The organism is Mycobacterium angelicum (genome assembly GCF_002086155.1).
GTDB lineage: Bacteria > Actinomycetota > Actinomycetes > Mycobacteriales > Mycobacteriaceae > Mycobacterium > Mycobacterium angelicum.
This window is the reverse complement of record NZ_MVHE01000049.1, coordinates 1-41,397: the sequence shown is the minus strand read 5'-3', so window position 1 is coordinate 41,397 and position 41,397 is coordinate 1. Positions and strand designations below refer to the sequence as shown.

General features: G+C 66.1%; 40 protein-coding genes and 4 pseudogenes. 12 read left to right on the top strand and 32 right to left on the bottom strand.

What is annotated here, in order from left to right; all coding sequences use genetic code 11:
• Both BST12_RS32165 and BST12_RS21760 read left to right on the top strand, forming a co-directional pair.
• A partial coding sequence (locus BST12_RS32165) for a hypothetical protein (protein ID WP_211281326.1) occupies window positions 1-1,018 on the top strand: 1,018 nt, incomplete at its 5' end.
• An 11-nt stretch (window positions 1,019-1,029) separates the two neighbouring features.
• Window positions 1,030-2,046 carry an NAD(P)H-dependent flavin oxidoreductase gene (locus BST12_RS21760; RefSeq protein WP_083115301.1) on the top strand — a complete coding sequence of 339 codons (1,017 nt, stop codon included), beginning with the start codon at window positions 1,030-1,032 and terminating at the stop codon, window positions 2,044-2,046.
• Here BST12_RS21760 and BST12_RS21755 read toward each other — a convergent pair.
• Window positions 2,006-2,710 (bottom strand): O-methyltransferase, encoded by a 705-nt coding sequence (locus BST12_RS21755; protein ID WP_083115300.1) that lies wholly within the window; start codon window positions 2,708-2,710, stop codon window positions 2,006-2,008. The two genes, BST12_RS21760 and BST12_RS21755, sit on opposite strands and share 41 nt — an antisense overlap.
• A gap of 127 nt (window positions 2,711-2,837) precedes the next feature.
• Between BST12_RS21755 and mymT the strand changes: the two genes are divergently transcribed.
• Complete coding sequence (gene mymT / locus BST12_RS21750) at window positions 2,838-2,984, top strand: copper-binding metallothionein MymT (protein WP_083115308.1); 147 nt, start codon at window positions 2,838-2,840, stop codon at window positions 2,982-2,984.
• 22 nt (window positions 2,985-3,006) lie between these two features.
• Here the strand turns inward: mymT and BST12_RS21745 are convergent, their stop codons facing one another.
• From BST12_RS21745 to BST12_RS21730, 4 genes are all read right to left on the bottom strand, one after another.
• On the bottom strand, window positions 3,007-5,139 hold the full coding sequence (locus BST12_RS21745) for a glycoside hydrolase family 3 protein (protein ID WP_211281327.1): 2,133 nt from the start codon (window positions 5,137-5,139) through the stop codon (window positions 3,007-3,009).
• Between the two features lie 77 nt (window positions 5,140-5,216).
• Window positions 5,217-5,735, bottom strand: coding sequence for a TIGR04338 family metallohydrolase (locus tag BST12_RS21740; protein ID WP_083115298.1), 519 nt, complete (start codon window positions 5,733-5,735; stop codon window positions 5,217-5,219).
• Window positions 5,732-6,481 carry a DUF2786 domain-containing protein gene (locus tag BST12_RS21735; protein WP_083115297.1) on the bottom strand — a complete coding sequence of 250 codons (750 nt, stop codon included), beginning with the start codon at window positions 6,479-6,481 and terminating at the stop codon, window positions 5,732-5,734. Before BST12_RS21735 ends, BST12_RS21740 begins: the two co-directional genes overlap by 4 nt.
• Before the next feature lie 35 nt (window positions 6,482-6,516).
• Window positions 6,517-7,356: an alpha/beta hydrolase gene (locus tag BST12_RS21730; RefSeq protein ID WP_083115295.1), complete on the bottom strand. Its 840-nt coding sequence runs from the start codon at window positions 7,354-7,356 to the stop codon at window positions 6,517-6,519.
• Here BST12_RS21730 and BST12_RS21725 point away from each other — a divergent pair.
• Together BST12_RS21725 and BST12_RS21720 are read left to right on the top strand one after the other, a co-directional pair.
• Window positions 7,304-8,404, top strand: a complete 1,101-nt coding sequence (locus tag BST12_RS21725) for a sigma-70 family RNA polymerase sigma factor (protein ID WP_083115293.1) — start codon at window positions 7,304-7,306, stop codon at window positions 8,402-8,404. The genes BST12_RS21730 and BST12_RS21725 overlap by 53 nt on opposite strands.
• Window positions 8,401-9,747: an alpha/beta hydrolase domain-containing protein gene (locus BST12_RS21720; RefSeq protein ID WP_083115291.1), complete on the top strand. Its 1,347-nt coding sequence runs from the start codon at window positions 8,401-8,403 to the stop codon at window positions 9,745-9,747. The genes BST12_RS21725 and BST12_RS21720 overlap by 4 nt, the downstream gene beginning before the upstream one ends.
• Window positions 9,748-9,753: 6 nt before the next feature.
• Here the strand turns inward: BST12_RS21720 and BST12_RS21715 are convergent, their stop codons facing one another.
• The 3 genes from BST12_RS21715 to BST12_RS21705 all read right to left on the bottom strand — a co-directional run bounded on the left by BST12_RS21715 (window position 9,754) and on the right by BST12_RS21705 (window position 11,799).
• Entirely contained in the window at window positions 9,754-10,230 is a 477-nt protein-coding gene (locus BST12_RS21715) for a hypothetical protein (RefSeq protein WP_083115290.1), read from the bottom strand.
• Window positions 10,231-10,295: 65 nt separating this feature from the next.
• The gene (locus BST12_RS21710) at window positions 10,296-10,595 is read right to left on the bottom strand and encodes an ESX-1 secretion-associated protein (protein ID WP_245847518.1); all 300 of its coding nucleotides are present in this window, start codon (window positions 10,593-10,595) and stop codon (window positions 10,296-10,298) included.
• 55 nt (window positions 10,596-10,650) lie between these two features.
• Window positions 10,651-11,799 (bottom strand): EspA/EspE family type VII secretion system effector, encoded by a 1,149-nt coding sequence (locus BST12_RS21705; RefSeq protein ID WP_083115286.1) that lies wholly within the window; start codon window positions 11,797-11,799, stop codon window positions 10,651-10,653.
• 461 nt (window positions 11,800-12,260) lie between these two features.
• On the opposite strand from BST12_RS21705, the gene BST12_RS21700 reads away from it, so the two are divergent.
• The 3 genes from BST12_RS21700 to BST12_RS21690 all read left to right on the top strand — a co-directional run bounded on the left by BST12_RS21700 (window position 12,261) and on the right by BST12_RS21690 (window position 15,690).
• Complete coding sequence (locus BST12_RS21700; RefSeq protein WP_083115285.1) at window positions 12,261-12,995, top strand: pirin family protein; 735 nt, start codon at window positions 12,261-12,263, stop codon at window positions 12,993-12,995.
• Window positions 12,996-13,022: 27 nt separating this feature from the next.
• Window positions 13,023-14,489 (top strand): YhgE/Pip domain-containing protein, encoded by a 1,467-nt coding sequence (locus tag BST12_RS21695; protein ID WP_083115283.1) that lies wholly within the window; start codon window positions 13,023-13,025, stop codon window positions 14,487-14,489.
• A gap of 103 nt (window positions 14,490-14,592) precedes the next feature.
• Window positions 14,593-15,690, top strand: coding sequence for a phosphodiester glycosidase family protein (locus BST12_RS21690; RefSeq protein ID WP_139801824.1), 1,098 nt, complete (start codon window positions 14,593-14,595; stop codon window positions 15,688-15,690).
• A gap of 1 nt (window position 15,691) precedes the next feature.
• Here the strand turns inward: BST12_RS21690 and BST12_RS21685 are convergent, their stop codons facing one another.
• From BST12_RS21685 to fadD5, 14 genes are all read right to left on the bottom strand, one after another.
• Window positions 15,692-16,390 (bottom strand): YoaK family protein, encoded by a 699-nt coding sequence (locus BST12_RS21685; protein ID WP_083115280.1) that lies wholly within the window; start codon window positions 16,388-16,390, stop codon window positions 15,692-15,694.
• 13 nt (window positions 16,391-16,403) lie between these two features.
• Window positions 16,404-17,150, bottom strand: a complete 747-nt coding sequence (locus BST12_RS21680; protein ID WP_083115278.1) for a mammalian cell entry protein — start codon at window positions 17,148-17,150, stop codon at window positions 16,404-16,406.
• Window positions 17,117-17,668, bottom strand: a complete 552-nt coding sequence (locus tag BST12_RS21675) for a mammalian cell entry protein (protein WP_083115305.1) — start codon at window positions 17,666-17,668, stop codon at window positions 17,117-17,119. Before BST12_RS21675 ends, BST12_RS21680 begins: the two co-directional genes overlap by 34 nt.
• Window positions 17,665-18,657 carry an RDD family protein gene (locus BST12_RS21670; protein WP_083115276.1) on the bottom strand — a complete coding sequence of 331 codons (993 nt, stop codon included), beginning with the start codon at window positions 18,655-18,657 and terminating at the stop codon, window positions 17,665-17,667. Before BST12_RS21670 ends, BST12_RS21675 begins: the two co-directional genes overlap by 4 nt.
• Window positions 18,654-19,451 carry an Mce protein gene (locus tag BST12_RS21665; RefSeq protein ID WP_083115275.1) on the bottom strand — a complete coding sequence of 266 codons (798 nt, stop codon included), beginning with the start codon at window positions 19,449-19,451 and terminating at the stop codon, window positions 18,654-18,656. The genes BST12_RS21670 and BST12_RS21665 overlap by 4 nt, the downstream gene beginning before the upstream one ends.
• Window positions 19,421-20,998 carry a virulence factor Mce family protein gene (locus BST12_RS21660; RefSeq protein WP_083115273.1) on the bottom strand — a complete coding sequence of 526 codons (1,578 nt, stop codon included), beginning with the start codon at window positions 20,996-20,998 and terminating at the stop codon, window positions 19,421-19,423. Before BST12_RS21660 ends, BST12_RS21665 begins: the two co-directional genes overlap by 31 nt.
• Window positions 20,992-22,155 carry a virulence factor Mce family protein gene (locus tag BST12_RS21655; RefSeq protein WP_083115272.1) on the bottom strand — a complete coding sequence of 388 codons (1,164 nt, stop codon included), beginning with the start codon at window positions 22,153-22,155 and terminating at the stop codon, window positions 20,992-20,994. Before BST12_RS21655 ends, BST12_RS21660 begins: the two co-directional genes overlap by 7 nt.
• Entirely contained in the window at window positions 22,155-23,762 is a 1,608-nt protein-coding gene (locus tag BST12_RS21650; protein ID WP_083115270.1) for a virulence factor Mce family protein, read from the bottom strand. Before BST12_RS21650 ends, BST12_RS21655 begins: the two co-directional genes overlap by 1 nt.
• Window positions 23,759-25,321, bottom strand: coding sequence for a virulence factor Mce family protein (locus BST12_RS21645; protein WP_083115268.1), 1,563 nt, complete (start codon window positions 25,319-25,321; stop codon window positions 23,759-23,761). The genes BST12_RS21650 and BST12_RS21645 overlap by 4 nt, the downstream gene beginning before the upstream one ends.
• Window positions 25,318-26,358 carry a virulence factor Mce family protein gene (locus BST12_RS21640; RefSeq protein WP_083115267.1) on the bottom strand — a complete coding sequence of 347 codons (1,041 nt, stop codon included), beginning with the start codon at window positions 26,356-26,358 and terminating at the stop codon, window positions 25,318-25,320. Before BST12_RS21640 ends, BST12_RS21645 begins: the two co-directional genes overlap by 4 nt.
• A complete protein-coding gene (locus BST12_RS21635) occupies window positions 26,355-27,671 on the bottom strand; it encodes an MCE family protein (protein ID WP_083115265.1) in 1,317 nt (438 codons plus the stop codon). The genes BST12_RS21640 and BST12_RS21635 overlap by 4 nt, the downstream gene beginning before the upstream one ends.
• A 4-nt stretch (window positions 27,672-27,675) precedes the next feature.
• On the bottom strand, window positions 27,676-28,545 hold the full coding sequence (locus BST12_RS21630; protein ID WP_083115264.1) for an MlaE family ABC transporter permease: 870 nt from the start codon (window positions 28,543-28,545) through the stop codon (window positions 27,676-27,678).
• A gap of 1 nt (window position 28,546) precedes the next feature.
• Window positions 28,547-29,350, bottom strand: a complete 804-nt coding sequence (locus BST12_RS21625) for an MlaE family ABC transporter permease (protein WP_083115262.1) — start codon at window positions 29,348-29,350, stop codon at window positions 28,547-28,549.
• A gap of 257 nt (window positions 29,351-29,607) precedes the next feature.
• Window positions 29,608-31,257, bottom strand: a complete 1,650-nt coding sequence (gene fadD5 / locus BST12_RS21620) for a fatty-acid--CoA ligase FadD5 (RefSeq protein ID WP_083115260.1) — start codon at window positions 31,255-31,257, stop codon at window positions 29,608-29,610.
• 159 nt (window positions 31,258-31,416) lie between these two features.
• Here fadD5 and BST12_RS21615 point away from each other — a divergent pair, with 159 nt between their 5' ends.
• Complete coding sequence (locus BST12_RS21615; protein ID WP_083115259.1) at window positions 31,417-32,109, top strand: GntR family transcriptional regulator; 693 nt, start codon at window positions 31,417-31,419, stop codon at window positions 32,107-32,109.
• On the opposite strand, the gene BST12_RS21610 is transcribed toward BST12_RS21615, so the two are convergent.
• On the bottom strand, window positions 32,102-32,539 hold the full coding sequence (locus tag BST12_RS21610) for an SRPBCC family protein (RefSeq protein WP_083115257.1): 438 nt from the start codon (window positions 32,537-32,539) through the stop codon (window positions 32,102-32,104). The genes BST12_RS21615 and BST12_RS21610 overlap by 8 nt on opposite strands.
• Before the next feature lie 23 nt (window positions 32,540-32,562).
• On the bottom strand, window positions 32,563-33,027 hold the full coding sequence (locus BST12_RS21605) for an acyl-CoA thioesterase (protein ID WP_083115256.1): 465 nt from the start codon (window positions 33,025-33,027) through the stop codon (window positions 32,563-32,565).
• Window positions 33,028-33,041: 14 nt separating this feature from the next.
• Between BST12_RS21605 and BST12_RS21600 the strand changes: the two genes are divergently transcribed.
• The 3 genes and pseudogenes from BST12_RS21600 to BST12_RS34655 form a co-directional block, all read left to right on the top strand.
• Window positions 33,042-34,148, top strand: coding sequence for an alcohol dehydrogenase catalytic domain-containing protein (locus BST12_RS21600; protein WP_083115254.1), 1,107 nt, complete (start codon window positions 33,042-33,044; stop codon window positions 34,146-34,148).
• A 295-nt stretch (window positions 34,149-34,443) separates the two neighbouring features.
• A complete protein-coding gene (locus BST12_RS21595) occupies window positions 34,444-35,688 on the top strand; it encodes a YcaO-like family protein (RefSeq protein WP_083115253.1) in 1,245 nt (414 codons plus the stop codon).
• Window positions 35,685-37,127: pseudogene (locus BST12_RS34655) on the top strand (TfuA-like protein); the annotation flags it as partial. The gene BST12_RS21595 and the pseudogene BST12_RS34655, both read left to right, overlap by 4 nt.
• Here BST12_RS34655 and BST12_RS21585 read toward each other — a convergent pair.
• From BST12_RS21585 to BST12_RS21560, 8 genes and pseudogenes are all read right to left on the bottom strand, one after another.
• Complete coding sequence (locus BST12_RS21585; protein ID WP_083115251.1) at window positions 37,119-38,042, bottom strand: alpha/beta hydrolase; 924 nt, start codon at window positions 38,040-38,042, stop codon at window positions 37,119-37,121. The pseudogene BST12_RS34655 and the gene BST12_RS21585 overlap by 9 nt on opposite strands.
• Window positions 38,039-38,116 (bottom strand): annotated as a pseudogene (locus BST12_RS31080) (oxidoreductase); the annotation flags it as partial. The gene BST12_RS21585 and the pseudogene BST12_RS31080, both read right to left, overlap by 4 nt.
• A gap of 23 nt (window positions 38,117-38,139) precedes the next feature.
• Entirely contained in the window at window positions 38,140-38,526 is a 387-nt protein-coding gene (locus tag BST12_RS21580) for a nuclear transport factor 2 family protein (RefSeq protein ID WP_083115303.1), read from the bottom strand.
• Window positions 38,523-38,692 (bottom strand): annotated as a pseudogene (locus BST12_RS34650) (HpcH/HpaI aldolase family protein); the annotation flags it as partial. The pseudogene BST12_RS34650 and the gene BST12_RS21580, both read right to left, overlap by 4 nt.
• A gap of 4 nt (window positions 38,693-38,696) precedes the next feature.
• Window positions 38,697-38,822: pseudogene (locus BST12_RS31075) on the bottom strand (cytochrome P450); the annotation flags it as partial.
• A gap of 47 nt (window positions 38,823-38,869) precedes the next feature.
• Window positions 38,870-39,550 carry an NIPSNAP family protein gene (locus BST12_RS21570; protein ID WP_083115249.1) on the bottom strand — a complete coding sequence of 227 codons (681 nt, stop codon included), beginning with the start codon at window positions 39,548-39,550 and terminating at the stop codon, window positions 38,870-38,872.
• 19 nt (window positions 39,551-39,569) lie between these two features.
• Window positions 39,570-40,085, bottom strand: a complete 516-nt coding sequence (locus tag BST12_RS21565; RefSeq protein ID WP_083115247.1) for a hypothetical protein — start codon at window positions 40,083-40,085, stop codon at window positions 39,570-39,572.
• A 48-nt stretch (window positions 40,086-40,133) separates the two neighbouring features.
• Window positions 40,134-41,303: a CaiB/BaiF CoA transferase family protein gene (locus BST12_RS21560; RefSeq protein ID WP_083115245.1), complete on the bottom strand. Its 1,170-nt coding sequence runs from the start codon at window positions 41,301-41,303 to the stop codon at window positions 40,134-40,136.
• Window positions 41,304-41,397 lie beyond the last annotated feature (94 nt).

The window sequence follows — 41,397 nt, the reverse complement described above, 5'->3', positions numbered from 1 at the left end:
CGGCGTGAACGGCGACGGCGGGGCCGGCGGCGTCGGCGGCAACGGCGGCACCGGCGGTTACGGCGGTCCCGGCGGCTACGGCGACGACGGCAACAACTCGGCCGGCTACGCGGGCGGCATGGGCGGCGCCGGCGGTACCGGCGGTACCGCCGCACCGGGCGGCATCGGCGGCAACGGCGGCGGTGGCGGCTTCGGCGGCACCGGCGGCGTCGGCGACGACGGCAACAACTCTGTCGGCTACGCCGGCGGAGCCGGCGGCGTGGGTGGTACCGGCGGCGTAGCCGGCCCCGGCGGCGCTGCCGCCGGTAACGGCGGCCCCGGCGGTCTCGGCGGCAACGGCGGCTACGGCTACACCGGTGGCACCGACCAAACCGGCTACCAGGGCGGCACCGGCGGCGCGGGTGGCGGCGGCGGCGCCGGTGGCGCGGCGGGTGCCGGTGCGGCCAACGGCAGTGGTGGCACCGGCGGCCAAGGCGGCGTGGGCGGCGGCGGCGGTGAAGGCGGAATCAACGGCACCACCTACGACGGCCTGACCGGCGGCCAAGGCGGCACCGGCGGCGCCGGCGGCGCCGCCGGACAAGCCGGCTCCGGTGCGGGCACCGCGGGAGCCGTCGGCGCCGGCGGCATCGGCGGCATGGGCGGCACCGGCGGTGTCGGCGGCACCGGCGACGATTCCGGCAACGGCGGCACCGGCGGCCAGGGCGGCACCGGCGGCGCCGGCGGCAACGGCGGCACCGGCGTCATCACCGGCCAGGCCGGCGGTGCCGGCGGGAAGGCCGGCAACGGCGGCACCGGCGGCAACGGCGGCAGCGCGTCGGGCTCCGGCAACGGCGGCAACGGCGGCACCGGTGGCGACGGCGGCGCCGGCGGCATCGGCGGCAATGGCGCCGGCGCGCCCGGCGGCCAGGGCGGCACCGGCGGCCAGCCAGGCGGCGGCGGCCAGGGCACCGCACCCGGCGGCGTCGGCGGCGGCCCCGGAAACCTCGGCGCCGACGGCCTGGACGGACATACCGTCTAGCCTCGATAGCGATGGACCTTCTCGACCGGCTGCGGCTCGACGTTCCGGTCGGCCAAGCAGGTATGGGCGGCGGCCTGGCCGGTGCACCGCTGGCGGCCGCCGTCGCCAACGCCGGCGGCCTGGGCACGCTCGGACTGGTCACGCCACGCCAACTGCGCGCCGCGATCGACCAAATGCGCGCCGATGCGCCCGGGCGCGCGGTGGCGGTGAACCTGCTGCTGCCCTTCACCACTCGCCGGCATGTCGCGGTCTGCGTGCAGGCCCGCGTCGACGTCGTCGTGCTGGCTTTCGGCGAGCCGCGCGGACTGGCCGAACAGCTGCGCGAGGCCGGGGCATTCGTCTTCGTGATGGTCGGGACCGTAGAGCAGGCGCGCGGTGCCATCGCCGCCGGCGCCGACGGTTTGATCGCCCAGGGCCGGGAGGCGGGTGGGCATCTCGTCGGAACCGCGGCGGCCCCGGACTTTCTGCCCCGGGCCCTGGCCGTCGCGGGCGACCGGCCGGTGTTGCTCGCCGGTGGCATCGCCACCGCCGCCGATACCGAGGCCGCCCTGGCCGCCGGGGCCAGCGGTGTCATCGCCGGAACCCGTTTCCTGCTCACCCACGAGGCCAACGCCAACCGTGCCTACCAGCAACGAGTTGCGCAGGCGGACAAGACGATCGAGACCAATCTGTTCGGCGTCAGCTGGCCGCTTAGACATCGGGTGCTGCCCAACGATGCCACCCGCCGGTGGTGCCGCGACGACGGCTGGGCCAAGGCCTTGCCGGCCGCGGTGAATGTGGCCAGCGGGCCGCTGTCGGCGCTCGGCTACCTGGATCCCGGCAAGCTGGTGGGGCTGCAGTCCCCGCGGCTGCCGGTCTTCACCCCGGCGGCGCTGCTTGCGACCATGCCCGATTCCTGGGTGGAGCGCGCCGCGCTGTATGCCGGTGAAAGCGCGCTGCGCCTGCACGAGATCACGTCGGCCGCCCAGGCCGTCGCAGACCTGAGCCCTACTTCACCGTCGCGATCGCGAACCCGTCCCAGCCCTTGACTCCAACCGTCTGAATCGCCGCGGTGTCCAGGCGGGAATGCGAACCCATCACCTGCAGCGTCTGCCGCGTCGCGGCCACCTTGGCTCGGTCGGTCGCCAGGTCGGTCGCTAGGCCGGTCTCTAGGTCGGTCTCGAGTAGCACCCGGCCGTTGCGAATGACGTTGTCCACCACGATCACCCCGCCGGGACGAGCCAACCGGACCGCCCACTCCAGGTAGGCGAGGTTGTTCTCCTTGTCGGCGTCGATGAATATCAGGTCGAACGGGTCACCGGTCACCGTCGGCAAGGTGTCCAGCGCCGCGCCGACCACCACCTGCACCCGATCGGCCACCCCGGCGCGCTGCAGGTTCACCCGCGCGACCTCGGCGTGCTTGGGCTCGTATTCCAGCGTCACCACCCGGCCCTGCGGGCCCGCGCCGCGGGCCAGCCAGATGGTGGAAAAACCGCCCAGCGTGCCGATCTCGAGGATGCGCCGCGCCTGCATCGCCCCGGCCAGCAGGCTCAGGAACTTGCCTTGCTGCGCCGATACGGCGATGCGCGGCAAGCCGGCTTCGTCGCTGGACTGCAGCGCCGCGGACAACGCCGGGTCCTCGCCCAGCAGTGTGGCGTCGAGAAACTCATCGACATCCTTCGGAGAAGGTACGGAAGCTGATTCGCCGGACATGCCCGAAACGCTACGCCGCGGGCATATCCGACCCACCCCCCTTTTACCAGATACCCGTATGGGGTATAGTCGGAAGTGGAATTGCCAACCGGGACTTGCGTCCCACGCAGAGATGAAGGTGACAAACATGACGAACTATGAAGCCGGAACCCTGCTGACCTGCGGCCACGAAGGCTGCGGCTGTCGCGTTCGCATCGAGCACGAATGCCACTGCCCCTCAGAAGGACAGACCTACCAGTGCGCCTGCGGCGAGGAACTGGTCCCGGTCGAGTGAGCCCGACGGCCGGTCGTGCGTGTCACCGCCCGAACGCGCGACCGGCCAACTCGGCCTCGGCCACCAGTGCAAAATCGGCCGCCGATGCGCCCACCGCAACCCGATAAGTCCCCGGCTCGATCCGCCAGCTTCCGTCGTAGTAGCGGGCAAGCAGTCGCGGATCGGCCTCGATCGCCACGCGACGGGTCTCGCCGGGATCCAGCTCGACCCGCTCGAATCCCAGCAGGCGCGACCGGGGTTCGGTCAGATGCAGCTGCGGGACATCGGCGCCGGCCCGATCGCCGGTGTTGACCACGGTAAAGCTCGCGCTGACGGTGTCGCCGCCAGTGACCGTCAGGTCGTGGTACTCGAAGCTGGTGTAGGACATGCCGTGACCGAACGCGAACATCGGGTCCTGGCCCGTTCGCGCGAACCAGCGGTAGCCGACTTCCGCGCCTTCGGAGTATTCGATGCTGGTTGCGGTGCCCCACTGGGCACCGAGATCGGGCAGCACCGGCCGCGGCGTCTGAGCTAGATCCACCGGGAAGGTGATCGGTAGCCGACCGGACGGATTGACTTGTCCGACAAGGATTTCCGCGATCGCCCGACCTCCGGACTGGCCCGGATACCACGCCTGCACGATCGCGTTCACCATGTCCCGCCAGGGCATGTCGACCGGGTTGCCGGTCTCGAGCACCACAACGGTATTCGGATTGGCCGCGGCCACGGCGGCGATCATCGCATCCTGGCCCCACGGCAGCGACAGATCGGGGATGTCGGCGCCCTCGGCTTCCACGCGTACCGCGAAGACGATCACCAGCTCCGCCCGTCGCGCCGCCAGCACCGCCTCGCCCGGACTGATCCCGGGGTCGAACTCGATCTGACTGTGTGGCAACAGCTTTCGCAGCTCATCCAGCGGGCTCGACGGCAGCAGGTAAAGGTTGCGCAGTCCGCCCGCCAGCCCGGGCCCGCCGATGGGAATCACCTCCGCATAGCCGCCGGGCGGCACGACGGCGCTGGAACCACAGCCGGTCGGCACCCCGCGCTGCGCGTAGCCGCCGATGACCGCGATCCGCGCGGACGGCGCGATGGGCAGCGCGCCGCGATTCTGCAGCAGCACGATTCCCTGCCGCGCGATCTGTAGCGCAATGTCGTTATGCGCAGCCATATCCGGTGCCGGGGCGGCATCCCAGCGGTCGATTCCGATCGCGAACACCGACCGCAGAATTCGACGGACCATATCGGACAGGCGCTCTTTGGATAGCCCGCCGTCGCGGTAGGCGTCGCGCAACGCCTCGCCGAATGCCTCCGACTGCCATAACAGGGCGTCGATCTGCGCGCCGCATTCCTGGTCCAGGCCGGCGACCGCACACTCCCAGCCTGGCGTCCCACCCCAATCGGACATGGTCCAGCCGCGGTATCCCCAGGCGCCTTTCAGTACGCCACCGATCAGCCCGGCGTTCGCGGCGGCATATTCGCCGTTGATCTTGTTGTATGCCGTCATCACCGCGCCCGGTTGCGCGCGCTCGATGGCGATCTCGAAGGCCAGCAGGTCGGATTCGCGGTGCGCATCGGGATCGATGATCGCGTTTAGCCAGTGCCGGTTGGTCTCGTTACAGTTCAGCGAATAGTGCTTGGCGGTCGAGATGACACCTTCCTGCTGTATGCCGTTGATCGATTCGGCGGCCATGACCGCGCTCAAAAGCGGGTCCTCGGAAAGGTATTCGAAGTTGCGGCCATTGCGCGGATCGCGGGCCAGATTGATGCCGCCGGCCAGCAGCACGTTGAATCCGCGGCTGCGCGCCTCCCGGCCGATCGCCCGGCCCGAGGCGCGCGCCAGCGCGGGGTTGAAGCTGGCGGCCAGCGCCAGGCTGGCCGGCAGGGCGGTGGCCGTGTCGCCCGGCCGGAAACCGGGGTTGGTGACACCGAGGCTGGCGTCGCTCATCAACAGTGCCGGCACACCGAGCCGGGGCACCCCGGGCACGTATCCGGCGCTCATCGGGGTGCCCTGCGGAATGCGCTCGTCGTGCAGCGGCCACAGTTCGCCCATCCCCATCACGCCGAGCAGCAGTGTGAACCGCTCGTCGTCGGTCATTCGGGCCTCGACTTCGCGGGCCCGGGCGTCAGCATCGTCGGCGGGCGTGCTCGATTGGCCGCCTTCTCCTCGGGCCGCCATGCGGCCCGCATCGTCGGCGTCGGTGCTCGATTGGCCGCCTTCTCCTCGGGCCGCCGTGCGGCCCGCATCGTCGGCGTCTAGGTCGCCCACCGCACACCCTCTTTCGCATATACGACGCGCAACACGTGGCCCAGCTCGGGTCCCATCACCAACTCCGTCAACGTACAGATCGTCGCCACGAACTGCGGCCCGTGCGGTGGCGGGACCTGGCACAGATGATGCGCCACTTCGTGCAGTACCACCAGCTCTCGCATCGCCCAATCGGCGGTGCTCCGGTCGGGGACCGCGATTATGCCGGTGCCATCACGGTTTTCGTAGTGTGCGGCGGTGGCGGCCCGGCGCGCACGCACCCGCAGCGGAGCCACCTGCGGCCATTCCTCCCGCACGGCCGGCAGCGCGAGCACGTCGTCGACATAGCGCTGCACGGAGTCCACCGACGCGAACCGCCCCTCCGGTGGCAGCGTCAACTGGGTGCCGAAGAACTCCACCGCCGGTGAGCCGTGTTCGGCGGCGCGATCGAATAAGGTGCGCACGAATTCCTCGGCCGCATACACCTTGGCGCGCTGGGCATCCCGAGGCGTCTCGGCCTGCGTCACCGGCCCAGCGCGGCCCGCGCCCCGGGCAGCGCGGCACTGTTACCGAGCCGCGCCTGCTTGCCGGCCCGGTCGCCCGCGCGCCGCGCCGCCGACGAATACCCCGCGGTGGCCCGGTTGGCTTGCCAGGTACCGCGTGCCTTCGATGCGCTGCGATAGTGGTCGCGCAGCTCGACCTCTTTGTCCCGCAACGCAATAGCGGTGCCCGGCGCGCGGCCCCGGTCCTTGGTGACCTCGCGCCGCGTCTGCTCGCGGGCCTCGGCCAGCCGCTGCCCCACCCGAACCCCGAACGCCAGCTGGAAATTGAGCCGGGCGGTGATGGTCGGTGTCGGCCGGTGCGCACCCGAGGCCAGGTAGGCGTCCGAGGCCCGCACCATCTGCACCACCAGGCTGGCGTACAGCGCGTGGCTGGCGTCGATGTCCTCGCTGAACCCGTAGGCATAGACGAACGTCGAGTTCGAGGCCACGTCGCAGCGCACATCGTTGGCCGATGCGATGAGCACGAAAAGCTGTACGTAGGTCCGCAACCCGCGGGTGCCCGCCGCGCCGATGGTGATGGTGCGCTGCGTTGGGGCTTGGGCCGCTGAGCGTTGGGCGGAGTGGGAGCGGGCCACGGCCAGATCTATGGACGCCGCCGTGGCCAACCGTTGCGCCGCGCTCAGGAACGCATCGGACTCGTGCTGGTTGTCGGTGCCTTCGGCCTGACGCAGCAGCGCGGCAATGCGGGACAGCATCTTGTCGTCGGTCATGGCGCCAAAGTACCCAAGGGATACGACATCGGAAGTTACAGCCGCTTGCCGATCCACCCCACCACGTCGTCGAGCACCAGGTCGCGCTCCGGCTCGTTGAAGACCTCGTGGTACAGCTCGGGATATTCCTTCAGCGTGACGTCGGTGGATCCCACGCACTCGACCAGCTTGCGGCTGCCACCGATCGGGATCAGCCGGTCGGCGGTACCGTGCACCACCAGCAGCGGCGCCGTCAGGGCCGGTGCGCGTCGCGGCATGGTCTCGCCGACCTGCAGCAGCGCGCGACCCAGTCCGGCCGGCACGCGGCCGTGGTAGACCAGCGGGTCGTTGTTGTAGGCCTCCACCACCTCGGGGTCACGCGATATGGCGGTCAATTCGAGTTCCTGCACCGGTAAGCCAGGCACGACGACGCCCAGAACCTTGGCGGCCAGCGCCACCACCGGATTCACCAGGTCCTGTGCGGCCACCGCCGGCGCCGACAGCACCATCAGGTCATAGTTGTCCGGGCGCTCCACGCCGTAGGCGAAGACGATGCCGCCACCCATGCTGTGCCCGAGCACGATGCGCTTCAGACCGGGGTGGGCGCGCGAGGCGATCCCGACCAGGGTGTCGAAGTCGCCGGTGAACTCGGTGATGTCGCGCACCACCACTCGTTTACCGCCGGACCGGCCGTGGCCGCGGTGGTCGAGTGCGTAGGTCACCAGCCCGGCCTCGGCCAACCGTGCAACGACGTGGTCGTAGCGGCGCGCGTGCTCGCCCAGACCGTGTGCCAGCACGACTACCGCCTTCGGCGGCGTATCGGGTGTCCAGACGTCGTAGACGATGTCCACCCCGCCGACACCGTCGAACGTTCCTTCCGTGCGGGTGGTACTCATTACCGGCAGCGTAATGGCTCCTGCGCGGGGAATGTCAGAGACTCTGCGTAGGCTCGCTTGGGTGAGTGTGCTCGCACAAGATTCCCAAGATGAGCTGGGCGGCGACTTCTCCGCCCACGCCGAGCCCTACCGGCGTGAACTGCTCGCACACTGCTACCGGATGACCGGGTCCCTGCACGACGCCGAGGACCTGGTGCAGGAAACACTGCTGCGCGCATGGAAGGCCTACGACCGCTTCGAGGGCAAGTCGTCGGTACGGACCTGGCTGCACCGCATCGCCACCAACACCTGCCTGACCGCGCTGGAAGGCCGGCAGCGCCGGCCGTTGCCGACGGGGCTGGGGGCGCCCAGTTCCGACCCGACGGGCGAGCTGGTAGAGCGCGCCGAAGTGCCCTGGCTGGAGCCGCTACCGGACGTCTCGGGCGATCCCGCTGATCCCTCTGTGATCGTCGGGTCGCGGGAATCGGTGCGGCTGGCGTTCGTGGCCGCGCTGCAGCACCTCTCACCACGGCAGCGCGCAGTGCTGATACTGCGCGACGTGCTGCAGTGGAAGGCCGCCGAGGTGGCCGAGGCGATCGGCACCACCACGGTCGCCGTCAACAGCCTGCTGCAGCGGGCCCGGTCCCAGCTGGAGTCCGTCGGCCCCAGCAGCGAGGATCGGCTGGCCGCCCCGGAGTCACCCGAAGCCCAAGACCTGCTGGCCCGCTACATCGCGGCCTTCGAGAGCTACGACATCGACCGGCTGGTGGAGCTGTTCACCGCCGAGGCCATCTGGGAGATGCCACCCTTCACCGGCTGGTACGAAGGGGCGCACAACATCATCACCCTCATTCACCAGCAGTGCCCCGCCGAAACTGCCGGCGATATGCGGATGCTCCCGTTGATCGCCAACGGCCAGCCCGCAGCCGCCATGTACATGCGCCAGGGCGACCGGCATGTGCCCTTCCAGTTGCACGTGCTGGATATGTGCAACGGCCGGGTCTCGCATGTGGTCGCATTCCTCGACGGCGCACTGTTCGCTAAGTTCGGGCTGCCCGAGTCACTGTGACCCACGTCAGTCGCCCCGGCAAACCGCTTTTGTTGTTGGGCGCGTTCGACATTGACGACGTCGGTTACGTCGCCGAGGAGTTCTTCGTCTCGGGAACCGCCTCCTCCTTCGGCTCGGTCCCCGGCACCGCTGACTACACCACCCGGATGGTGGTGCTGACGCCGTCCGACCCGGCGCGGTTCAACGGCACGGTACTCGTCGAATGGCTCAATGTCAGTGGCGGTATCGACGCTCCGGCCGTGTGGATGATGGCTCACCGCGAGATCATTCGCGCCGGGTACGCCTACGTCGCGGTCTCGGCGCAAAAGGTTGGCGTGGACGGCGGCGTCAACCTGCTCGGCATGGACATGTCGCTCAAGAGTCAGGATCCGGCCCGCTACGAGTCGCTCAGCCACCCGGGCGACGCGTTTTCCTACGACATCTTTACGCAGATCGGCGAACTTGTCCGAACCGGCCTGGACGGCCTGAGCCCGCACCGGGTGATCGCGCTGGGCGAGTCCCAATCAGCGATGTTTCTGACCACCTACGTCAACGACGTGGACCCGCACGCACAAAGCTACGACGGTTTCCTGGTGCACTCGCGATTCGCCGGCGCCGCGCCGCTGGACGGCGATTCGATTTTCTCCGACTCGCAGTCACCGGAGGCGGTGACTTATCGGCACGATCTGCGCGTCCCGGTGCTCACGCTGATCACCGAAACCGACCTGCTGGGCGGGGTGCGGCATGGTTATTACTTCGCCAGGCAGCCCGATAGCGAGCGGCTGCGAGTGTGGGAGATTCCCGGCACCGCCCATGCCGACAACTACACGATCCAAGTCGCGCCAATAGATTCCGGACTCGCCCCGCTAGAGGCCATCGTCGCGGCCTACGCGCCGACCAACACCCTGATGGGTCAGCAGCTCGGGCACTACATCAATTTCGCGCCACAACACCATTACGTGGTGCAGGCGGCCATCTCCGCACTCAACAACTGGGTCACCAGCGGCGAGCCGGCGCCGTCGGCCACACCCATCAAAGTCGGCGACCCTGACCATTCACAGCTCCCGCCCGAGCCAATTCTCGACAGGAACGGAATCGCCCAAGCGGGGGTTCGGACTCCGTGGGTGGACGTCCCGGTGGCCCGAACGTCCGGCATCGGCGCGCACGACAGCGTGATGACCATGATCTTCGGCTCCGGCGAACCCTTCGACGCCGCCACCGTGGCCCGGCTCTACCCCGGCGGAGTCGCGGAATATCTCGACAGCTTCACCGCCGCGCTCGACAGCGCGATCGGGTCGGGGTTCATCCTGGCGGCCGACCGTGGGGAGATCCTTGAGCTCGCCGCCGCGACGTACCCCAATTAGGACTTGTCACCCTGCTGGGCACCCGTCGTCACGGCTGTATCGGGACCTGTAGTCAACGCCGTAGCGGGTGGTGAACACTTCTTCCCGGGTAGCGGCCGCCTCTTGGGGCGACGGCAACCGGAACGCCGTGCTCATGAACTCACGCAGCATGGCACTGCCTTTCGCGTCCGCGCCCGCCATTTTCTCCGCAATGAAGTTGTACTGGGCCGACTGTGCCTTTTGACGGGCAAGATCGGCGATCACTCGTATTTCTTCGGCAAGCCCCGCTTCACTCATGCTGCAGGCGCTATCGCGAAGCTGGACGTGATACACGCTGCCGTCCAGCATCGTTGACACCGACACCGAACCAGGCGGGTTGGTCACCACAAAAATCTCCACCTCGGCTTCTTCGTGCTGGTCGATTTCAGCGCCCTGAGATGTGGCGCCGATGATGCCCAGTGCCGCGAAATCGTCTCGGTCGTAATCATATTGGCGCGAATCCACGCGAGGGCCCCCTTTCGGGCACACTGGGATCTAGTCGCGGGCTGCAGCGAATGGGGCCGGCCAGATCAGGGCATCGTCTGGCCTACCGTGCCGGCCCATTGTTGGTCGGTGTCGAGATACAAACTGGCGGCGCTACGGAGATTTTCGGCGATTTGCGTAGCCAGCCCTTGCAGCGAGGCACCCGCGTTACTGCGGGTCGACTCAAACATTTGCAGGGCGCTGTTGAATTTCGAGCAATACGAACCGTGGGTGATCGAAACCGACTCACTCGTGCCGGCGGCCGCCTGAGTTGCGGTTTCCACATTCGTCGCGGCGTTGTCGTACCGCGTCGCCAGCGTATTGAGATATTCCGGCTGGACCTTCAAGCAGCCTGTCATGGATTGCTCCTTTCCTCGCTTGCCGCGTTATTGCGTTGACCGACTAGAGCTTTGGCTCACGTACGACTGCAACGGGCGCGCTCCGCATGGACCTTGGGCTCTCTGCACCAACACCGACGGGCGCTCGCTCGAGATCGTCACCTCCCGCGGCCGCGCCGTCGTCGTACTTTTTCGTCGTCCCTTTTCCGCCCGTCGACGACGGTTGCATGCCATTCATGCCCGGGGCCTGCGGCGCGCCCGGCTGCGGCGATCCGCCCAGCGGACCCGGACTACCGGCACCACCGACTTCCGGTGACACCGGACTCAGCCGGCCCAGAGCCGAACTCAGCTGCCCCAGACTCGGAATGCCAACCGCACCAGACCCGCGGCCGAATTCGTCCAACCCCGTCATTTGTGCCAACCGGCTCAAGTCCGGCGAACCAGGCGCGCCCGACGAGCCCGGCGAGTCCTCTGAGCCGGAGGGCCCGCCCGATTTGGCCATGCTGCCCAATTGCGACAACCCGCCCATGCCGAGCATTCCAGCCATGCCGGACAGGCCGCCCGCGCCGAACATGCTGCCGAATAAAGACTCCAGCTCCGCCAACCAGGCAGACAATTCGTTCCACAGATTGGAGATGACGTCCCAAATTACGTCGACGATGTCCGATATGACGTCTGAGACGATGGATGCCAGCAATTCGGCTAGCTGCGCAAGCAATTCGAGCAGCCGAATCGTGTCTTCCACCGTCTTCACTGTCAGGTACAGGAGCGCACCTCCGACGACCGCCATCGCGACTGCGCATGTTGCCGCCTGGAAATTTATCGACATGATCCAGCCGACGACCGGGACGTAGCTCATGTCGATGGCGATCTTCCGGGCGACTTTGAGCCCGGACAAAACGTCCGACAAGACGTCGCGCGTTCTGCTGACGGCTTCAGCCTGCGCCGCGATGAGCGACTCAATCTCGCTGTCCAGCTTGGCTAATTCGCCCAAGAAACTCTGTTGACGCTGGTTCTGGCCGGCGTAGCTGTCCGCGGCGGAACCTTGCCAATGGTTTCCGGGGCCGGCTGAGTTCAACTCGTTAGCTGTTTGACTGAAAAGGGAGGACGTGAAACTGAATACGCTTCCCCCGTCGGGGATGCCACTACCGAGCAATAATTCGAGGCTCTCGATGGTCCCGATCGCCGAATCGATGATGAGCGTTATACCCATGCGATGCATCCCTACGGTCGCCGTTTCCGTGTACCGGGAGCCTGCCGCTTTGGTCGTTACGCGGTAGGACTTTACCGTTGTAATACGCTAGGTCAACAATGTCAACAAGCAACAGTTGTCAAGATCACCAGAAGCAAAGCCCTTGTCGCACAACACCTCTGTGCGCTAGCGTATTGCCCCTTCCGCGTCCGCCCCATAGCTTGACGAAAGGGGTTGCCGCTCGGCGGATCTTCGGATTCGGCACGAACGGCTGGGTCCGCGCGGCTTACCATCTCCCCACAATGCCGGCTGAATCGATCACGTTGGTACCGAACAGAATTGGCCAGGTAATTTACAAATGCCCGGGATTTGTCGGCACAATACGAAATCGCTTCGCCCGTCGCTATGCAGGCGTAGTTTGAAGGGCTCGCCACGAGAGCGCCGGCGCTCACGCCGCCAAATGCCGCGTTACCCTGAAATCCATGCCGGCCCACGTAGATATCAGGCGAGCCGACGAGCGTTCTGTCACCATCACGTCCTGGCTGAAGTCCAGACACTCGTTCTCGTTCGGCGACCACTACGATCCCGACAACACCCACCACGGTTTACTGCTGGTCAATAACGACGACATCGTCGCGCCGGGGGCGGGGTTCGATACTCACCCGCACCGGGACATGGAGATCGTGACCTGGGTGCTGGATGGCGTGTTGATGCACCAGGACTCGGCGGGCAATCACGGAGTGATCTACCCCGGACTGGCGCAACGCATGTCGGCCGGCAGCGGAATTCTGCACTCCGAGAAGAACGACTCCGCGACGGAGCCGGTGCATTTCGTGCAGATGTGGGTGATCCCCGACCAGACCGCCATCGCGCCCAGCTACCACCAACACGAGATCGATGACGAGCTGTTGAGCGGCGGCCTGGTGACCGTCGCGTCGGGCCTGCCCGGGCAGGATGCGGCCATCACCCTGCACAACCGCGGCGCAGCCCTGTACGCCGCACGGCTGCGCCCCGGCGACACGACAACCCTGCCGGCGGCGCCCTATCTGCACCTATTCGTCCCACGCGGGCGGGTCACGCTGGAAGATGCGGGCGAACTCGGCGAAGGAGACGCGGTCCGGTTCACCGAGACCGATGCCCTGCGGCTGACCGCCCTCGACGCGTCGGAAGTCCTCGTCTGGGAGATGCACAGCAAGCTTGGAGGCGCCGCAACATAGAGTGGCCACGACAAGACAGGAGCCGGCATGTCTCAATCGCGGCCGCGCCACGCGGCACCCAACCCCAAGCGGAACATAAGGGCGGTTCGCACCGTGCGGTTCTGGGCGGCGCCCATCGTCATCACGCTGGCCCTGATGTCAGCGCTGGCTGCGCTGTACCTGGGCGGGATCTTGAACCCCACCACGAACCTGCGGCACTTCCCCATCGCCATCGTCAACCAGGACGCGGGGCCCGCGGGTAAGCAGATTGTCGACGGCCTGGTCGCCGGACTGGACAACAACAAGTACGACGTGCGGGTGGTGTCCAGGGACGAGGCGAAGAAGCTGCTTGACCGGGCCCAGGTGTATGGCCAAGCCGTAATTCCCCCGGGCTTCTCGTCGAGCCTGCGAGAGTTCGGGGCCAGCGCGGTGACGGCCAATCGGGTGGACCGCCCCGCCATCACCATCTCGACCAATCCGCGGGCGGGAACCCTAGGCTCCAGCATCGCCGGCCAGACCCTCACCCAAGCCTTGGCCGTGGTGAATACCAAAGTGGGCGAACGGCTTTCGGCGGAGGTAGCGGCGCAGACGGGTGGCGCACCGCTGGCCGGTGCGTCGGCGCTCGGGCTGGCCAGCCCTATCGACGTCAAGTCGACCATCTACAACCCATTACCCAACGGCACCGGTAACGGCCTGTCGGCGTTCTACTACGCGCTGCTGTTGCTATTGGCCGGCTTCACCGGCAGCATCGTGGTCAGCACGCTCGTCGACTCGATGCTCGGTTATGTACCAGCCGAATTCGGCCCCGTCTATCGCTTCGCCGAACAGGTCAACATTTCGCGGTTCCGCACCCTGTTGGTCAAGTGGGGCGTGATGGTGATACTGGCGTTGCTCACCTCGGGTGTCTACATGGCGATCGCGCACGGACTCGGCATGCCCATCCAGCTCGGCTGGCAACTGTGGGGTTACGGGGTGTTCGCGATCAGCGCGGTGGGCATCACGTCGAGTTCCCTCATTGCGGTGCTGGGGTCGATGGGATTGCTGTTCAGCATGCTGGTTTTCGTGATCCTCGGGTTGCCGTCGGCGGGTGCCACGGTGCCACTGGAGGCCGTGCCACCGTTCTTCCGGTGGCTGGCCGAGTTCGAGCCGATGCACCAGGTGTTCCTCGGAGTGCGGTCGCTGCTTTATCTCAACGGCCATGGCGACGCCGGCCTGTCCCAGGCGTTGCTGATGACTGCCATCGGTCTGGTGATCGGGGTGTTGGTGGGCGGCATCATCACACATCTGTACGACCGCAAGGGATTTCACCGAATCCCGGGCGCGGTCGAGATGGCGATCGCCATGGAGCACCAAGCCCAGCACCAGGCGCGCGAGAAGGCCCGCGAAACGGCCCCGGAATCGGCAGCCGAGTCGGCCCCGGAATCGGCGACCGAGTCGGTGCCCGCGTCGACCCCGGAAGCCGCCGCGGAGCCCTACCCTGAGTCGGAGCCCGAAACTCCAAGCGAGAAAACGTAATTCCGGCGCGGCCTAACTGTCACGAGGCTGTTACTCAAATTGACAGTGTTATTGGTGTGGCTAATGTTGTGATAGTTGCACCGGGAGTCAGGCCGAAAGGGCTATCGTGCTGTCACCATCTGCCAGCCTCACCAAATTGGCGGGTCGGCTGACGGCTGGCTGCACGACGCTAGCCGCCTGCGCCACGCTCGCCTTCACGACGGGAGAGCCGGTGGCTCGCGCCGCCGATGCACGCGAGATGCTCGAGCAGGCCATCGCCACCACCAAGGGCTCTTACCTGGTTTACAACTTCGGCGGCGGCCATGCCATGCCGCTGCTCAACGGCGCCGGCAGCTGGTACGAGATGAACAACGGCGGCCATCTGATGGTCATCAAGAACGCCTCGCAACGGCTGCAACCACACCTACTGGTCGATAGCCACCAAGGAGATCAGGCACGCTGCGAGAACAACCCGGGCGCCCGTACCGGTGAAGGACTGTGGCAGGCATCGGAGATCTATCCGCCGCTGCAGGCCTGGCAACGGATGGGGCAACCGACCATCGCGATCAACGCCAACTTCTTCGACGTACGCCCACAGAAGGGCGGCAGTTGGCGAACGACCGGCTGTAGCTCACCGCTGGGCGCCTTCGTGGATAACACTCACGGCCAGGGGCGGGCCAACCAGGCGGTCACGGGGACCGTCGCCTATCCGGGCAAGCAGGGCCTGTCCGGCGGGGGTGAAAGCTGGAGCTCGCTGACCACCATGATAATTCCCGTCGGCGCAGCCCCATATGTGTTGCGGCCCAACGGCAGAGAGGATTACGACCAAGCCACCCCGGTAATCCAGGACCTGCTGAACAAGAACGCGAAGTTCGTCGCCGTGGCCGGGATCGGATTGTTGTCGCCCGGCAAGACCGGCCAGCTGCATGACGGCGGCCCCAGCGCGGCACGCACGGCGCTGGCCTACGTGAAGCAGCGCGACGAGATGTACATCTTCGAGGGTGGCAACTACACGCCGGACAACATGCAAGACCTGTTCCGGGGGCTGGGTAGCGATACGGCGGTCCTGCTCGACGGCGGTGGCTCGTCGGCGATCGTGCTGCGCCGCGACACCGGGGGCATGTGGGCCGGCGCGGGATCCCCGAAGGGATCGTGTGACACCCGCGAGGTGTTGTGCGATTCGCATGAGCGGGCGCTGCCCAGCTGGCTGGCCTTCAACTAGCTCAACTGGTCAGGGCCTCAGGCGTTTTGCGATCGGCCGGTCCGAACCGGAAGATCAGCAGACTGATCGCGATGACGGCGGCGGCCAGCGCCAGCACCGGGGCCACGATCACCTTGGACAGCGTCGCCCCGAGTATGGCGCCGCCACACATCGAAAGAATCACGCTGTACCGCAGGCCTTCTCGGTGACCGGAGCCGCCGGCAAGCCGGCTGTCGGCACCTATGGCAACGATGGTCGAGGTCAGGACCGTGGTGCTCAGTTCCTGAATGCCGAATTCGCGTGCCGAGGCGTTCTGCATGCCGAAGGTCACCGCAAGTCCGCCCAGCAGAAAGAGTTTGGTGTTGTCGTTGTAGTGCAGGATGCCGGCACCGGCCAGGCTGGACAGCACCACCAGGTTGATGACTTCGATGCCCAGCACCGTAGTGATCCAGCGCCGCGGCCGATGGCCGAGCGTGCGCAACAGCCGGCCGCCGATCACCGCGCCGGTGAGAAAGCCGGAGAAGGCCACCAGGCCGGCCGTCAGGTCGATATTCGACTTCACGAACCAGAAGCCGAGGAAGACCACGTTGCCCGTCATGTTGGCGACGAAGACGTGTCCCAGCACCAGCACACTGATCGCATCGGCCAATCCTGTTGCGAAGGTCAGCAGCAGGAGCGCGACGATCGTCAGGCGGTGGAATACCGGCGAACTGACTGCCATGGGACCCGGGTCGCTACAGGTGCGGCGTCACATCCAGCGAGGTTATGGTCGTCATCCTGGTCACCAACCAGCGACCGTTGTCGCGCTTCATGATCAGCCGGTAGGACAGGTACTTCATCGCCGGGATGTTCTTGGTCAGCGGGCTGGTGGTGGTGGTGTTCGTGTACACAATTGCAACGGCATTGGGACCCTCGAGCGATTCGACTGCGACGCCGGTGACCTCGGTGGTGTTGGTCACCTTGGCCTGTTTGTTGGGCGCCACGATGGCGTCGACGAACTTGCGGTACTGGGCACCGAAGTCTCCGCTGAGGTAGGCCGCCGCACGATCGGCAAGGCTGTCCATGTTCTCGGGCGTGTAGGTCCACAACGTCGTGATCGCGTTTGCCGCCGTCCGGGCCACCTTCAGTTTGACCGCTACGGTGGCGCGATCGGCCAGATAGGGCTGCACGGCCGCGCCCGCGAAGGCCGCCGAACCGATGAACAACGCGGCAATTAGCGCGGCCACTACCGGTACCAGCAGACGCCTCGACTTCTTCTTGGGCGCAGCTGTCTTGTCCTCGGCGGCTTCGGTGGCTTCGGTCTCGTCGGAGTCAGCGGCCCCGGTCTCTTCAGCGGCGTCGGTCTCCTCAGCGGCGTCGGTCTCCTCAGCGGCGTCAGTCTCCTCAGCGGCCTCGGTCTCCTCAGCGGCGTCAGTCTCCTCAGCGGCCGCTGTTTCCTCTTCCGCGGTCAGATCACCTGCATCAGGTTGCTGATCTTCCACTGATTCCCTTCCTGCTTGACCGTCGCCGTCCAGCGATTCGTGCTTTCAAACACCTGCTTCTCATCCGCGGACTTGGAGGTGACTTCGGTAGCCACCAGCACACTGGCGGTGCCGTCGTCGTTCCACCGTTCCACGCCGGCGTCAATGACGGTCCCGGTGGCCGGTTCCGCCCTGGCGACCTGGAGCAGGATCTCGTTCGCCCTATCGTGGTACTGCTTGGCGAAATCGCCTGTCGCCTGCGCCAATACCCGTTCTACATACGCGTTGGCGTGATACGGGTCCAGGGTGGTGAAGCCGGTCATGAACCATTTGACGTAGTTGACCACCTCGTGGTCGCGGCTGGCCGCACGTTCCCGAGATTCGTGGCCGATCAGCGACAGCGTGCACACCGTGAGCGCCGCCGCGATGACGGCGACGGTGACCGCCACCGCCAGTGCCAGCCCTGACGACCTCGGCGGAATCGCCTGTGCGACAAACAGTTGCCCCTCTCCGGGCCGAAACTTGCGGCGCGGACTCATTTTCCATTCCCAGGTGCTTTGGGCTTGGTCAGTACAGTGAGATCGTCAACGCGCCAGTGCTTGTCGCGGCCTTTCGCGAAGGTCACCCGAACGGTGGCGCTGATGTAGCGCTGCTCTGGCGGTACACCGCGCCGGCCCTGCATGAACAACAGCATGGTGGCGCGATCCGGCGACGCCGACTGGATCGAGCTGCCCGTCACCCAATACTCGTTGATGACCGGGTGGCCCTTCTCCACCGCCTCCTGCTGAGCCGCCAGCTGACCGCGATACCTGTCCGTGGTCAGCGACTGGGCACGGGCGAAGTCCTGCCGCAATGTCTGCGGGTCGTACGTCAGCATGTCAGCCGCGATTTTCGGCCCCTGTATCGCGATCTCGGCACGGGTCTGATCGGTGGCGCGATCGGGCGCGTACACCAAGGCGTAGCTCACGCCGGCACCGTCTAGACACAGCAGCGCCGCGAACAACAAGGCCGCCGCGGTCCACTGCCGTACCTTGACCGGCCGCGCGTGCGGTTCGACACGCCGTACTTCGGTGCGCAGCAGCAGATCGGCAAAAGTCCGGTGGCGAGAATCCCACAGCGGCCACAGCCAGCCCAGCAACACCGGCAACGTGTCGAGCAGGTGGGCCAGATCGCGCAGCAGTAGACCCCAGGTTCCGATCGCTTCGCCGTCGCGCCGCGTCACCGCGATGCCGTACAGCGCGCGTCCCAACGTCCAGCCGGTGATGGCCGGAAGCAGCAAGCGGTTGACCAGCACCAGCAGCACCGCGACCCCAAGCACGGACAGCGACACCCACCACCACGCGCTGCCCGACCTGACCGATAACGAGACCAACGCCATCGTCGCGATTACGGACATCCCGGGCAGGACGTCGATGGCGAATGCGCCGGCGCGGAAATGCCATGGCGCCAAGTCGTTTTCGGGTGAGACCCGGGTGGCCGCCGGGATGGTTCGGGTCTCTTCGACAGTCGGCTGGACCGCCACCGTCACTTCGTCACCTGGTCGAGCTTGGAAATCTTGTACTGGCCATCGGTCAGCACCATCCGCACGCGCAGACGGTAGCCGGTTTCCTGGCCCTGTACCTGATCGCTGTTGACCTTGACGCGCATCGCCACCAGGATGTCGACCGAACCGTCGGGGTTGTTGCGTTCGACGGCTGCCCGCATATCGGACACCTGAACGTGCACATTCGAGGCCTGGTAGGCCTGCACCAGCATGCTGCTGTAGAGCAGGGCCTGGGTACGGTAGGCATCGGTGCCGCACTCGATGATCTTCTGCTCGCTGGCCTGCATGGAGTTGGTGTCGGGCGCCTGCGTCGCGGCCACGCAATCCTTTGCCGCCTGTAACGCCTTTTCGTTGTACCGCGCGATTTCCTGCCGATCCTGATGCGCCTTCAATGCGAAGTAACCGCCGGCGCCGATACCACCGGCAAGCAGAAGCAACACGACACTGATGCCGGCCAGCCAGCCCCGGCCCATTCGTGACGGCCGCCGCTCAACGCCGGGCTCCGCCGCCTCGTCGACCGCAGCCTCGTCGACCGCAGCCTCGGACTCGGTCGAATCGTCCGGAGCAGTCTCGTCGACAGCAGCCTCGTCAGGGCCAGTCTGGTCGGCTCCGGTCTCGGATTCTTCCGAATCCTCGACCGTCACCTCCGGAGTCACCTCGGTGCCAGTCTGGTCGGTTCCGTCCTCGGATTCTTGCGAATCCTCGGCCGTCACCTCCGGGCTCAGCGAATCATCCGCGTCGATGGGGTTCAGCCGGCTGGCGCCAGCATCTCCTTCCATCCGTCGTCTCCTGTTTTGGTCGAGTTTTCGACGGAATATTTGACCCCGTCGGGCCCTACCAGTTCACCGCTCTGGGGACTGTACACCGCAGTGGGAGGCCCGTTGGGAGTGTAAACGCAGGGGTTGGGCTGTTGTCCGTTGCACTGCACGCTACCCGAACCGGGCCGCTGCAACGGGTCGCTGATCGGTGGCGGCGTCCCGCCCGGCGGCAGCCGGTCAGCCGGTGCCGGGTTCATCCCGTTGTTCACCGAGGGCGCCGGGATCACCATGCCCGGCCGCACCGATTGGTCACAGCGCGCCGCCGGCGCAGGGCAGGTCAGCAGCTGGTTCGGGTCGCCGTACCAGGGGTTGGTGCCCGCGGGTTCGTACGGCTGGGTGGAACGGCACTCCCGCGGCGTCGCCGCCCGCTTGCCGGGAACGTCGACACACGGGATGTTGCGCGAACCGCGCACGCTGTTGGCCGGCGTTTCCATCGGGATCTTGCAGTACGTGCCGGTCGGCAACGGCGCCACGCTGGTGTCAGCGGGCGAACGCCACTCCGACGCCGGAATGAAGCCGGTCAGACACGGCGGCGGCTGGTTGATCGACAGTGCAAGGTCCAGTGCGGCCATGTTCGGGAACGGTGCCGCAACCGTCTGTGCGATCGACGCGCCCTGCGGCAGGAACACCAGCACCTGCTCAAGCCCGGCGTGGTAGCGCTTCAGCAAGTCGAACACGACCTCGAGGTTCGCCAGCGTCTGCGGCAGCGAATCCCGTACGTCGGTGAACACCTCGTTGACCTGGTCGGCGGTCGGAGCCGCCTGGGTCAGAATGCTTTTCAGATTCTGGTCGTGCGCCGCGGTCTGGGCCGCCAGGGTGTTGAGATTGTGCGCCCAGCGCTCGATCGCGTCACCGGACTTGACCTGGCTGTCCAGAATCGGCCCGGAGTTCTGGATGAGGTCGTCGATGTCTTTGATCTGGGTGCGGAAGTCCCCGACGATCGCCTGGGTGGCATCGGTCAGCCGTTGCAGGGCAGGCCCTAATCCGCCGACGGATTGGGCGGTTTCATCGAGCAGCTTGCCGATCTTGTCTTTCGGCAACGCCTCTAGACCGCGGTTGGCGGTGTCCAGTGCCGGGCCGATCTCACTTGGCACCGTGTTCTTGCACTGTGGCCCCGGACCGCAGGTGATGGTCTGCCCGGATGCGTAGTACTTGCCGGGGTTACCCGTCGATACCAGGTCCAGATACTGCTCGCCGACCGCTGAAACCGAGTGCACGTTCGCCGTCGCGTCGAGAGGGATCTTGTAGTGGCTGTCGATGCTCATCGTCGCCCGGATGCCACGCTCGGTCGGCTCGACGTCGGTGACCTTGCCGATCGTGATGCCGCGGTAGGTCACGTTGGCCGTCGGGTACAGGCCGCCGGATGCGGGCAGCTCAGCGGTCAGCGTGTACCGGCCGATGCCCATCAGGCTCGGGATCTGCAGGTAGTAGATGCCCAGGACCAGCAGCGCGATGACGGTCAGCGCCCCGAACAAATACAACTGGCGCCTGATGAAGGGAGTCAGCATTGGCCTCGCTCCGCCCTCTCGACCAGCGGTCCGCCGGGTGCGTCGTTGGGGTTCGACGTGTAGCGGACGTCGGGGATCATCGTCTCGGGGTCACGCCCGAACGACTGCTCGAGCGCACGCAGCGCGCCGGACAATCCAGTACCCGTCAGGAACGCGTTGTCGATGGCGCTGTACGTGACGTCCAGGGTCAGCGACACGTTCTGGTAGTCGCCTCGGAAGATCTTCGGCACGGTGTCGATGTCGAACGGCTGGGTGAGGATCAGCTTCAGCGCCCCGATCAGGTACGGCGAACCGCGGCCCAGCTCACGCAGCGGGCATTGCAGCGATTCGAGCGAGGTGTGCAGGCCGCTGCGCGCCTCGGAGAGGTACTGCCCGGCTTGCTGGCTGAGCCCGCCCACCGACTGAATGGCGTTGATCAGCAGGTTCTGCGTCTCGGCGAAATGCTTGATCAGCGGCGGGAAGTCGGTCAGCACCCGGTCCAGCACGTCGGCGCGCTGCCCCACGTAGACCAGCAGCCGGTTGGTGGAGTCGATCGCGTGGGTGATGTCGTCACGCTGCTCGTTGAGTTGCCTGGTGAACGTGTCCAGCTTGGCCAGGAACGCGTGGATCTGGTCGGCGCGCCCGTGGAAGATGTTGTAGACCTCGTTCTGCAGCACTTCCAAGTTCGGGATGCCGCCGCCGCGCAGGATCATCGCCAGGCTGGCCAGCGTCTGCTCGGTGTTGGGGAACGCCGACGAGTTCTTCAGCGGTATCGTGTCGCCATTCTTCAGCAGCTGCGGCGACGGGTCGGGCGGCGCAGCCAGCTCGACGTGCTGGGAGCCCAGCAGACTGGTCTGGCCGATCTTGGCGGTGGCGTTCTTCGGCAGCTTGACGCCCTTGTCGATGCCCAGCGTCAGGGTTGCGACCCAGTTCTTCAACTCGATGCCGCGGATGGAGCCAACCGTCACGTCGGCGACCATCACCTTGCTGTTGCCGTTGATCGCCAGGGTGTCGGGCACCTGCACATAAATGACGTAGGAGCCCTCGCCACTGCCCGGGCCGCCCGGGATCGTCACATTCGAAATACCGCGCCAGCCACAAGAACTCAGCACCATTGCGACCACCAGCAGCACCAGCGCCTGCCAGCTGCGGTAGCGGACCATTCTCGCGATGCCCATCACTGCCCTCCTGCCTCAGCGGGCAATGGTGCACCTACCGGCGCCGGCGCCGGCCCGGGTGCGGGCGTCGGAGCCACCGGACCCGGCCTAACCTCGGGGCCCGGGGGCGGCGGCGGTATCGGCACCTGCGGAGCCTGCAAGCCGATCGGCGGCAGCACCGGGTACTCGTCGTACGCGTTCGGCGGCCCCGGCGGAGTCTGCAGGGTCGACTGGACGGGCTCGATGTTGGGCCCACCCATCAGCTCGGCCAGCGACTCCGGGGTCATCAGTCCGGCGGTGATGGGTCCCACCTGGGTTCCCTGCATGCCCGGAGCGACGATCCAGCCCTGCTGGGTGTTGCGGTGCGACAACGGTGTGTCCGGCACCCAGATGCCCGGGACGGTCGTGTCTTTGTATCCGTTCGGCGGCTGCAGCCGTGGCTCGGAGTAGGCGACCTGCTTGGGCAGCACCTCGGCGGTGCTGAACAGGTTCAGCCCGAACGGGAAGTAGTTGAACTTGATCGAATCCAGGATCGGTGCCAGGTACTGCGCACACAGCTCGGCCGACTCCTGATATCCCAGCCGGCTGCCGGCCTGGATCGAGCTGCAGATGAACTGCATCGGGTTGGCGAAGCTGGTGATCGCGGGGATGGCGACGACGGAGCCGTGCGCCGGGTGATAGATCTGGTTAACGTTCGCCGCGGCCGTCGGAAGGATGTGCAGCGCCGTCTCCAGCCCGTTCAGCGGTTCGGGCTGCAGCAGGGTGTTGGTCACCGTCGCCAGGTTGTTGACGTCCTGGGTGAGCACCTCGCGGTTCTTGTCCAGGAACGGGCGAACCGTGGTCAGCAGGCTGTCGAACTGCTGCAGCGCGTTGGAGAGATCCTGATCCGAATGCGTGAGCCGGGTGGTGAAGCTGGCCAGGTTCTCGTTGAGCGCCACGAACTGTTTGTCGTCCTGATGCAGCGCGTTGACGAACAGTGCCAGGCTGCGCACCACGGCGAAGAAGTCGCCGCGGCCCTCGTTAAGCGCGGTCAACGCCCGGGACAGGCTGTCCAGCGTGGTGTTGATCTGCTTGCCCTTGCCCTCCAGTCCGTCCGCGAAGGATTCGATGACCTCACCGAACGGCCCCTTCGGCTGCTCCGGGCTGGGGCCGAGTTTGGAGATGATGTTGGTGATGCTGTTGCGCAGTTCATCCCATTCCACCGGAACCCTGGTGCGGTCCAGCGGGATCACCGCGTTGTTGGCGAGCACGGGCCCACCCTTGTAGGGCGGCTCCAGCTGAATGGTCCGCGAGGCCACCAGCGTGGGGTTGAGGATCACCGCCTGGGCGTTGGCCGGCACCTTGTACTTGTTCTGGTAGTGGAAGACCACCTTCATCTTGTCGCCGGCGGGTTCGATGCTGTCGATCTTGCCCACCTGCAAGCCCATGATCTGGACCTTGTCGCCCGGGTAGAGCGCGTTGGCGGCGGGGAAGTAGGCCGTGACGGTGTTGTTGGTGAGCTTCTGGTAAAGCTGCCAGCCGACGAATGCGGCGACGAGGCCCAGAACCACCACCAGCGATCCGATGATCACCGCTGCCCGCGACATCCTGGGCAACTTGATGTTGCGGATGTCAAAGATGGTGCTCAATTCTGGCTACCTCCTTCCACACCGCTACCACCGGTTCCACCCGGGTTGATGAACGGTCCGGGCAACTGCGGGCCGGGCCCGGGGGGCGCGGGCGGCCCGGGCGGCAGGCCCGGTGCGAACGTCGACGGTGGTGCCGTCGGGCCCGCCGGTCCCAGCGGCTCGGTGCGAGCACCCGGCGGCGCGTTCGGCGGCAACGGAACCGGCGTACCCGGGGCGTCCGGAGCCGGGTCGCCCGGCCGGCCGGCGATCGGGATGCCCGGTGTCGGCGGCAGCCCGTTCGGGTTCGGCGGTGACGCCGCGACGTCGAGGGGTGCCGGGAATGCGGGGCCACCGAATGGGCCGATGCCTGCGCCGGCGCAGGGCAGCGGGTCGTCGGGCCGGGGCAAGGCACCCGCCGCCGGCGTGTACGAGCACGGCGATCCGGGCGGCACGGCGGGTCCGGGGTGCTCCGGAGTGCCCTCGAGTACCAGCGGTCCCGGCGGCGGTGCGCCATTGGGGAAGCGGGTGCCATTGGGGTCGGGGAACCGGTATTCCGGCAGCCCGGCGTGGCGCCAGAATTCTTCGGGGTCCAGGCCGCGCTTCTTGAAGGCGGCGTCGACGAACGGCTGCAGAATCTGGCCCGGAACCAGGTTGTGCAGAACGACTTTGAAGAACGGCCCGGAAGCGATGGACTCGTTCAGCGATGGCAGGAAGCCGCCGACCTGGACGAGCCCCTTGGCCAAGTCGTCCTTGCGTTCCATGAGAATGCCGCTGACGGTGCGCAGCTGCTCGAGCACGTGGTTCAGGTTCGGGTTGTCGTTGATCAGCCCCTGCACCTGGGCCGAGAACGAGGCGACGTTGGACAGTAATGCGTCGATGGCGCGCCCGCGCTCTTCGAACGCGGCCAGCAGCGTCTTGGCGTTGACCAACAGCCGGTCCACCTGGGCGCTGCGGTCACCGAGCACGCTGGCCACCTGATTGGCCTGGGCGAGTAGGTGCTTGATCTCCTCGTCGCGCTTGCCGATCGTGTCGGAGAACTTGGCCACGCCGTCAAGTGCGGCGCTCAGGTGCGGGTAGGTCTGGTCGATCGTCTGCGACAACACGTGCAGCGACTGCTTGACGGTGTCGATGTCCCAGCCGGTCGCCGCCTTGGTCACGTCGAAGAACGCGTCGTAGATCTGGTAGGGAGTGGTGCTCTGCCCCAGCGGCAGGGTGCCCCCCGGCCGCAGCGGCTGGTTCCCGCGGGCTTCGATCTCGAGGACCTTCTTGCCGAGAATGGTGTCGGTTCGGATCGCCAGCCGGCTCTCGGTGCCGATCGATTGGGTGCCGATCGAGAACTTCAGCAGGATGTGGTCGCCGTCGATGGAAATGCCTTCGACCTTGCCGACCTCCATGCCGGCGATGCGCACTTTGTCGCCCTTGTTCAGGCCGCCGGAGTCGGTGAATTGGCCGTAGTAGCTGGGGCGGGCCATCAGCATCGGCACACTGGTGAAGCTTTGGCCCACGCCGATGACCAGCAGCGTCACCAGGATGCCCATGACGCCGATCTTGAACCGGTTGGGGGGTTCCAGCGTTCTCATTGCGGCGTGCACCTACCCGTCGGCTGGTTGAAGAGCCGGACCGTGCGCACCGGGCCACCGGCCTGCAGCCCGTTGAGCTTGATCGTGATGTCGCAGGCGTAGAAGTTCACGAAGTCGCCGTAGGAACCGATGCCGCGCCCGATCATGTTCAGGGCGGTCGGGACCTTGTGCAGGAAGTCGTTGAGCTGCTCGCGCTGGTCGATGAGCGGCTGCTGAACGGCGTCGAGGTAGTTGATGGCCTTGTGCAGCGAAGCGCGGTCCTCGGCCAGCAGGTCGGCTATCGTTCCGGCGGCGTTGCTGATCCGCGCCGTCCCGCCGGCCAGGGTGTCGTCGTGGTTGCGCAGCCCGGTGATCAGGACCTCGAGATTGTTGACCGTCTGATCAAAGTCCTTGCGGTGCCGCACGGTTGTGTCCAGGACGGTGTTCAGGTTCTTGACCACCTCGCCGATCGCCTGGTCGCGCTCGGCGAGCTGCGACGTCAGCTGCGAGGTCTGGTCGAGGATGTTGTTGATCGTGCCGCCCTGACCCTGGAACACCGTGATCAGCGCCGAGGCGATGGTGTTGATCTTGTCCGGGTCCAGCGCCCGGAACAGCGGCTTGAAACCACCGATCAGCGCGTCGAGGTCCAGCGCCGGCGAGGTGCGGGACAGCGGGATCAGCCCACCCGGCGGCAGCAGCTTGTCCGCGCCGTCGCCGGTGCCGCGCTTGAGCTCGACGTAGCGGTTGCCGATCAGGTCGAGGTAGCGGATCTGCGCGGTCGTCGACTGGAACAACGGCACCGAGCGGTCGACGTCGAAGTTCACCCGGACCCGCTTGCCGCCGTCGATCAGCTCGACGTCTTTGACCTTGCCGATCTCAACGCCCGAGGCGCGGACGAATTGACCCTGCCGCAACCCGCTGACGTTGCTGAACTCCGCGGAGTAACTGTTGGTGCGGTCGAAGCGGAGCTGACCGAACACGATGATGATCATCACGCTGAAGAGCAGCAGCACCAGCGAGAAGATGCCGAGTTTGACGAGTGTGCCGGTGATTTTCATGGGTTGATCGTGTTATCCCCTACTTGACGGCCCCAGACGTACTCGATTGCGTACGGAGAACCGGTGTCCAAGTGGTTGTACGGCGCAATGCTGTTGCCGGAGTCCATCACCAATTCCGGCGCGGGCCACAGATCGCGGGTGATCGTCTGCCAGCAGCCAGGCGCACCCCCGGGCCCACCGCGAGCGTTCACCCGCGGCAGATTGTCGGGATAGATATAGGGGTTCGGCGCACCGCCGACGACCCCGGCCAGCCCGCCGACCTGCGTAGCGAGCAGGGTGATCAACGACAGCGGGTTGAGCATGAGCCCCAGCCCTGAGGTCAGGGCGGTGTGGCTGTTCAGCGAGTAACCGTTGCCGCCGAGGAACGAGGCGGCCTTGGGCTCGATGTCGTGGTAGTTGCGCAGGGTGCAGAACAGCTCCGGGCTGTAGGTGTCCAGCAGCTGGGCGGTGGGAACCAGGTCGTTGGCTCCCCGGGCCAGGTAGGGGCCGCCGCGGGCAAAGATGTCTTCGCCAGTGTTGCCGAAGCCGGCCGCCGCCAACAGCGCTTCGTCCAGATTGTGTTGCTGCTGGTTGATGGTGCGCGCCGCGGGAACCGAATTGTTAAGGAAGTCAAACAGATCCGGCGACGCGTTCGCGTAAACGTCGCCCAGCGCCGCCAGCTGCTGGATGTCCCGGCGCGCCTGCGGCATCTGCGGGTTGACCTCGTCGAGAATGGCGTTGCCGTTGACGACCGACTGTCCGAACCGGTCACCCAGCCCGGCCAGCGCCTGGGCGGCGGCGCTTAGGGTCAGGTTCAGCTTGACCGGATCAACCTTCTCCGAGATCGAGGTGATGGTTTGGAAAAGCGTGTTGATCTCCGTCGTCACCGCCGTCGCGTCGATCACGCTCTTGGGGGTGAGGTGGCCCTTGGAGACGATGTTTCCCTGCGCGTCTCTGGGCGTCGTCAGGGAGACGTACTTGCCGCCGAACACCGTGGTCGCCTTGATCTGGGCATCCACGTTCTCCGGAATCAGCGAAAGGTATTGGGGATACACGTCGAGAGTGAACTTGGCAGCGGGCTTGCCGTTGCGGTCGATCTCGGTGATCTTGTCGACCCTGCCGATCTGAACCCCGTTGTAGGTGACCTTCGAACCGGGGTCCATCACCAGGCCGGCCCGGTCGGACACCATGGTCAGCTTGGTCTTGGCGGTGAAGTCCCCTTTGAACTGGAAGTAGACCAAGGCGATTATCAAGAGAAAGACGACGAACGAGGCAATTCCGACCGTCTTGTACGGCGGATGGTGGATTTTGTTGACCTTGCCTGGACTTGTCATGGCGCTACACCGTCAGGGCGAAGTTGGGGTTGACGCCGTACAGCGCCAACGCGGCACACAACACGACAACCTGGACCGAAACCAGTGAGAACCGCATCGATCTGCCGACGGCCTCACCGACGCCGACCGGTCCACCGCCGGCGTTGTATCCGTAATAGCAGTGGGTGACCATCACGATGGCCGCGATGATGATGGCCTCCAGGAAGGACCAGAACACGTCGTCGGGACGCAGGAACGTCCGGAAGTAGTGCTCGTAGGTACCCGTCGACTGGCCGTACAGCACCGTCGTAACGACCTGCGGGGAAAGGAAAGACATGATCATCGCGAGCGCGTACAGCGGGATGATCACCACCAGCCCGGCGATGATCCGGGTGGAGGTCAGGTAGGAGACCGACTTGATGCCCATCACCTCCAGGGCGTCGATCTCCTCGCTGATCCGCATGGCTCCCAGCTCGGCGGTGGCGCCGGCCCCGACCGTCGCCGCCAGCGAAATGCCGGTGACCACAGGACCGGCGATGCGTACGTTGATCAGCGCCGAGAAGAACCCGGTGAACGCTTCCACACCGATGTTGCCCAGTGAGGCGAAACCCTGGATGGCGACCAGCGAGCTACCGGACAAGGTAACGAAGCCGACGATCGCGGCCGTGCCGCCGACGACGGCCATCGCGCCGGTGCCCATACCGATCTGGGCGATCAGCCGCAGCGTTTCCTTGCGGTAGTAGTGCAGCGCGTGCGGAATCTGGCCGATGCTGGTGAGCATGAACCAGGCCAGCTGCCCGGTCTCGTCCAGCCCCCGGGTGACGCTGCCCGCGTAACGATTGACGTTGGCGATTGCCCGTGGGAAGCGGGCGCGTACTACGGCGGCTGTCGACATGTCAGTGCCCCGTCCCGAATCGCACACCGATCGTGGTCAAGATGACGTTGACCGCGTACAACGCGACCACGCACAGCACCACGGTCTCGTTGACGGCGGTACCCAAACCTTTGGAGCCGCCGCGCACGGTCAGCCCGCGGTAGCAGCCGACCAGTCCGGCGATCAGTCCGAACGTCGCCGCCTTGACCATGGCGATGATCACCTCGGGCAGGCCGGTGATGGTAGTCAGCGTCGCCAGATAGGCGCCGCCGGAGACGTTTTGCAGATAGACACCGAAGAGGTAACCACCGACCAGGCCGACGGTGATCACCAACGCGTTCAGCAGCGTCGCGACCAGAGTCGCCGCGATCACCCGGGGCACCACCAAACGGTGAATGGGGTCGATACCGAGCACTTCCATGGCGTCGATCTCTTCACGGATGGTGCGCGCGCCGAGGTCGGCGCAGATCGCGGTGGAGCCGGCGCCGGCCACCACCAGCACCGTGGTCAGCGGGCCGAGCTGGGTGACCGCACCGATCGCGGCACCCGCGCCCGAAAGGTCGGCGGCGCCGAACTGGGCGAGCAAGACGTTGAGGGTGAAGATCAGCAGCACCGTCAGCGGGATCGAGACCATGATCGTCGGCAGCAGAGCGACTTTCATGATGAACCAGCACTGCAGGATGAACTCGCGCCATTGGAAGGGCCTGCGGAAGAGCGCCCGTCCGGTGAGGACGCACATCCGGAAGAAGCCGCCGACCATCGTCAGCGGCGTCTCCAATTGATCGCGGAGATATCCGACCAGGTGCGGACGTGTGGACGTGGTCACCGGTACCCCTTCACGCCGATATCACAGGTCTCGTTCGTGTCTCGGAGTCGCGGCCGATCATGTCGCACGCCTCGCCCCCTCGCCGCTATGCGGCTGGGGGAACCCCCACCTTGCCGCGACCCAATATGTGTGACTATCGGCTCCCTACCCGCAGGTAGTAACGGAGACCACAGGAATGTACCTGATGGCCCGTCAGGTGTGAACCGCATCCTCACAATTAACCCTTCGTCAATAGCTGGCAAACGTTACGGGTCCGGTCAGCTCTCCTTACTCGGCGATAAATCGGTTGGAGCAGAAGGTCTTTGAGCTTCCTTTGAGCCTCCATAGCGCATCCGCAGTTCAGTCTTGAGCACCTTCCCGGCCGGGTTGCGGGGCAGCGCATCCACGATCTCGAGCGCCTTGGGGTGCTTGTACCGCGCGAGCCGCTCGGTCAGGTACTCATCCAGCTCTTCGATTTGCAGGTGCCCTTCCGTTACAGCCACGACGGCGAGTGGCACCTCGCCCCACTTCTGGTCCGACCGGCCGATGACCGCGACCTCGACGATGCGGGGGTGACTGGCCAGAACGTTCTCCACCTCGGCGCAGTAGATGTTCTCACCACCGGAGATGATCATGTCCTTCTTGCGGTCCACCACCCAGACGTAGCCTTCGGAGTCCATCCGCACCAGGTCCCCGGAATGGAACCAGCCGCCCGCGAACGCCTCCGCCGTGGCCTGCTCGTTGTTCCAGTAACCGCTCATCAATGTCGGTGCGCGATAAACGATTTCCCCCACTTCGCCGACGGGCACGTCGTTCATGTCGTCGTCGACGACGCGGGCGGACACCGTGGGGATCACCTTGCCGACCGATCCGCGTTTGCGGATCGCGTCTTCACCCAGCAGCATGCAGGTCACCGGCGACATCTCGGTCTGGCCGAAGGCCGCCAGAATCTGAGTCCCGGGAAAGACCTCCGACATCTGCCGCAGCAATTCATCCGGCGCCGGGGCGGCGCCCCACGACATCACCCGCAGCTTGAGGTCGCGGGGCCGTGCCTGCTGCTCGGCGCATACCGCCTGCCACTGCGCGGGAACCAGAAAGATGCCGGTGACCTTCTCGGCTTCGAGCACATCGAGCAGTTGGCCGGGGTCGAACGCGCCAAGCGGATAGATCACCGTGGGCACTCCGAGCAGCATGCCGGTGAACAGGTTGCCGATCCCGGCGATGTGGAAGAACGGCACCCCGATGAAGCCGACGTCGCTGTTGATGTTGGCGCCGCTGGTGTAGAGCGCCGTCATCGTCTGGCCGGTCAGGTTGGTATGGGTGAGCACCGCACCCTTGGGACGCCCGGTAGTGCCGGAGGTGTACATGATCAGGGCCGGCGAGTCGTTGGGGATATCGACCGCATCGGGTGCAGCACCGGGCTCGGCTATCAGCTCCTCGTAGCCGAGCACACTGGCCGCGCTGTCGTTGGTTGAGCCGCCGGCTACCGCGATCGTGTCCACCAGCGGCTGGATGTCGCGGACGGCGGTGGCCACCGGAGCCAGCACCGGCTCGGTGATCAGCACCCGCGCCCCGCAGTCCTCGACCAGGAAAGCGATTTCTGTTGGGGTGAGCCGGAAGTTCAACGGGACCGCGATGGCCCCGATCATGTTGGCGGCCAGCACCGACTCGACGAACTCGGTGCGGTTGAGCATCAGGACCATGACCCGATCGCCAAAGCCGACCCCGCGGCGGCTCAGGGCGCCGGCCAGCGCCGCCACGCGGCGCCGCAACTCGGCCCATGTCACTGTGTTGCCCAGGAACCTCAGCGCGGTCGCGTGCGGCTGCATCATTGCGTGCCGCTCGAGCTGGTTGACCCAGTTCTGCCGCCGAGCGAGGTAAGGCTGCTCGGTCAGCTGCGTCAGGTTGCTGGCCAGTTGCGCGGTCAACTATGCCTTCCCTTCACTTGCGCACCGCTTGCGCCACATTGATATTTGATAAAACATGGTGTTGTCTGGGTCACATTATGGCCTGGGCGGCGCAAAGACAAGAGTTCGAAGTCGACCTGTTATGCACCCGCTGAGCACCTGAAAGCCCTGGCAGGCCACGTGAACGCTCCCCTCTCCGCGCAGCCGCGCAGCCGTCGTCCGCTGCGCCGGGCGCAGTTGTCCGACGAGGTTGCCGGGCACCTGCGGGCGGCCATCATGTCGGGGAAACTGCGGCCGGGCACGTTCATCCGGCTCGACGAGACGGCGGCCGAGCTTGGGGTCAGTGTCACCCCGGTGCGCGAAGCCCTGCTGAAGCTGCGCGGTGAGGGCATGGTGCAGCTGGAGCCGCACCGCGGCCACGTCGTGCTGCCGCTGACCCGGCAGGACATCGCCGACATCTTCTGGCTGCAGGCCACCATCGCCCGGGAATTGGCCGTCACCGCCACCCGCCGGATCACCGACCTGGAGATCGCCGAGCTGGACCGGATCAACGATGCGATGGATCGGGCCGTCGGCTCGGGCGACGCCGAAACCATCGCGGCGCTGGAGTTTTCCTTCCATCGCGTCTTCAACCAGGCCAGCGGGCGGATCAAGCTGGCCTGGTTCCTACTCAACGCCGCGCGCTACATGCCAGCCCAGATCTATGCCGCCGACCCGCAATGGGGGGCCGACGCGGTCGCCAACCACCGGCGGTTGATCGCCGCGCTGCGCCGCCGGGACGCCGACGAAGTGGTTGAGCACACGGTCTGGCAGTTCACCGACGCCGCGGCGCGGTTGACCGAGACGCTGGACCGGAACGGGATCTTCAGCTAGCGAGCTGCTCGGCGCGCACCTTGACGGCCTCGGCGAGTTGCTCCAGCACATTGTTGAGGAGCATCTTCACCATCGGCGCCGGCACCGGCATGCTGGGCTCGACGTCGATGTCCACGGTCAGCAGGCTGTTGACGCCGCTTTCCACCACGCTGAACAACTGCTCCTGCTTGGCGAACAGATCGCCCTGCTGCATGACGGTCTGAATCTGGTTCTCACCGGGGTAGTACACGGCGTGGATATAGACGCCTTCAAAACCTTGAATAGAGGTGTCGAGGCGCACCTGGCTGGGACGGCCGTCGTCGTAGCGGGCGAGCACCCAGGCACCCTTGATTCCTTCATTCCATTCCGGGTACCGCTCGATGTCGCCGACGATGCCCATGATCGCCTCGGCCTGCGCGCTGACCTCGACTGTCTTGCTCAAAACTGGCATTGGCGAAGCATACTGGTGCCGTTTCAGCCGGCTACACAGGCGGTTGCGAGCAGTGTTCGGATGACGTCCGGAATCGGAACCGGTTTACGGCTGACCCGGTCGACATAGACGTGGACCCAATGGCCGAGGGCGGTGATCGGTTGCGCCCGATCGCTGGATCGATCGACCCGAAACACACCCAGCCGATAGGTCACACTGCTGCGGCCCAGCCGCGTCACCGCCAGACCCACCGCAAGGCTTTCCGGAAAATGCAGTTCCGAGAAATAGCGGCACCCCGATTCGGCGACGATGCCCAGCTCCGCAGAGCTGAGCGGGTCCAGGCCGGTCGTGGTGTTGATCCAGGCGTTGATCGCGGTGTCGAACAGTTGGTAATAGACGGCGTTGTTGAGGTGGCCGAACATGTCGTTGTCGGCCCACCGGGTGAGCACCGGCCACAGCACCGGGAAGTCGCTGCTGGTGAGCTGCTCCGGGGCTGGTCCTGAAGTCATGGTTGTATTCGAACATGATCCACATCCGGGGCGCGGTGCTGGATCGGATCGGATCGCCGCGGCCGTACGCACGGTCCCAACCGATCAGCGTCGTCGACCTCGACCTTGATCCACCGGGCAACGATGAGGTCCTGGTCCGTATCGAGGCGGCCGGCGTCTGCCACTCCGACCTCTCGGTGGTCGACGGCAACCGGGTCCGGCCGGTGCCGATGCTGCTGGGGCATGAAGCCGCCGGAATCGTCGAAGCCGTCGGCGACCGGGCTGGCGACCTGGCCGTGGGCCAGCGGGTCGTGCTGGTGTTCTTGCCGCGTTGCGGCCACTGCACGGCGTGTGCGACCGAGGGGCTGACGCCGTGCGAACCGGGCAGCGCCGCAAACGGGGCGGGAACGCTGCTTGGCGGCGGAATCCGGTTGGCCCGTAACGGCAATCGCGTGTACCACCACCTCGGCGTGTCCGGCTTCGCCACGCATGCCGTCGTCAACCGGGCCAGCGCGGTCCCGGTACCCGACGATGTTCCGCCCCACGTCGCGGCCCTGCTCGGCTGTGCCGTATTGACCGGTGGCGGTGCGGTACTCAATGTGGGCAATCCGCAACCGGGCCAGTCGGTGGCTGTCGTCGGCCTGGGCGGTGTCGGCATGGCGGCGGTGCTTACCGCCCTGACTTATGACGGCGTCCGCGTCGTCGGCGTCGACCGGTTGCCGGAGAAGCTGGCCGCGGCGCGCGCCCTGGGCGCCCACGAAACCTATACACCCGAACAGGCCGCCGACGGCGGCATCAAGGCCGCCGTCGTCGTGGAGGCCGTCGGACATCCCGCGGCGTTGCAGAGCGCAATCGGCCTGACCGCGCCGGGCGGCCGTACTATCACCGTCGGCCTGCCGCCGCCGGACGCCCGGATCACCTTGTCGCCGTTGGGATTTGTAGCCGAAGGGCGCTCACTGATCGGCAGCTATCTCGGCTCTGCGGTACCCAGCCGCGATATCCCCCGGTTCGTGGCGCTGTGGCGCTCGGGCCGGCTGCCGGTGGAATCGCTGGTTTCGTCGACGATCCGGCTCGACGACATCAACACGGCGATGGATCACCTGGCCGACGGCACCGCCGTGCGTCAGCTCATCACGTTCTGATCGGTTAATCACCACACCCGCAGCCAACCCTTGCAATGTTATCAATCGCCCGATAATATTTGCGGGACATAGTTGCAGTAGGCAATCATCGACACGTCCAGCCACTTCACCCGATACCGAAAGCAAGAGGGGATATGACATGACCCATGAACTTCTGTTCGGCGACAAGGAAACCGCATACTCCGCCGCGCTCCTGAACTACTCGGCCCACGACATCGCCGAGTAAGCAAATCCTCCACGGGACGACACTGAATCTCCGCCCCACCTCCCCTCAGCAGCACGAAGCAGGTCAGAATTGCCTCAGCCCGGCCGCAGCCAACCGAATAGCGGACCAGATTGGTCTTATTGGCCGACAAGGGTTTTGGGCCACTCCGACCCCACGACCATCGGCCATCGGGCGGGCACCCATCGGGTCATCTCCCCCGATCAGACCTGGGTGGCCGTACAACCGATGCTGGAATCGGCGGGCATCACCCGCGTCGCCGATCTGACCTGGCTCGACGATCTCGGGATTCCCACTTTCCAGGCGGTGCGGCCGGCCTCGCTGACGCTTTCGGCCAGCCAGGGTAAAGCGCCCACCCGCCGGGCCGCCCAAGTCTCAGCCGTAATGGAATCCCTCGAGACCTGGCACGCCGAAAACGCCGCTCCCGACCTGTTATTCGCGGCCACCGCAGACCTCGGTCCTACGTTGACTTATGATCCCGCGCGCCTTCGTCAGCAGCCCGGCAGCCTTTACCACCCGGGCGCCAAGTTGGACTGGATGGTTGCCACGACATTGCTGACCGGTCGCCGAACCTGGCTGCCGTGGGCGGCCGTCGCCGTCAACATCGCGGTCGGCCAACACTGGGGAGCGCCCATGTTCACCATGGATACCAGCGGATTGGCTTCGGGCAACAGCTATTACGAGGCCGCTCTGCACGCGCTGTACGAAATCATGGAACGCCACTGTGTGGCCACCGCCGAGCCCGGGGTGACGCTCTTCGAGGTACCGCTCGACGACGTCGCCGACTCGGGCTGCGCAGCGCTGGTCGACATGATTCGCCGGGCCGGGAGCCAACTGCAGATCGCCCGGATCGACAGCTGGGACGGTTTCTATTGCTTTGCCGCCGAACTGACTTCAGAGATGGCCGACGTACCGTTCTGCGGCTTCGGGCTGCATCACGATCCCAACGTGGCGCTGTCACGCGCCATCACCGAAGCCGCGCAATCGCGTCTGACGGCCATCAGCGGCGCCCGCGAGGATCTCTCGCCGGCGATCTATCACCGCTTCGCGCGCCTACACACCTATGGCCCGGCCGCCAGACCTATGCAATCGCTACCCGCCGCGCAGTCGACACCGTGGCACATTGACTGCACCGACTCGCTGAACGACCTCATCGCCGCCGCTGCCACCGCCGTGGCCACTCGTGCAGGCACCGAGCCGCTCGCGGCCGTATGCGACCTCGCCGACAGCTGTGTTCCAGTGGTGAAGGTCGTTGCCCCCGGCTTGGCAGCGTCGACACGCTCACCCATCCGCACGCCCTTAGCGGAGTCCGCATGACCATCCCGGGCAGGATCGTCGTCACCGCGGGTCCCACGATCGGCGCCGACGACATCCGCGCAATCGTGCCTAATGCCGAAGTGGTGCCACCGATTTCGTTCGGCGACGCCTTCAAGTACGGGCTAGGACCGGGCGATACGCTGCTGATCGTCGACGGACTGTTCTTCCAGCATCCCTCGGTGCGGCACAAGGAACTGCTCACCCTGATGGCCGATGGGGTACGGGTGGTCGGCTCGTCGAGCATGGGCGCGCTGCGCGCAGCGGAGCTGCATCAGTTCGGAATGGAAGGCTACGGCTGGGTTTTCGAAAGCTACCGCGATGGGGTCTTAGAGGCCGATGACGAAGTCGGCATGGTGCACGGCGATCCGGAAGACGGGTATCCGATCTTCGTCGATGCGCTGGTCAACATTCGCCAGACGCTGGCACGTTGCGTCGAGTCGCGGCTTCTGACAACAACATTGGCCAAACAATTGATCGACGTGGCGCGCTCGCTGCCGTTTACCATGCGCACCTGGAATCGGCTGCTCGACGAGGCCGGTGTGTCCGAAATCCGGGGTCTGGCACGTCGATTGCGGTCACTGCGGGTCGACATCAAACATGCCGACGCCGTGCTCGCGCTGCAGCAGATCGCCGGTGGCCACGCAAGCGCCGCCGTGCGGCCCGGTCCGCCGCCCACTGTTTGGTCCCAGCACTGGCAACGACTCTGGGCACCAGCGGCACCGGAGGCCGTAGCAACCGAACACAACCACGAAACTGTGATCGAAGTTCGCGACTGGGACATCCTCTCGCTACTGAGCGTGTGCGCCACCGACCGATGGGCCTATCTGCCCGCGCTGGAACAGGTCGCCGCCTGGCACTGGAACTTGACCAACCCCGGGCACAACGGCAACGTTCGCGAACTGGCCGCCCTGGCCATCGCCGAGGTAACCGCCGACACCCCCGAAGCGGCGCTCGAGGCGGTTGCCCACCGCTACGCGCTGGCGACCGGCATCATCGGCAAGTCCGGATTTCCGAAATCGGTGAGCTCCACTTGGCTTACCGCTGAAGAGAACCGGACGCTGGGCGACAACCCGATCGCCGTATCGGCCCGAGTGATAACCCGGACACTGTTTCTGCCACCCTCCCTACCCGCCGTCGACCACTTTCTCGACTTGCTTCGCGGTGACCCGCGGCTGCCGCAATGGCGTGCCATTGCCGCTCAGGCCTTGGCGATGCGCAACGAATTGGCCCGTCGCAAACCGCATTTGAATCTGCGCCGGCCCCATCCAGAACATCTCAGGTACCTGTTCGCCCAGCGCTGGGGCACCGAGGTGGACCGCATTGAACTGGCCCGCCGTGGGCTGATGACCGACGAAGCGTTTTACGCCGCTGCCACCCGATTCGCAGTGGCGGCGGTCGATGACCAGCTGCCCGCCATCACCGTTGGCACCTTAGGTCCGCAACGCCCTGGACAGTGCATCACCCTGCAGCGCGAAAAGGCATTGGCTGGCAGACCAGTCGGGCAGCAGCGAATCGAATCCGTGGCACACGCCTGGGAATACGTGCAACTCGGCGGATACCCCGGCGCCAAGTAGGCGCATGGCGTAGTCCACCGCTTCGTCGCGAAACGGGTCGATCTCGTTGCAGGTAATCAAAGCCGGTGGCAGACCGTGCAATTGGCGGCGTCTAGCGGGGGCTGCATCGGCCGATCCGGATTGCCCGGCCAGATAGTGGCCCCACATCAGCTCCGCTCCCTCGCCGTCGAATGCCGGGGTGGCCCGGAATTCCATCATGGATGCGGTAGGGCGGTCGTCGAGCACCGGCTGGTGCAGCAACTGGAACACGACCGGCGGCAGCGATCGGTCGGCGGCGCGCTGCGCCAGGCATGCGGCCAGGGTGGCCCCGGCACTGCTGCCCGCGACCGCCAGGCGCGCGGGATCGATGCCGAGTTGCGCCGCATTCTTGGCCGCCCAGTTCAGCACGGCCGTCGCGTCGTCCACGGCAGCCGGATAGGGATGCTCGGGGGCCAGCCGATAGTCGACGGATACCACGGTGCACGGCACGCGGCGGGCCAGCTCCAGACACTGGCGGTGGTCGGTGTCGAGGTTTCCGAGCGCGAAACCCCCGGCATGGCAGTAGATCACGGCCGGCGCGGGTGCTGTCGCTGCGCCGCGGTAGATACGCACCGGAACCGAGCCGGGTTCGGCCGTCGCGTGCTCGATGGTCACCCCGGTCGTTTCCTCGACGGTGTTGCGGCGGCGCTGGTTCATCGATTCTCGGATGAGCGGGATCGCTTCAGCGGTGAAGACCGTTCGCGTCGTCGCAACGGCGTGCAGTGCCGGGTCCAGCCGATTCACGGCGTCCAACTCGCTCATCGGATCTGCAGGCATTGGCCGCCGTCGATCACGAGTTCTGCACCGGTGACGAACGAGGCTTCCTCGGAGACCAGTGCGACACGGTGGGTGTGCATCGTCATTGCACCTCGGGTGTATCGCTGAGGCCGTGGCTGGTGACGAATCGGCAGCGGCGCCGCTTGAACAACCATTTCCCGTCTCGGCGGATCAGCTCGTCGTCGTAGAGCGCAGGCCGCAGCGTAAGGTCTCCGGCCCTGACGAATAGCACTTGCGAGCGGGCGGTCGCGGTGTCCCCGCGTACGTCGATCTTGGATACGCCGGTGAGATGCAGTCCGCGCGGTGCGTCCCGGAACATCCGGCCGATGCCGTCATGGCCGGCGAAAGTCCGCCCGTAGACCAGGAATTCCGCGTCGGGCGCGAACAGCTGCAGGCACGCGGCGACATCGCCGCCGTCCAGCGCGAGCGCATATGCGGCGAGCAGCTCGCGGATTGCGGTGTCGGTCATGGTGCGGTCGCCTCCCGCAGGTAATCGGCCGCGCCGCGCCGCAACGCCGGCGATTCGGCGGCCAAGGTGATCATCCGAAAACCCAACCGTGCCATATCGCGTCCGCTTTCCCCTCTCCGGCATGGATTCTGGTGATCAACCCGGCATCGGTGGCCGCACGATGAACTCTCGTCGTTGACCTCGAGCACTCGCCAGATGTCGGCAAACCGCGCGAGCGCAAACGTATCCCACTGAGGCAGGTAATACAGCGGATACTCGTCGCGCAACACGCGGTAGTACGGCAACGGGTTGGCCATCACCTGCGCGTCAAAGGGGTCGTAAGAGAAGTCCGTCTGGATCGCGTTCACTGCAGTGGCGACGGCGGTATAGCCTGCAGGATCGAGTCTTCCCAGCCGTCGCGCAGCGCGGGCGCCACACTCATCCAGGTGACGATCTCAGCGGGCGGACGCTGCTTCCAGGACGGGTGGTGGTTGGCGAAACACTCCCAGCCACCGTCGAGCGCCCAGTAATGAATGACCTCGTTGATACCGAAGGTGGTCGTGAAAGAGCCGAGCCAGTGCTTGCCGGTGCGCTCCGACCACGGCACGTCGAGTCGCTCCAGCTCGCGGATGTAGTCGTCCTGGCGACCGGACTTGGTCTGCATGATTTCTTGAATAACCAGCGGTGCAACGAAATTCGCTGCTTTGAGTTGGGCCAGGATCTTGTTGCTGGGTCCGGGATACATGATGCGGCCCTCGCCCGAGGCGCCGATGTCGGCCAGGAACGCGGCCCAGTTGCCGGCCGCGGCTTCGTGGCTGCCGCCGCGCGCCTGGGCGGCCCCGATCCTGGCGTAGTCGGCGAAGGCGTCGATCTCCCAGCTGATCGCCATTTGCGGCCAGTGGCCCTTGTAAGAGGTGCACTCCCAGACGGCGAACAGCCGGGCACCGAGTTCGGTCATCATCGGTTGGTAGGTGTCGACGAAAACTTCGATGAAGCGGTCACTGCGACCGGACCCCAGCGCAATCGTCTCGTGCAGATACAGCAGCGTGTGGCCGTAGTACCTTTCATGGCGTGTCGGTCAGCAGCGTTTCGGTGGGAGCTGTTGAGGGACAACGTATTCCGGCCGCCGCGAGCGCTTGGCTCTTGAAGGCGCGTGCGGCGCCGCTGAGCACGTGCTGCACGGCCGTCATCCGGCGATCCATTCCCAGCGGCCAGCCGTCGCCCCACAGGGCGACTTCGGTAAGCGGGTGCTCGAGCGCCATCCGCACACGCTCGCGAACGCAATCGTCGGCGGCGAATGCCGCGGCGCTGACGGCCAGGGTTTGACTCGACGCGCCCAGCTCTGACTCCAGGTCTGCGATCCGGACGCCGAGGATGCGCAGTGGCCGGCTGTCGCAGCCGTGTGGGAGTAGCACGGTGACTTCCCACCCGGCCATCGCCCGGTCATACAGCCAGCCGCCGGCGGTATGCACCACGTCGATGGCATCAGCGGCGACGACGTCGAGCCGATAGCGCAGGCAGTCCCCTTCTGCGCGGTCCGCGCCGGCAGCATTGACCCGGTAAGTCTGAAGACCAACCATCCGGACAGCGTGACACTTTTGCCGAGTTTTGTAAAGCTTGCGTGGTGGTCAGGGGGCGCGGCGAGCGGCGAGCTCGGCCAGAACTTCCTCGGTGTGCTGGCCGAGTGTTGGTGCCGTAGCACGGGGCGCACACGGCGTGCCGTGAAAATCGGCGGGAGTGGCCACCATCAGGACGCTCGAGTCACCATCGGGCACGTCGACGAATCCGCCCGCGGCGTGAAACTGCTCGTCAGCCACGACATCCTCGACCGTGTTGATCGGCGACCAGAAGAAGTCGGGTTCGGACGCGAAGGTTTCGGCCCATTCATCGAGCGGCTTGGTCGCGAAGATCTCGTCTAATGCGGCGATAAGTCCCACCGCGTTGACGGCCCGGGCGCGGGCGTCGGTGTAGCGGGGATCGGTCAACCATTCGGGGTGACCGACCACCCGGCACAGCGGGGGCCAGTGCCGATCGCCCTCGAGGCCGACGATCCAGAAACGTCGCCCGTCGCCCGCGGTGTAGTTGTTCATGCACGGGTTGAACATCGATTCGCGCTGTCCGAGCATGATGGGCTGGCCGGTCATCAGATAGGTGTTGAGGTCGAAGCTGACCGTGTAGGCGCCCTGACGGTAGAGCGAGGTGCTCACCAATTGACCGGTTCCGGTGCGCTCCCGGGCGAGGAGTGCCGCGCACACCGCCGCGGCCAGCGTCATACCGGCCGAGTGGTCGCCCATGCCACCCCTCTGGAACGGCGGCGGGTGGCCGGGCTGGGTGAGCAAATCCGCAATACCGGCCCGTGACCAGAACGCGGCCACGTCGTAGGCGGCGCGGTCGGCGTCGGGTCCGGTTTCGCCGTAGCCGGTGATCAGGCCATAGACCAGGCGAGGGTTTCGGGCCGCGACCGAACCGAAGTCGAGACCGAGCCGGTGCAGCGCCCCCGGTCGTACGTTGGTGACGAAAACGTCTGCCTCGGAAAGCAATTCGAGAGCGGTGTCGCGGCCGGCGTCCGTGCTGAGGTCCAAGACGATGCTGCGCTTGGACCGGTTGTCCATTTCGAACGGCGGGTTGACCCCCGGCTCGCACCCCAGCATCGGCCCGAACAAGCGCCCCGGGTCGCCGGTGGGGGGTTCGATTTTGACGACGTCGGCACCCCAGTCGGCCAGGATGGCCGCCGTCGCCGGAGCGGCCACCCATACTCCCAACTCGACCACTCTTATGCCTGCTACCGGTCCGCCCATGACTGCGACTTTAGAACGGTGGGTCGTCGGGTAGCGGTTCTGGCATGGGTTCGTCGGGTGTCCAGTCCGGGGGGAGTTCTTCGGGTTCGCGTGG

Bases quoted from the DNA above. Each gene is read 5' to 3' on its own strand.
- BST12_RS21600 (WP_083115254.1), top strand. From the start codon at position 33,042: ATGATCCACATCCGGGGCGCGGTGCTGGATCGGATCGGATCGCCGCGG.
- BST12_RS21745 (WP_211281327.1), bottom strand. From the start codon at position 5,139: ATGGCGGCCCGAGGAGAAGGCGGCCAATCGAGCACGCCCGCCGACGAT.
- BST12_RS21705 (WP_083115286.1), bottom strand. From the start codon at position 11,799: ATGGGTATAACGCTCATCATCGATTCGGCGATCGGGACCATCGAGAGC.
- BST12_RS21675 (WP_083115305.1), bottom strand. From the start codon at position 17,668: ATGAGTCCGCGCCGCAAGTTTCGGCCCGGAGAGGGGCAACTGTTTGTC.
- BST12_RS21700 (WP_083115285.1), top strand. From the start codon at position 12,261: ATGCCGGCCCACGTAGATATCAGGCGAGCCGACGAGCGTTCTGTCACC.
- BST12_RS21610 (WP_083115257.1), bottom strand. From the start codon at position 32,539: ATGCCAGTTTTGAGCAAGACAGTCGAGGTCAGCGCGCAGGCCGAGGCG.
- BST12_RS21630 (WP_083115264.1), bottom strand. From the start codon at position 28,545: ATGTCGACAGCCGCCGTAGTACGCGCCCGCTTCCCACGGGCAATCGCC.
- BST12_RS21640 (WP_083115267.1), bottom strand. From the start codon at position 26,358: ATGAAAATCACCGGCACACTCGTCAAACTCGGCATCTTCTCGCTGGTG.
- BST12_RS21580 (WP_083115303.1), bottom strand. From the start codon at position 38,526: ATGACCGACACCGCAATCCGCGAGCTGCTCGCCGCATATGCGCTCGCG.
- BST12_RS21695 (WP_083115283.1), top strand. From the start codon at position 13,023: ATGTCTCAATCGCGGCCGCGCCACGCGGCACCCAACCCCAAGCGGAAC.
- BST12_RS21735 (WP_083115297.1), bottom strand. From the start codon at position 6,481: ATGACCGACGACAAGATGCTGTCCCGCATTGCCGCGCTGCTGCGTCAG.
- BST12_RS21560 (WP_083115245.1), bottom strand. From the start codon at position 41,303: ATGGGCGGACCGGTAGCAGGCATAAGAGTGGTCGAGTTGGGAGTATGG.
- BST12_RS21665 (WP_083115275.1), bottom strand. From the start codon at position 19,451: ATGGAAGGAGATGCTGGCGCCAGCCGGCTGAACCCCATCGACGCGGAT.
- BST12_RS21755 (WP_083115300.1), bottom strand. From the start codon at position 2,710: ATGTCCGGCGAATCAGCTTCCGTACCTTCTCCGAAGGATGTCGATGAG.
- BST12_RS21730 (WP_083115295.1), bottom strand. From the start codon at position 7,356: ATGAGTACCACCCGCACGGAAGGAACGTTCGACGGTGTCGGCGGGGTG.
- BST12_RS21760 (WP_083115301.1), top strand. From the start codon at position 1,030: ATGGACCTTCTCGACCGGCTGCGGCTCGACGTTCCGGTCGGCCAAGCA.
- BST12_RS21645 (WP_083115268.1), bottom strand. From the start codon at position 25,321: ATGAGAACGCTGGAACCCCCCAACCGGTTCAAGATCGGCGTCATGGGC.
- BST12_RS21605 (WP_083115256.1), bottom strand. From the start codon at position 33,027: ATGACTTCAGGACCAGCCCCGGAGCAGCTCACCAGCAGCGACTTCCCG.
- BST12_RS21635 (WP_083115265.1), bottom strand. From the start codon at position 27,671: ATGACAAGTCCAGGCAAGGTCAACAAAATCCACCATCCGCCGTACAAG.
- BST12_RS21655 (WP_083115272.1), bottom strand. From the start codon at position 22,155: ATGGGCATCGCGAGAATGGTCCGCTACCGCAGCTGGCAGGCGCTGGTG.
- BST12_RS21685 (WP_083115280.1), bottom strand. From the start codon at position 16,390: ATGGCAGTCAGTTCGCCGGTATTCCACCGCCTGACGATCGTCGCGCTC.
- BST12_RS21725 (WP_083115293.1), top strand. From the start codon at position 7,304: ATGTCCACCCCGCCGACACCGTCGAACGTTCCTTCCGTGCGGGTGGTA.
- BST12_RS21565 (WP_083115247.1), bottom strand. From the start codon at position 40,085: ATGGTTGGTCTTCAGACTTACCGGGTCAATGCTGCCGGCGCGGACCGC.
- mymT (WP_083115308.1), top strand. From the start codon at position 2,838: ATGACGAACTATGAAGCCGGAACCCTGCTGACCTGCGGCCACGAAGGC.
- BST12_RS21585 (WP_083115251.1), bottom strand. From the start codon at position 38,042: ATGAGCGAGTTGGACGCCGTGAATCGGCTGGACCCGGCACTGCACGCC.
- BST12_RS21660 (WP_083115273.1), bottom strand. From the start codon at position 20,998: ATGCTGACTCCCTTCATCAGGCGCCAGTTGTATTTGTTCGGGGCGCTG.